The organism is Actinomadura vinacea (genome assembly GCF_039532545.1).
GTDB classification, from domain to species: domain Bacteria; phylum Actinomycetota; class Actinomycetes; order Streptosporangiales; family Streptosporangiaceae; genus Spirillospora; species Spirillospora vinacea.
Genome location: NZ_BAAARW010000003.1, coordinates 284,331 through 328,687 on the forward strand (window position 1 = coordinate 284,331; position 44,357 = coordinate 328,687).

Annotated in this window: 46 protein-coding genes and 2 pseudogenes (1 of these 48 only partly in view); 23 read left to right on the forward strand and 25 right to left on the reverse strand. The window is 69.4% G+C overall.

Annotation, left to right across the window (positions count from 1 at the left end; genetic code table 11):
- On the reverse strand, positions 1-77 hold the beginning of the coding sequence (locus ABD340_RS05590; RefSeq protein ID WP_344587401.1) for a sulfatase. Its footprint begins 1,102 nt before the window's first position; only the first 77 of its 1,179 coding nucleotides appear in the window; the start codon lies at positions 75-77; its stop codon lies beyond the left edge, outside the window.
- Between the two features lie 127 nt (positions 78-204).
- On the opposite strand from ABD340_RS05590, the gene ABD340_RS05595 reads away from it, so the two are divergent.
- The 8 genes from ABD340_RS05595 (at position 205) to ABD340_RS05630 (ending at position 9,710) form a co-directional block, all read left to right on the forward strand.
- Entirely contained in the window at positions 205-1,299 is a 1,095-nt protein-coding gene (locus tag ABD340_RS05595) for a ParB/RepB/Spo0J family partition protein (protein ID WP_344587403.1), read from the forward strand.
- Between the two features lie 97 nt (positions 1,300-1,396).
- Positions 1,397-3,073 carry a B12-binding domain-containing radical SAM protein gene (locus ABD340_RS05600; RefSeq protein WP_344587404.1) on the forward strand — a complete coding sequence of 559 codons (1,677 nt, stop codon included), beginning with the start codon at positions 1,397-1,399 and terminating at the stop codon, positions 3,071-3,073.
- The gene (locus ABD340_RS05605; protein ID WP_344587405.1) at positions 3,070-4,164 is read left to right on the forward strand and encodes a sulfotransferase family protein; all 1,095 of its coding nucleotides are present in this window, start codon (positions 3,070-3,072) and stop codon (positions 4,162-4,164) included. The genes ABD340_RS05600 and ABD340_RS05605 overlap by 4 nt, the downstream gene beginning before the upstream one ends.
- Positions 4,165-4,316: 152 nt before the next feature.
- The gene (locus ABD340_RS05610) at positions 4,317-5,063 is read left to right on the forward strand and encodes a class I SAM-dependent methyltransferase (RefSeq protein ID WP_344587406.1); all 747 of its coding nucleotides are present in this window, start codon (positions 4,317-4,319) and stop codon (positions 5,061-5,063) included.
- Positions 5,064-5,092: 29 nt separating this feature from the next.
- Positions 5,093-5,563, forward strand: a complete 471-nt coding sequence (locus ABD340_RS05615; protein WP_344587407.1) for a ferritin family protein — start codon at positions 5,093-5,095, stop codon at positions 5,561-5,563.
- Positions 5,556-7,526 (forward strand): methyltransferase domain-containing protein, encoded by a 1,971-nt coding sequence (locus ABD340_RS05620; RefSeq protein WP_344587408.1) that lies wholly within the window; start codon positions 5,556-5,558, stop codon positions 7,524-7,526. The genes ABD340_RS05615 and ABD340_RS05620 overlap by 8 nt, the downstream gene beginning before the upstream one ends.
- A gap of 7 nt (positions 7,527-7,533) precedes the next feature.
- On the forward strand, positions 7,534-8,904 hold the full coding sequence (locus tag ABD340_RS05625) for a hypothetical protein (RefSeq protein WP_344587409.1): 1,371 nt from the start codon (positions 7,534-7,536) through the stop codon (positions 8,902-8,904).
- A 50-nt stretch (positions 8,905-8,954) separates the two neighbouring features.
- Positions 8,955-9,710, forward strand: a complete 756-nt coding sequence (locus ABD340_RS05630) for a hypothetical protein (RefSeq protein WP_344587410.1) — start codon at positions 8,955-8,957, stop codon at positions 9,708-9,710.
- Positions 9,711-9,715: 5 nt separating this feature from the next.
- Here ABD340_RS05630 and ABD340_RS05635 read toward each other — a convergent pair whose 3' ends face one another.
- Positions 9,716-11,305, reverse strand: coding sequence for a sulfatase-like hydrolase/transferase (locus ABD340_RS05635; protein ID WP_344587411.1), 1,590 nt, complete (start codon positions 11,303-11,305; stop codon positions 9,716-9,718).
- Positions 11,306-11,386: 81 nt separating this feature from the next.
- Here ABD340_RS05635 and ABD340_RS05640 point away from each other — a divergent pair, with 81 nt between their 5' ends.
- From ABD340_RS05640 to ABD340_RS05660, 5 genes are all read left to right on the forward strand, one after another.
- Positions 11,387-12,889, forward strand: a complete 1,503-nt coding sequence (locus ABD340_RS05640) for a Gfo/Idh/MocA family oxidoreductase (RefSeq protein ID WP_344587412.1) — start codon at positions 11,387-11,389, stop codon at positions 12,887-12,889.
- Entirely contained in the window at positions 12,886-14,109 is a 1,224-nt protein-coding gene (locus tag ABD340_RS05645) for a tetratricopeptide repeat-containing glycosyltransferase (protein ID WP_344587413.1), read from the forward strand. The genes ABD340_RS05640 and ABD340_RS05645 overlap by 4 nt, the downstream gene beginning before the upstream one ends.
- Positions 14,109-14,828, forward strand: coding sequence for a nucleotidyltransferase family protein (locus ABD340_RS05650; protein WP_344587414.1), 720 nt, complete (start codon positions 14,109-14,111; stop codon positions 14,826-14,828). Before ABD340_RS05645 ends, ABD340_RS05650 begins: the two co-directional genes overlap by 1 nt.
- Complete coding sequence (rfbG, locus tag ABD340_RS05655; protein WP_344587415.1) at positions 14,825-15,961, forward strand: CDP-glucose 4,6-dehydratase; 1,137 nt, start codon at positions 14,825-14,827, stop codon at positions 15,959-15,961. Before ABD340_RS05650 ends, rfbG begins: the two co-directional genes overlap by 4 nt.
- A 181-nt stretch (positions 15,962-16,142) precedes the next feature.
- Positions 16,143-16,775: a guanylate kinase gene (locus ABD340_RS05660; protein WP_344587416.1), complete on the forward strand. Its 633-nt coding sequence runs from the start codon at positions 16,143-16,145 to the stop codon at positions 16,773-16,775.
- A 6-nt stretch (positions 16,776-16,781) separates the two neighbouring features.
- Here ABD340_RS05660 and ABD340_RS05665 read toward each other — a convergent pair whose 3' ends face one another.
- On the reverse strand, positions 16,782-17,810 hold the full coding sequence (locus ABD340_RS05665) for a glycosyltransferase family 4 protein (RefSeq protein ID WP_344587417.1): 1,029 nt from the start codon (positions 17,808-17,810) through the stop codon (positions 16,782-16,784).
- A gap of 198 nt (positions 17,811-18,008) precedes the next feature.
- On the opposite strand from ABD340_RS05665, the gene ABD340_RS05670 reads away from it, so the two are divergent.
- Positions 18,009-18,818 carry a hypothetical protein gene (locus ABD340_RS05670; protein ID WP_344587418.1) on the forward strand — a complete coding sequence of 270 codons (810 nt, stop codon included), beginning with the start codon at positions 18,009-18,011 and terminating at the stop codon, positions 18,816-18,818.
- Positions 18,819-18,829: 11 nt separating this feature from the next.
- On the opposite strand, the gene tsaA is transcribed toward ABD340_RS05670, so the two are convergent.
- The 5 genes from tsaA to ABD340_RS05695 all read right to left on the reverse strand — a co-directional run bounded on the left by tsaA (position 18,830) and on the right by ABD340_RS05695 (position 21,690).
- A complete protein-coding gene (gene tsaA, locus ABD340_RS05675; protein WP_344587419.1) occupies positions 18,830-19,249 on the reverse strand; it encodes a tRNA (N6-threonylcarbamoyladenosine(37)-N6)-methyltransferase TrmO in 420 nt (139 codons plus the stop codon).
- Between the two features lie 356 nt (positions 19,250-19,605).
- Positions 19,606-19,764: a hypothetical protein gene (locus ABD340_RS05680; RefSeq protein ID WP_344587420.1), complete on the reverse strand. Its 159-nt coding sequence runs from the start codon at positions 19,762-19,764 to the stop codon at positions 19,606-19,608.
- A gap of 46 nt (positions 19,765-19,810) precedes the next feature.
- Positions 19,811-20,020: a hypothetical protein gene (locus ABD340_RS05685; RefSeq protein ID WP_344587421.1), complete on the reverse strand. Its 210-nt coding sequence runs from the start codon at positions 20,018-20,020 to the stop codon at positions 19,811-19,813.
- A gap of 36 nt (positions 20,021-20,056) precedes the next feature.
- A complete protein-coding gene (locus tag ABD340_RS05690) occupies positions 20,057-20,776 on the reverse strand; it encodes an ABC transporter permease (protein WP_344587422.1) in 720 nt (239 codons plus the stop codon).
- Positions 20,777-20,805: 29 nt separating this feature from the next.
- Positions 20,806-21,690, reverse strand: a complete 885-nt coding sequence (locus tag ABD340_RS05695; RefSeq protein ID WP_344587423.1) for an ABC transporter ATP-binding protein — start codon at positions 21,688-21,690, stop codon at positions 20,806-20,808.
- 164 nt (positions 21,691-21,854) lie between these two features.
- Between ABD340_RS05695 and ABD340_RS05700 the strand changes: the two genes are divergently transcribed.
- The 3 genes from ABD340_RS05700 to ABD340_RS05710 are packed head-to-tail and all read left to right on the forward strand — an operon-like array spanning position 21,855 to position 23,817.
- A complete protein-coding gene (locus tag ABD340_RS05700; protein ID WP_344587424.1) occupies positions 21,855-22,073 on the forward strand; it encodes a hypothetical protein in 219 nt (72 codons plus the stop codon).
- Positions 22,070-23,218: a sensor histidine kinase gene (locus ABD340_RS05705; RefSeq protein ID WP_344587425.1), complete on the forward strand. Its 1,149-nt coding sequence runs from the start codon at positions 22,070-22,072 to the stop codon at positions 23,216-23,218. The genes ABD340_RS05700 and ABD340_RS05705 overlap by 4 nt, the downstream gene beginning before the upstream one ends.
- Positions 23,215-23,817, forward strand: coding sequence for a response regulator transcription factor (locus ABD340_RS05710; protein WP_344587426.1), 603 nt, complete (start codon positions 23,215-23,217; stop codon positions 23,815-23,817). The genes ABD340_RS05705 and ABD340_RS05710 overlap by 4 nt, the downstream gene beginning before the upstream one ends.
- Positions 23,818-23,891: 74 nt before the next feature.
- Here the strand turns inward: ABD340_RS05710 and ABD340_RS05715 are convergent, their stop codons facing one another.
- Positions 23,892-24,551, reverse strand: a complete 660-nt coding sequence (locus ABD340_RS05715; protein WP_344587427.1) for a response regulator — start codon at positions 24,549-24,551, stop codon at positions 23,892-23,894.
- Complete coding sequence (locus tag ABD340_RS05720; RefSeq protein ID WP_344587428.1) at positions 24,548-25,684, reverse strand: sensor histidine kinase; 1,137 nt, start codon at positions 25,682-25,684, stop codon at positions 24,548-24,550. Before ABD340_RS05720 ends, ABD340_RS05715 begins: the two co-directional genes overlap by 4 nt.
- Positions 25,685-25,842: 158 nt before the next feature.
- On the opposite strand from ABD340_RS05720, the gene ABD340_RS05725 reads away from it, so the two are divergent.
- The gene (locus ABD340_RS05725) at positions 25,843-26,772 is read left to right on the forward strand and encodes an alpha/beta fold hydrolase (RefSeq protein WP_344587430.1); all 930 of its coding nucleotides are present in this window, start codon (positions 25,843-25,845) and stop codon (positions 26,770-26,772) included.
- 19 nt (positions 26,773-26,791) lie between these two features.
- Here ABD340_RS05725 and ABD340_RS05730 read toward each other — a convergent pair whose 3' ends face one another.
- The 14 genes from ABD340_RS05730 to ABD340_RS05795 all read right to left on the reverse strand — a co-directional run bounded on the left by ABD340_RS05730 (position 26,792) and on the right by ABD340_RS05795 (position 39,622).
- Positions 26,792-27,148 carry a gas vesicle protein K gene (locus ABD340_RS05730; protein WP_344587432.1) on the reverse strand — a complete coding sequence of 119 codons (357 nt, stop codon included), beginning with the start codon at positions 27,146-27,148 and terminating at the stop codon, positions 26,792-26,794.
- A gap of 1 nt (position 27,149) precedes the next feature.
- Entirely contained in the window at positions 27,150-27,416 is a 267-nt protein-coding gene (locus ABD340_RS05735; protein WP_344587434.1) for a gas vesicle protein, read from the reverse strand.
- Positions 27,401-28,186, reverse strand: coding sequence for a GvpL/GvpF family gas vesicle protein (locus ABD340_RS05740; RefSeq protein WP_344587436.1), 786 nt, complete (start codon positions 28,184-28,186; stop codon positions 27,401-27,403). Before ABD340_RS05740 ends, ABD340_RS05735 begins: the two co-directional genes overlap by 16 nt.
- Positions 28,176-28,568 carry a gas vesicle protein gene (locus ABD340_RS05745; protein WP_425547316.1) on the reverse strand — a complete coding sequence of 131 codons (393 nt, stop codon included), beginning with the start codon at positions 28,566-28,568 and terminating at the stop codon, positions 28,176-28,178. Before ABD340_RS05745 ends, ABD340_RS05740 begins: the two co-directional genes overlap by 11 nt.
- A 119-nt stretch (positions 28,569-28,687) precedes the next feature.
- Complete coding sequence (locus ABD340_RS05750) at positions 28,688-28,930, reverse strand: gas vesicle protein GvpG (RefSeq protein WP_344587438.1); 243 nt, start codon at positions 28,928-28,930, stop codon at positions 28,688-28,690.
- Positions 28,918-29,724, reverse strand: a complete 807-nt coding sequence (locus ABD340_RS05755) for a GvpL/GvpF family gas vesicle protein (protein WP_344587440.1) — start codon at positions 29,722-29,724, stop codon at positions 28,918-28,920. Before ABD340_RS05755 ends, ABD340_RS05750 begins: the two co-directional genes overlap by 13 nt.
- A complete protein-coding gene (gene gvpJ, locus ABD340_RS05760) occupies positions 29,721-30,149 on the reverse strand; it encodes a gas vesicle protein GvpJ (RefSeq protein ID WP_344587442.1) in 429 nt (142 codons plus the stop codon). Before gvpJ ends, ABD340_RS05755 begins: the two co-directional genes overlap by 4 nt.
- Entirely contained in the window at positions 30,146-31,450 is a 1,305-nt protein-coding gene (locus tag ABD340_RS05765) for an SRPBCC family protein (protein ID WP_344587444.1), read from the reverse strand. Before ABD340_RS05765 ends, gvpJ begins: the two co-directional genes overlap by 4 nt.
- Before the next feature lie 12 nt (positions 31,451-31,462).
- Positions 31,463-32,032, reverse strand: coding sequence for a hypothetical protein (locus ABD340_RS05770; RefSeq protein WP_344587446.1), 570 nt, complete (start codon positions 32,030-32,032; stop codon positions 31,463-31,465).
- 520 nt (positions 32,033-32,552) lie between these two features.
- The gene (locus ABD340_RS05775; protein ID WP_344587447.1) at positions 32,553-32,885 is read right to left on the reverse strand and encodes a plasmid stabilization protein; all 333 of its coding nucleotides are present in this window, start codon (positions 32,883-32,885) and stop codon (positions 32,553-32,555) included.
- 100 nt (positions 32,886-32,985) lie between these two features.
- Complete coding sequence (locus ABD340_RS05780) at positions 32,986-33,417, reverse strand: hypothetical protein (protein ID WP_344587448.1); 432 nt, start codon at positions 33,415-33,417, stop codon at positions 32,986-32,988.
- Positions 33,418-33,595: 178 nt separating this feature from the next.
- A complete protein-coding gene (locus ABD340_RS05785) occupies positions 33,596-34,819 on the reverse strand; it encodes an alginate lyase family protein (protein ID WP_344587449.1) in 1,224 nt (407 codons plus the stop codon).
- Positions 34,820-35,001: 182 nt separating this feature from the next.
- A complete protein-coding gene (locus ABD340_RS05790) occupies positions 35,002-38,577 on the reverse strand; it encodes an nSTAND1 domain-containing NTPase (RefSeq protein WP_344587450.1) in 3,576 nt (1,191 codons plus the stop codon).
- A 118-nt stretch (positions 38,578-38,695) separates the two neighbouring features.
- The gene (locus ABD340_RS05795) at positions 38,696-39,622 is read right to left on the reverse strand and encodes an esterase/lipase family protein (protein ID WP_344587451.1); all 927 of its coding nucleotides are present in this window, start codon (positions 39,620-39,622) and stop codon (positions 38,696-38,698) included.
- A 233-nt stretch (positions 39,623-39,855) separates the two neighbouring features.
- Between ABD340_RS05795 and ABD340_RS05800 the strand changes: the two genes are divergently transcribed.
- Positions 39,856-40,608, forward strand: a complete 753-nt coding sequence (locus ABD340_RS05800; RefSeq protein WP_344587452.1) for an AfsR/SARP family transcriptional regulator — start codon at positions 39,856-39,858, stop codon at positions 40,606-40,608.
- Positions 40,609-40,812: 204 nt separating this feature from the next.
- On the opposite strand, the gene ABD340_RS05805 is transcribed toward ABD340_RS05800, so the two are convergent.
- Positions 40,813-42,108 (reverse strand): MFS transporter, encoded by a 1,296-nt coding sequence (locus tag ABD340_RS05805; RefSeq protein ID WP_344587453.1) that lies wholly within the window; start codon positions 42,106-42,108, stop codon positions 40,813-40,815.
- 84 nt (positions 42,109-42,192) lie between these two features.
- On the opposite strand from ABD340_RS05805, the gene ABD340_RS05810 reads away from it, so the two are divergent.
- The 4 genes and pseudogenes from ABD340_RS05810 to ABD340_RS05825 form a co-directional block, all read left to right on the forward strand.
- Positions 42,193-42,651, forward strand: coding sequence for a winged helix-turn-helix transcriptional regulator (locus tag ABD340_RS05810; RefSeq protein WP_344587454.1), 459 nt, complete (start codon positions 42,193-42,195; stop codon positions 42,649-42,651).
- Positions 42,652-43,002: 351 nt separating this feature from the next.
- Positions 43,003-43,137 (forward strand): annotated as a pseudogene (locus ABD340_RS05815) (PIG-L family deacetylase); the annotation flags it as partial.
- Between the two features lie 101 nt (positions 43,138-43,238).
- Entirely contained in the window at positions 43,239-43,715 is a 477-nt protein-coding gene (locus ABD340_RS05820; RefSeq protein WP_344587460.1) for a PIG-L family deacetylase, read from the forward strand.
- Between the two features lie 294 nt (positions 43,716-44,009).
- Positions 44,010-44,357, forward strand: a pseudogene (locus tag ABD340_RS05825) (DUF4097 family beta strand repeat-containing protein); the annotation flags it as partial.

Below are 44,357 nucleotides of genomic sequence, written 5' to 3' on the forward strand. Positions count from 1 at the left end.
TCGATTCCCGGCATCTTCCCGGAGTAGGCGACGTCGGCCCGTACGGTGTCCAGCGAAACAAACAGAACGTTGGTCAACGACTTCCCTTCCTGAGCGGCGAATGTGAAATCCCGGACCTGGTCGGCGGTGTGGTGTCACGATTCTTCGGCCAGCCCCCCTTCTCCTAGTGAAGGTGCCACGGCGCCGACGTCTTGTGAAGACTTCATGACGTCGTGGGCCGTCGACGATGCTTCCGTGTGCCCGCTCACCAGAGTTCCTGTCATGGGAGGCTTAGTGTCCCGAAACGGAGAAGCCGGTGCTGGAGTCCTGGAGGACACTGTCGAGACCGTCGCGATCGCATTGCTGAAGGCATCGGATTCACCGCGGCTGAGCGGTCAATCCGCAGATCACATTCGGTCGCTCATGTGCTCCGAAGCGGAAATACCGCCCATCATCGTGCACCGGCCGACCATGAAGGTCATCGACGGCATGCACCGGCTTCGGGCGGCCACCCAGCGAGGCGACCGCCACATCGAGGTCCGCTTCTTCGACGGCGACGAAACCGCCGCCTTCATTTTCGGCGTCCGGAGCAACATCGCCCACGGGCTGCCGTTGAGCCAGGCGGACCGCGTCGCGGCGGCGGAACGCATCATCAGGTGGCACCCCCGGTGGTCGGATCGTTCCATCGCGTCCAGCAGCGGACTGTCGCCCAAGACGGTGGCGGCGACCCGCCGGCGCATGACGCCCGAGGACGCGCTCGCCCCCGTCCGGATCGGCCGCGACGGCAAGGTCCGCCCGCTGGACGCCTCAGAGGGGCGCCGGCACGCGGGCCGGCTGTTCGCCGAGAATTCGGGCGCCTCGCTCCGGGAGGTCGCGAAGGCGGCCGGAATCTCCGTGGGGACGGCGTCCGACGTGCGGGAGCGGCTGCGGCGCGGTGAGGATCCGGTCGCGCCGCGGGGCGAGGTCAGACGCGAGAACGGCACCGGTGCCGCCGATTCGGGAAACGCCACGGAACCACGTGGCCTGAGCGGCCCGCGCGAACGGGACCTTGCCGCGCTCCTGCGGATCCTGAAGAAGGATCCGTCGCTTCGCTTCACCGAGTCCGGCCGCGCGCTGTTGCGGCTTTTCGACGCGCAGGCGCTGTGCGCGGAAAGGTGGGATCGCCTTGTCGGCGAGGCCCCGCCGCACTGCACGCCCATGATCGCCGAGCTTGCCGAGGATTGCGCGAAGCTGTGGGACGACCTCGCCAGGCAATTGCGTCTCCGCTCTCTCAACTCCGCCCGATGGACCGCGGTCACGCCGCCGAGCAGACTCGGATGAGCGCCGTCGCGAAGGCGCGGCGCCCGCGGTTCCCGTCGGAACCGTCCGGTGAACCCGCCCGCCGACCGGAACACCTAGGACCTGGAAGGGGACATCGATGGCCCGCAAATCCCTGGCCTTGGAGCTTTACGCCAACGCCGACCAGTCCGTCGACCGCAGGTACCAGCAGCAGATGCGGGAGCAGGACGACAGTCCGGTTCCCACCGATCCTTCCCTCCCCCGCTTCACCCTGGTCGTCGGGCCCTCCCCGTTCAGCATGCCCAGAGGCTGGGAATTCTTCCTGACCTCGCCCTACGAAGGCGCCACGTACATCTCCACGGTGCTGCACAACGCCGGCTATCCGGTGCGCATCGTCGACGTCCGCTACGAACTGGATCCCCTCAGGGCGGCCTACGAGCAGATCGTCGGCCAGACCGATGTGCTCGGGATCTGCACCTTCGAGGACAACTTCCCCTTCTGCCGTGAGCTGATGGAGAAGGTCAAGGAGGCCGAGCCGGACGTTCCCATCGTCTGCGGCGGGTCGCTCGTCACGTCCGTGCCCGGTGTCTTCATGGCGGAGACCGCGTGCGACATCGCCGTGATCAGCGAGGGTGAGATCACCGTCCTCGAACTCATGGAGAGCCACGCCGCCGGGCGATGGGCGAAGGACCTGCCCCATATCCGGGGCATCTGGTACCGCACACCCGAAGGGCAGACCAAGCGCACGCCGCCCCGCGGGCAGATGATGGACCTCGACGCGCTGCCCAGGATGAGGCTGGACCTGTGGCCCCAGTCCAAGGGGCCGAAGGGGCTCCAGCCGCAGATCATCTCCTCCTACAGCCGCGGCTGCAAGATGGACTGCTCGTTCTGCTACCGCACGACACCGCAGGTCAGGGCCAAGTCGCCGGAGAAGATGAGCCGTGACATGGACTGGCTCAAGAGCCGGTACGGCATCGACTTCTGCTTCTTCGTCGACCTCACGTTCAGCTCGCATCGCGGCCAGACGATCGAGATCTGCGATGTCATCAAGGACTACGACATCCGCTGGACCTGCCTGACCCGCTGCGCGGACATGGACGTGCCCAGGATCAACGCGATGCGGGACTCCGGCGCGGACATCATCCTCTACGGCGTCGAGTCGCTGGGCAGCGAGGTGCTGCGCGAGGCCCGCAAGGGCAGCAGCGAGAACCTGACGGTGCGGGCCATGCGCACCACCTTCGACGCCGGGGTGCGGTTCGGCTCCCTGCTGATCGTGGGGCTGCCAGGCGAGAGCGAGGAGTCGTTGCGCCACATGGTCGAGTTCGCCGAGACCTACAACCATGTCACCCGGGTCAAATACCTGTCGGCCATGCCGGGGACCACCGTCTACCAGCAGGCCGTGTCCTCCGGCCTGATCCGCTCGGAGGTCGACCACCTCAACTGGCTGTCGGTGGAACAGGCCCTGCACGAGGACGAGTTCCTCAACGTCAGCGGCCTGCCCGAGCAGGTGTGCCGGGACGCCTACAAGGCCATCTACGACTCCTACGAGCCGGGACCGGTGATGGACTTCGCGCACTATCCGGAGAACTTCTTGTACTTCCACCCGCAGCCCGATGACGGTCTGGCCCGCTCGACCTCGTACGCGGGATCCGGGTGGCGTGCCGAATGGAGCTCGGCGGCCGGCCCGCTCGCTCCGGGCTCCGACCGTTTCACGCTCGACCGGTGCGCCGACGAGGAGGTCGCCGCAAAGGGCAGCAGCCTCATGACCTGCGGTGCCAAGGAGATGGAACGGTCGGCCGCTGTCGGCGGGAAATGATGTCGCCAGGCTCGGAGAGCCCGATCCTCATCATCGGCACCGAACGGTCGGGATCGAACCTGCTCCGCCTCGTCCTCAACGCGCACTCCCGTATCACCATCCCGCATCCGCCGCATTTCATGCGGTTCCTCGCTCCCGTCGCCCACCGCTACGGTGACCTGGCGGTCGAGGGCAATCGCAGAAGGCTGGTCGAGGACGCGCTGGCGCTGCTGGAGCGGCACCCTCACCCCTGGCCGCACCCGGTCGACGCCGACCGCGTGGTGGACGAGGCGAAGCCGACGCTCTTCGGCGTAGTGGCGGCCATCTACGACCAGCACCGGGCAGCGGAACGCAAGGCGCGCTGGGGCTGCAAGAGCACCTTCATGGTGAACCACGTCGACGACGTGCTCGCCGACTATCCGAACGCCCGGTTCATCTGGCTCGTCCGAGATCCGTGCGACGTGGCGTCCTCTGCCAAACGCTCGGTCTTCGGCTACTGCCACCCCTACCGGATGGCGCGGTTGTGGCGCGAGCAGCAGGAACGCGGCCGGACGGCACTCGCCAAATGGGGCCCGGAGGTGGTGCACCTGCTCAAGTACGAGGACCTCGTCTCCGACACCGAGCGCGAGGTGGCGCGGCTGTGCGATTTCCTGGGCGAGCGGTCGGAAACCGCGATGCTGGAGCCCCACCGATCGCCCGCCGCTCAGGAGACGGCGGCCCTGTCGCGGTCGTGGAGGCACGTCGGGGAGCCGATCAGTACCGGCCGCGTCGGCCACCACGTGCGCGGCCTGTCCGAATCCGAACGTCTCCTGGTCGACAAGGTGACCGCGCCGGTGAAGGTGTCGCTGGGGTACCGGATCGACCCGCGCAGCGAGTTCCAACCGGACCCCTCGCGCTTCGACGTCGCCCTGCGCTCCGCCCTTCTCCGCCTCCGAGTCGAGTCCCGCTCGATCCGGGAGGACCGGAACTGTGCCCGTCGCCTCCGCCGCGACCTGTACGTCCGGTTGCTGCGCTGTGTTTATTTCAATCCCGGCTCAGGGCGCTCGCCTGGCGGCTCGCACCCTGACCGTGCTTGGTGCGAGCGCGGCATCGCTTCGCGATCTGGCCGGTGAGGCTCGCCTCCGGCGTCGCCTCCCCGGCCAGGTAGCGCGCTCGCGCGGTACCTGAGGTCGCTTCGAGACAGGCCCAGGCATGCGCTCCCGGCCTGGCGGACCCGCCGGGCGCGAAGGGAGCGTTCAGAGACTTGAGAAAGGGAAGTGCTCACGTGGCCATCAGTCAGGAAGACGTGACCGACCACTTCACCAGCCGGGCCTCCAGATACGACCGGTCGAGCGCCTGGTGCACCGACAGCGGCCTGGACGAACTCCTCCTGGACGCCGCCGCCCCCCGGCCGTCCGACCGCGTGCTCGACGTGGCCTGCGGGACCGGGCTGGTGTCGCGGCTCTTCCACGGCCGGGTGGCCGAGGTCGTCGGTGTCGACATCACCAAGGTCATGGCCGAGCAGGCCAGGCCGCACCTGGACCGCCTGGTGCTCGCTCCCGCCGAGGCGCTGCCCTTCGAGGACGCCGAGTTCGACCTTGTCGTATGCCGCCAGGGCGTGCAGTTCATGATGCTTCCCGACGCGGTCGCCGAGATGGTGCGGGTCACCCGGCCCGGGGGGCGGATCGTCCTGATCAATCTGTGCGCCTACGGACGTGAGGACGCCGCTGAGTACTTCGAGATACTCCGCCTGCGCAACCCCGTCCGGCGGCACTTCTTCCTCCCCGAGGACCTGTCGGACCTCCTGCGCGAGGCCGGATGCCGCAAGGTCGAGGCACACCGGTACCGCTCGGCCGAGGACGTCGACGTCTGGTCCGACAACGGGGCGATCGAGGAAGAGCGCCGGGAGGCGATCCGCGAGGCCTACCGCAAGGCGTCCCAGGACTTCCTGTCACTGCACGCGGTCCGGCAATCCGACGGCAGGGTCGTCGACAACATGCTGTTCGTCGTCGCGGTAGGCGTGAAGCCGTGATGCCCGGCCCCACCACGAGGAGCACCATCGTGCAACGCAGTGAAAGCCTCGTCGCCGACGTGCGCGCCGCGCTCGCCGCGGAGGCGGTGGCCGTGCAGCGGTACACCTACTTCGCCCAGGTCGCCGAGATCGAAGGACATACGGAGATCGCCGTGCTCTTCGCCGACCTGGCGCAGAGCATCGGGTGCGTCGCGCACGGGCATCTGGACGTCCTCGGCGACACGGCCGACACGGCCGACGCCGGGCGGGACGTCGGTGAGACCCGGCTGAACCTGGCCACGTCGGTGGCGGGGGCGATGAAGGACGCCCACGAGGGGTATCCCGGGCTGGCCTCGGCCGCCTACGGCGAGGGGCGGACGGACGTGGCGAGCTGGCTGACGACCCTCGCCGCGCTGAAGAAGGCGCACGTCGCCAAGCTGGACGCGGCACTGCGGGACCTGGCGGCGCCGACCTCCGCCATTCTCAACGGTGCGCCCGGCACGGAGGAGACCAGTGACTGAGGCACCTTCCACGGAGACCGCGCCGGCGGCGCCCTACGACGCGTCATCGATCGTCGTCTTCACGGGACTGCAGGCCGTACGCCGCAACCCCTCGATGTACATCGGATCCACGGACTCGGACGGCCTGCATCACCTGGTCCTGGAACTGCTCGACAACGCGGTGGACGAATACGAGGCGGGACACTGCCGCGAGGTGTCGGTGGTCCTGCACGTCGACGGTTCCTGCGCGGTGGAGGACGACGGACGGGGCATCCCGGTCGACCCGCACCCGGAGACCGGCCGTCCAGCCTGCGAGGTGGTGCTGACCACGCTGCACGCGGGCGGCAAGTTCGCCGGTGCGGCCTACACCCACTCGGCCGGTCTGCACGGGGTCGGGCTGTCCTGCGTGAACGCCCTCGCCGACCGGCTGCGCCTGGAGGTACGGCGCGACGGTGTCCGGTACCGGCAGGAGTTCAGCCGCGGCGAACCCCGCACGGGTGTGATCGAGGAAGGGGCGTGCACGGGGCAGGGCACCACCGTCGTCTTCCACCCCGATCCGGCGATCTTCGGCGGCCACGAGTTCTCCGCCCGGGTGATCCGCGCCAGACTCCAGGAGATCGCCTTCCTGCATCCCGGGCTGGCCGTGCGCTTCGCGGACCGGCGCACCGGCGAGCGGACGGAATTCGTCTGCACGGGCGGCGTGCGCGGCTTCCTCGAACACCTCAACCGCGCCGCGGCGACGGTCAATCCCGTGCTGGTCGTCACCAGGAGCGGCGGCGTCTCCTTCGACGTCGCCTTCCAATGGACCGAGGGCTACGCGGAGGACGTCCGGAGCTTCGTCAACGGGGTGCGCACGGAGCAGGGCGGGGTGCACGTGGAGGGCCTGCGGGCCGCGCTCGCCCAGGCCATCGACCGGTACGCCGCCGCGCACGGCATGCAGGACACGCGCACCGGCGAAACGATCACCGCCATGGACGTCCTGGAAGGGCTCACCGCCGTCGTGTCGGTGCGGATGGACGGCCCGGAGTTCGACGGGCAGACCAAGAAGCGCCTGCGCGGCCCCGAGGTCGGCCGGCTGGTCCACGAGTGCGTCGGCCGCGAGTTCAGCGCGCGCATGGAGGCCGACGAGGGGCTGGGACGGCGCATCGTCGCGCGGGTGCTGGACGCGACCCGGGCCCGGCTGGCCGCCCGGCTGGCCGGCCGCAGCGCGCGGTTCGAGCCGCGGGAACTGAGCATCGACTACTCCCACTACCGGCGGCAGTTCGGCATCCGGTCGCGGAACTGGCACGACTCGTGCACTTGGCTGACCGACGAAGGCCTGCTCGCCGGGCACGCCGCGCTGTGCGACGTGCCGGCGGACGCCAGGCTGCTGGACGTGTGCTGCGGCAGCGGAGTGGTCGGCCACGCGTTCAAGGGCAGGGTGGGCGAGATGATCGGCCTCGATCTCACCCCGGAGATGGTCGAACTGGCGTCCACCCGCCTGGACCGGGTGGATCAGGGGACGGTCTACGACCTGCCCTATCCGGACGCCGACTTCGACCTGGTGGTCACCCGCGAGGTTCTGCACCTGCTGCCGCAGCCGCAGCGGCCGCTGGCGGAGATCTTCCGCGTGCTGCGTCCCGGCGGTCAGTTCATCGTGGGGCAGATCGTGCCGTACGCCGACGAGGACGCCTATTGGATGTACCGCGTCTTCAAGAAGAAGCAGCCGCTGCTGCAGCACATGTTCCGCGAGGAGGAGTTCCGTTCCCTCCTGCTCGATGCCGGGTTCACCGGCCTGCGGATGGAGGAGTACCGGCTGTGGGAGAGCATCGACCGGTGGATCGACACGCACGAGACCACACCGGCGCGCCGGCGGGAGGTCCAGCGGCTGTTCCACCAGGCGCCGCGCGAGGTTCGCGACGTCCATCCCTTCGAGGTCCTCGCCGACGGCTCGATCCGCGACCGGTGGCGGTGGTGCGTCTACTCGCTGCGGAAGCCGCGGTGACGGCCGTATGACGTCGCGTGTTCTCACCACCGGTACCGACGTACGGCGCGAGCTGCTCGATCGGCTGGCGTCCGTGCGCGAACTGCGAGGGCCCGCCTGGGTGGACTTCACCGCGGAGATCCGGGAGGTCGTACTGATCGCCTCCAGTTCGCGCGGCGGTTCCAGCATGGTCTCCGAGATCCTGCGCAGGTCGGGCCATCTGCTGCACCTGCGGGGTGAGATCAACCCTTTCCTGCGCTTGGTCGGGCTCGGTTATCCGGACAGCGGCACCGGCTCGGACCGCCTGGACGCCGGCCATCTGGCCGCTCTGGAACCGGCGGCGCGCGACCTGCTCAACGCCGAACTCGCCCGCGACGTCGGGCGCATGACGGACACGGTCGACGACGGCCGTTACGTGCTCGACGTTGCCTGGCGGATCGCCGTGCAATGGCCCGACCTGCCGATGGACCTGGCCGCGGTCGCCGACATCGCGCTGTCGGTGCTGCGGCGGTTGCGCGCGCGGCACCGCTGGGCGGACGGAGAGGTGCGCGACATCGGTCTCTACTTCCGCTCGCTACTGGCCGATTTGGCCGGGCACGGCCTACCCGTTGATCCCCGTTACTACGACTTGCCCGGCGACCGCGACGGGTGGGCCGCCGCACCCGCCGCACCCGCCGCACCTGCCGCGACCGGCCGCGCTCCCGGACGCACCCTGGTGGAGGAACCCCCGTTCGTGCTCACCGTCCCCTGGCGCGGCGTCGACCGCCGGCACCCGCCGGACAGGCCACTGGTGATCAAGACGCCGGCGAACGCGTACCGGCCCGAATTCCTGCGCGCCCTGTTCCCCCGCGCCCGGTTCCGCGTCCTGCATCTGACCCGCAATCCCGCCGCGGCGGTCAGCGGGCTGTACGACGGATGGCGGTACGACGGATTCCACGCCTGCCGGATGCCGGAGGCACTGGAGATCGGTGGATACGTGGAGAAGGCCGAGGAAAACCGCTGGTGGTGGAAGTTCGACCTGCCTCCGGCCTGGCAGGAGTTCACCCGTGCCCCGCTGTTCGACGTCTGCGCCTTCCAGTGGCGCAGCGCGCACCAGGCGGTGCTGGCCGACCTCGCCCGCGGCGGCACGGACAGCCTGCGGATGCGTTTCGAGGACCTGATCAGCGGCCCCGAGAGCCGTATCGCGTCGTTCGAACGGCTGAGCGCATGGCTCGGCATCCCCTTGGACGGTGCCTTCCGGCGCGCCGTGTACGAAGGCATCGGGCCGGTCGTCGCGACGGTCCGGCCTCGTCCGGGCCGGTGGCGGGCGAGAGCCGCCCCGATCGAGCGGGCGCTCGGCCCGCGCGAGCTGGAGGTCGCCGACCGGCTCGGCTACGGCGACCGGACCGAGTGGATCTGAACGCACCTGTACAAGCGAGGAAAAGCACCACTTGAACACCGGGAGGTGCCATGGACCACGAGGCACGAGCCGAGGCGCTGCGGCGTGAGGCGGACGAACTGCTGTACGACCGCGGACTGCTCGCCATGGCGGAGCGCATCGGTGAGACGTTCGTGGCGGGCAGCTACTTCTACGATCTGATGTCCTGGCGCGATCTCGACCTCTACATCGACGCGCCGGAAGTGAGCATCGGCGACTTCTTCGCGCTCGGCGCGGAGCTCACCGAGCGCCTGGGCGGCTGGAAGTCCTTCTTCACCGACACCCGGTCCCGGAGTCACGACGGGCCGGGAGCGCGTGAGAACAAGGATCCGCGCCGGCGTCTCCGCGGCCTGTACTGGGGTGTACGGCTGGGCGACACCCGCCGGGGGGCGTGGAAGTTCGACATCTGGGCCGTCGACCGGGCCACCTTCGAGCTCACCGTCCGCCAGGCGCACTCGTTCGTCCAGCGCCTGACCGAGCGGTCGCGCGCCGCGATCCTGAGGATCAAGGAGCCGTACTGGGACGGGCCCCGCTATCCCGGCACGATCCGGAGCTGGATGGTCTACGAGGCGGTCCTCGACGCCGGTGTGGGGTCCATCGCCGAGTTCGAGGCGTACATGGCCGACCGCGGCGACCCTTTCGGTGATCCCCTTCTGGAGTCCTACCTGACGGACGCACCGGCGCCGAACAGGGCGCATGGGCCAGGACTCACCGGCACGGGACCGAACGGCACGGAACTCGGTGACGCGGGGCTCGGCGGCCTGGAACCGGGCTCAAGAGGGTCATGAACGCCTCAGATCCGGTATCCGAGCAGCCGGAGCTGGTCGCGCAAGGCCGAGTCGGCGGTCCCGGCGGCACCCGCCCGGTCGGCCGGTGCCTCCCCGGCGAGCGCGTTGTACCGGTCGAGACGGGCGAGCACGTCTGGAGGGGGTTCGGCGTGCGCCACGGCTTCCCAGGTGGAGTCGGGCCGCTCCCTTTCGAAACGCACCCGCGGCTCAACCGGGCGGACTCTCCAGGCCCCGTCCTCCAGATACTGCTCGCCGAGCCTCCGCACCACGCGCCACGGACCCACGTAGGCCGCCTCGCCGATCAGCGTGTGCGGAAGGGGCCCACGTGATCCCGGCCGCAGCAGGGCCTGCTTCACCTGCCGGGCGTGTTCCCGCCCGTCGGCGATGTAGCTCTGGGCGAAGGCGTCGCGGACCGGGTAGGCGTCGCCGCCCGCGATGGTCGCGGCCAGCGACGCCCCGTCCGCCTCGGCCGGAGGCAGCGGCCCGACCAGATCGTGGATCGACGGGACGAGATCGATGGAGCGGACGCGAGACCGGTGGCACCCAGGGGCGACCCCGTCCCCGTGGATCATGAGCGGAACTCGGAGAACGCCGTCGGACAGGCTGTTCTGGTGGGCGAAACTCTCCGCGTCGTATTCCTCGCCATGGTCGCCGAACACCACGAGCAGGGCCCGGCGGCCGTCGAGCGCCGCGAGGATCCTGCGCAGTACGGGGGCGAAGCGCGTCACGAGGAACCTGTCGACGCCGTCCAGGTACATCGAGAAAAGGGTGCTGTAGTCGCCGGACCGATAGAGGTGGTCGACGATATCGAGATAGCGCTGGTACGGGCCCGCCGCCGCGGAGCCGGCGGAAGTGCGAGGGCGGCGCCGGGATGTGCCGCACTCCTGCTCGACCGCATCGAGCACACGGGCGAACTCGCCCGTGGAGAGTTCGTGGTCGCCGAATCCGTAGGGGATGTGCGCCCCGCTGAAATGAATGAAGGTGCAGGCCCGCCGATTTCCCTCGATGAAGCGCACCGCGGCGTCGTCGTCGCGCACGATGTATTCGTCGATTTCGCGGGTGAAACCCAGATGCTCACCCAGCATCAGCGGAAAGTCCACCTTCATCATGGTCCGGTAGCCGGCGGCCCGCGCGTTCGCCAGCAGTGTCGGCGTCCGCAGTGCCCTGTTGAACAGTTCATGGACGCCGTGTCTCAGCGGCCAGTGCCCGGTGAGGAAACTCGCGTGCGACGCCGATGTGTACGGGGCCGCGGAAACGCAGTTCGGAAACCAGGCGGAGGATGCCGCGAGTTCGTCCAGTATCGAGCGCCGCGGCCGGCGGGTCGTGCGGTATTTGGCGGGCCATGCGCGCACCGGGCTGGAGGCCATGGCGTCGCTGCGCAAGGTGTCGATCGAGACCAGCACGATGTGGTCGTAGTCCAGCCGGTTCTCGGGCACGACAGACTCCGCGTATCGGCGACTTTCCGCAGCGATTCTCTCGCGCTGTCCGGAGGTTGTCCAGGCGACCGCACGGGAGATTCTTCGTCGTTTCCGGAGGTCACCGGCCCACGGCTGTTCGACGGCCTCTTGTCGAGCATTAATGCGCCATGCGAGCATCCGTAGGACATTCGGCTCCCCGCCGTGTGGAAGACGCCGTCCCGACCGGGAGGAATATGTGCTCGTGACAGGGGCGTTTTCGTGACCAGGCCATTGCGCCGCATAGTTCTCGTCGGGCTCGGTCCGCACGCCCGGCGGATCTACTATCCGATGCTGGAGCGGGCCTCGGAGCGATATGACATCGAGCTGTCGCTGGTCGTCGAGCTCTCCGACCAGCGCCGGGTCGTGGAGGACTACCTGGCCGGCCGCAGCCTTCAGCCCAAGGCCGTCGTCTATCTGCCGGACGGCAATCGGGACGGGGCCGGGCTGCATCCCGACTTCCTGGACGCCGTCGAGTCGGCGGGCGCGCCGAATCTGTGGGGCCTGCTGATCGCCTGCGAGCCCCGGGCGCGCAAAATGTACACCGAGTGGGCCTTGGAACGAGGCCTGCACACGCTATTGGACAAGCCGGTCACCGCCTTCGACCTCCGTGCCGCATCGCCGGAATCGGCGCTCGGGCTGGTGGACGACTTCTACGACCTGCGGGACGCGGCGCGGCGATCGGGCGCGAACTGCCTGGTGCAGACCCAGCGGCGCGCCCACCTGGGCTACCAGACGGTACGGGACTATCTCCGGGACTTCCTGCACACCTTCGGGGTTCCCATCACCTATGTGGACGTCTACCACGCGGACGGCATGTGGAACATGCCGGAGGAGTTCTTCGGGCGCGAGAACCATCCGTACAAGTACGGCTACGGCAAGATCATGCACTCCGGTTACCATCTGATCGATACCGTCACCTGGCTGACCTCGCTGAATGACGAGCTTCCCCCGACCGCCCCGGACCGGCTGGAGATCTGCACGCGCCGGCAGCGCCCCTACGACTTCCTTTCGCAGGTGGGACGGCGGCATTACGAGACCTTCTTCGGTGCCGGCGATTCCGTCGCCCCGTACTTCAGCCCCGAATCCATGGCGGAACTGCGGGAGTTCGGCGAGACCGACGTCTTCATGCTCGGCCAGTTCCGGCGCGGTGACGCCGTCATGACCACGGTTTCCCTGAACCTGCTGCAGACGTCGTTCTCACGCCGGTCCTGGTTCCAATTGCCGGCCGACACCTACCGGGGAAACGGACGGGTGCGGCATGAGCGGCTGACGGTCCAGGTGGGCCATCTTCTCAACGTCCAGCTCCACACCTACCAGTCGACCCATATCGCGTCCGAGGCCCGGAACCGCCCTCCGCTCCCGGGCGACTTCGATCACATCGACGTGCACTTCTACCGCAATTCGGCCCTGGTCGGGGGGGCGCCGTTCGAGAGGTTCGACGTCACCGACGACATCGCCCGCAAGGGCAATCGGGACCGCGACTACCTGGGCCAGTTCGAGTCGGCCCGCGAGGAGCTGCTGACCGACTTCCTCGCTGAGGACGACCGGCGCGCGGCGCTGGCCGGCCACGAGCTGCCGATCAAGATCGTCGCCAGTGCCTACTACGCGATGCGGTCGGCGTCGCGCGGCCGGCCGGTGACACCGGAGATCGACCTCGCGGCGGGGAGGAGCGGATGGCTGTTGAACGATCCCCTCCGGGAGGAGAGCGGGCGAGGCCGATGACGACCCCGACCATAACCGGCTGCGTGGTCGCCAAGGACGAGGCCGACCTGCTGCGCGGATGCGTGGCCGACCTCTCCCGGTTCTGCGACGAGGTGATCTTCGTCGACAACAAGTCCTCGGACGACTCGGCGCGGGCGGCGCGCTCGCTCGGCGCGAAGGTCGAGCCGAACACCCGCTTCGAATGGGAGCAGGTGCGCAATATGGGGCTCGACGCCGCGACGGGCACCTGGATATGCCTGCTGGACGCCGACGAGCGGCTGATCGACGGGGCCGCCGTCAGAGCGGCCGTGGCCCAGGCTCCCGACCATGTCTCGGGGTACATCCTGCCCCGTCTCGACTACTTCGGTTCGGCCAGATGGGCGAGCACGCAGACTCTTCCCAGGCTGGTGCGGAACGATCCCCGGATCCGGTACGAGGGCTCGTTTCACGCCTCGGTGCGGGCCGCAGCGGAACGGGTCGGGGAACTCGTTCACCTGTATGCGCCGATCCACCATCTGGACGGACTGCTGCCGAAGACGGCTGAGAAGCGGCAGCGGAACGAGTCGTATCTGCTGGGGATCCTGGAGAAGGATCCGGACGATCCGAAGGCGCTGTTTCATCTGGGCGTGGAATACATCGCGCTGGGCTGGTACGACAAGGCTCGGGCGGCCCTGGAGGAATCGCTTCGGTCCGGTCTTTTCATGCCGTCCAGAGTGGAACTGGGCCTGGCGTATCTGTCGCTGCGGGAAGGCGACGTGCAGGGCGCCTGCGAGACGGCCAGGAAGGGGATCGAGTCCTGCGTCCAGGCCCGGTCGAAGGTGTGCTTCCTGGCGGTCCTGGCCGAGGTCGCGGTGCGACGGGGCGACCGCGCGGAAGCGTTGCGGCTGTGCGAGGAGTCGCTGGCGCTGTGGCCGAAGTCCGCGGACATGCGTCTGAACGTCGCCCACCTGATCGGCGAGCGGGATCCCTACGCGGTGGTGGAACACCTGGAGGCGGCTCTCCGGCTCAATCCCTGGCTCGGCAACCCGCTGATCTACCGCCAGACGGATTGGGTCAACCCCCACGATTTCGCCGTCTCCTTCGTGTCCGGAGTGGATCGGTTCGACCTGGCCATGGCGAGGTTCTGCGAGCTTGCCGGGCGGAGCTCCGAGGTGCGGCGATGGCGGGCCTTCTCCCAGCGGGTCGAGGAGGAGGCGGAGAAGGACCTCCCGCTGGGGGCTCTGCACGGCGTGAGGCCGTGATGAAGGTGGTTCTGCTGTGCGGTGGGCGGGGGCGACGGGCATGGCCGCTGACCGAGGAACGGCCGAAGGCACTGCTTCCGGTCGCGGGGAAGCCGCTTCTCGCCCATCTCATGGAGATCTTCGCCGCCCAGGGCCTGCGGGAGTTCGTGCTCTGCGCCGGTTACCTGGGAGGTCATCTCGCCGAGTTCGCGGAGATCGAGTCGAAGCGGCGGGACTGGCGGATCGACGTCGTGCTGGGGCTGCCCGATGACCCCACCGGCGCTCGCGTCCTGCAATGCGAGCAACTGCTGAGCGGCCGCCCGTTCATCCTGACGTATGGGGACGGGTTGGCCGACGTCTCCGTCGAGCGGCTGCTCGCGTTCCACCGCGGGCATCCCGGGGCCGCGACGATGACGACGGTGCCGCTGAAGTCGCAGTTCGGAACCGTGGAGACCGGTGGCGGTCATATGGTGCGGCACTTCGTGGAGAAACCGGTGGTGCGCATCAATGCCGGTTTCCTGGTTTTCGAATCGGCGGCGTGGCCGTATTTCAGCGAACGAAGTCTGGAACAAGAGATACTGCCGCGTATGGCGGCGGCCGGCCAACTCTACGCCTATCCGCATGATGGTTATTTCAAGGCGGCGGACACCGAGCAGGACTTCGGCGAGCTCAACGACGCGTGTCTTGCGGATCGGGCGCCTTGGCGCGCTGCCGGGCCAGAACTGCACGAGTCCGTGTGAAGGAAGCGGTGGTGTCGTTCCAAGGGGCGTACCGGGGACGACGCGTATTCGTCACCGGAGACACCGGTTTCAAGGGGTCCTGGCTGGCGAGCTGGCTGGTGAAGGAGGGCGCCACCGTCATCGGCTTCAGTAACGGGCCGTTGACCGAACCGAACGGCTACGACGCGCACCGGCTCGCCGATCGGATCCGCCATATCGACGGGGACGTGCGCGATGCCGCGAGCGTCGCGGCGGCGATCCGCGCGACCGAGCCGGAACTCGTGTTCCACCTGGCCGCGCAGGCGATCGTCGGGATCGGTTTCGCGAACCCCGTGGAGACCTTCGAGACCAACGTGATGGGCACGGTGAACGTGCTCGAGGCATGCGCTCGATCCGATTCGGTCCGCGGTGCTCTGTTCATAACCACCGACAAGTGCTACGCGAACAACGGTTGGTCATGGGGCTATCGGGAAATCGACCCGCTGGGTGGCGACGACCCCTACGGCGGCAGTAAGGCGGCGGCCGAGCTCGCCGTCTCCGCATACCGGCGCACCGTCGATCACCGGGACGCCCGTGGCGGCCCTATGGGCATCGCCTCGGCCCGGGCGGGCAACGTCATCGGAGGCGGCGACTGGTCGCCGGACCGGCTGATCCCGGACATCGTGCGGGCGTTGGTGAGCGGACGGGAACTGCGGTTGCGTAGATCGGACGCGACTCGTCCATGGCTGCACGTACTGGAACCGCTCAGCGGTTATCTGATGGTGGGCGCCCGGCTTCTCCAGGGCGATCCGTGCGCGTCGACGTCCTGGAATTTCGGGCCGCGGGCAGCACAATCGCAAACTGTCCGGACGGTCGCCGAGCGGTTCGTGCGGGAGTGGGGGCGAAGTTCCGGGCCGATCACCTTCGGAAGCGATCCGCAAGCCTTCCCCGAGGCGTCGATCCTCCGCTTGGATTCGAGTAAAGCGGGGTCGGTACTGGGGTGGGAATCCGTCTGGTCCGTCGAACGATGCCTGCAGATGACGGCCGATTGGTATCGCGCGTACTACGAACGGTCCGCGCCTGACATGTTCGACCTGACCATCGCCCAGATAGAGAAGTACGAGTCGGATGCGGCGGCAGGAGGATCGGGCTGGGCGCCCGATGGGAGCCCGTGATAATCCCCGTTCGCCTCCCGGGAACGGACGTCGCCAGCATCCTCATGCGATTCTCCCGATACCCTTGGTCTGACCGCTGAGACCGGTCGGTGCACTCCCGCTGACCTCGCGCGATGACCGTCGTCCGACGGGGCGGGTACCTGCCGGGGCGTCGTAGGGCACAGACCGAGGGAGCGATGGAATGACACACCTGGATGCGCGGCCGCTGCTGTTCGTCATCTCCGGACCCAGCGGGGCCGGGAAGGGGACGGCCCTGCGCTTCCTCACGGAGCGCTCCCTCCTGCGACGCGTCCCGACCTACACGACACGCGAGCCGCGCGAGCACGAGACGCGCGGGGTCGACTACAACTTCGTGGTCGAGGACGAGTTCTTCAAGCTGCACGACGAAGGTGTGATCTTCGAGTACACCCGCACCTATGCGGCCAGCTACTACGGCTCGCCGAAGCGCCTGCTGGCCGCGGACGACCCCGACGCCCTGCTGACCGAACTGGACCCCAGCGGCCTGGTCCGGGTACGGACCGCATCGCAGCGCCGCGTGATCGGGATCTTCGTCACCACCTCCTCCGAGGAGGAGCTGCACCACCGGCTGCAGCTGCGGGGCCAGGGCAGCGAGGCCGCCCAGCGGCTGCGCATCCGCACCGACCAGCTCACCTGGGCCTGGGTGTACGACTACGTCCTTGTGAACGACGACCGGGAGCGTTTCTTCCACGACCTGGAGATCGTCGTCCGGAGCGAGCTGATCAAGCATGAGGGCGCCAAGCGGATGCTCGACTTGAAGACGGAGTCGAACCCCACGCTCCAGGGGAGGAGTTAGGGACGCTCAGCGCTCCGCGAGCGAGCGGATCGCCGCGCACCACCGTTCGAGGTCGGCGGCCGGATCGAGGTCACGGGCACGCCGGACGGCCCGGCGGGAGGCCTCGTGCCAGCCCTCGGGCGCCAGCAGCCCGGCAAGGGCCTCCGCCCATGAGTCGAGGTCGTCGATGTCGCGGAACACCCCGGCGTCGCCCAGGGACTCCCGCAGGCCGGGGGTGGGGTTGGCGATGACCGGGATGCCCGAGCACATGGCCTCGACGCCGACCCGTCCGTACGACTCGTAGAGGCTGGGCACGAGGAGAATCCGCGAACGGGCGTACACGGCATCGCGCATCCGGTCGCCCGGAACGGTATCGATGATCTCCACGTTCGGCAGGTCGGCGCGGATGACCTGGGCGCCGTAGCCGCCGCGGACACCGAGGAACCGCTGGTCCGGAAAGCGCTCGGCGAGCTGGTAGAAGACCTGCGCACCCTTCGTGAGCTTCAAATTGATCAGAGTCACGCACTCGCCGGGAATGGTGGCGTAGTCGGCGGCCGGCACCGGCGGGTGGATCACCAGTGGATCGCGCAGGCCGATCGCGTCGCCGATCCACTCGGCATTGACCACCACGAGTGCGGCCCTGTCGCAGCATGTGATGCTGTCCGGGCTCGCGCTATGCACGATCTGCACCACCGGCACGCCGAACCGTTCCCCCAGCGACGTCGCCGGCCCGGTGGCGGGCTGCTGCGTGACGATGACATCCGGACGGCGGACCGGATCGCGGAAGATGTCCAGGAAATCATCCTCACCGCGCCTGGGAAGTATGGCGACGCCGTGCATCTCATGGCCGGCCGTCATTCCCGGCCGCACGCGTTCCAGCAGCACCTGCACCGTGCACCCGCGATCGGCGAGCGCTCGCAGCATGGTGTGCAGCATCCATTCGGCGCCGGCGTTCTGGTAGGGCAGATAGGTGCGCACTATCGCCATCACCCGAACTGCGGAAGTGGATTTATCCATCGACTCCTCCCCGGGAAGAGCGATATCGTGTCGAGTCACCGACCGGAGGTGCGGTTTCTATTTAGGTCGTATCAGGCGCCTTCTTGTCAACCGGTGTGAAACCGCTCTCGGACCCGCCCGACTCAGCCGACCTCGTTGCCGAATCGTTATACGTGGGCAAGGGTCTGGGCAAGGATCTGGGCAAGGTGGCCCCTGCACTGTGACGTCCGTCGGCTTCTTATCCTTAAGGAGTTCACGGTGGACGCCATGGCAGTATCCGGCCAGGGGCGGCGTCAGGGCCGCACCGGCGGCAGCGTCTTCGCGAAGCTGAACCTGGAATGGGCAGAACTGCGCAACGCCCCGGACATCAACGGCATCGTCGCGTCCTGGGCCCGAGACGAGCCCGCGCTGGCGGGGTTGTCGAGCCTCACACTGATCGAGCGGGCAAAGGCGGGGCCGGTCGACGCTCGAATCGATTCCCTTTTGGCCGCGCTGGTGCGGCGCGCGAGTTCGACCTGCCCCGACGCGGCGATCGCCGCCCGCGTGGTACTGCAACTAATGCTTCCCAAGACCGCGCGGATAGCCCGCGCCCATGCCTGGCTGCTGCCCGATAGCGACGAACGCGAACAACTCGCCGTGTGGTGCATGTACAACGTGATCCGCACCTTCCCGCCGCGGGTCACCCATCATGTGCCTCCCCACCTGGCGTGGGGGGCGCATCACGCGATGCGCAAGGAGGTCCTCGCGCAGGTCAGGGAGCTTCCATCCGACACCGTCGAGCCCTTGCGAAGGTCCAAGGTCAACGCCAGTGAAGAGCTGGCGCACCTGCTCACGTGGGCGGTGGCCCGGCGGGTCATCAGTGCACAGGACGCCGATCTTCTCGTCGCCCGATACGGCGATGAGGCCGACGGCCGGCGGCACTCCTGGAAACACATCGGCGACCTGCAGCGGATCGCCGCCGAAACCGGGCTGAGCCCTGACGCGGTCAAGAAGCGGTGCAGCCGCGCGACCCGGAAATTGGCCGCCGCCGCCAAGGACTACCTGGCCGTCGCCGTACCAGACGAGTGACCTCGGCGGAGTCAGCGCTCGGTGGTGCCGTTGTGGTCGCGGACGGGCTTCACGTCCACGATCGGCGTTCCGTCCAGCACCTCCAGGTTTCGCACCAGCATCCTCGTGCCCTCGATCGACACGATCGGCACCCGGTGCAGCCCCACCGGGTTCGGCCGATCGGGACGCCGGGTGTTGAACACCCCCGTCGCCGGCAACGTCCGGGGATGAACCGTCAGCACGTCCCGGCGCGCCCGATCGAGCCAGGTCAAAAGGATCACGTCGGTGCCGGCCCGGAGGTCGCGCAGGCCTTCGCGCACACCCTCCTCGAACACCAGCCAGGCATCGGGGGCGCCCTGCTCGTCACCCTGCCTCGGGGCCGTCTCGGGATCGGTCAGCGAAGACTCGACCCATCCGATCGGACGCACGACATACTGATCATCACTGATCATGGACGACCTCCAGTACAACCTTGCTCTTCGCCGCGGGTGAAAACGACGCGTGCCAATCCTTCGCCGGCCGCGCACGCCTGATCCCGCCAACGAGTATTTCGTTAGTCGTGGTGGTCGGCAATACTGAAACCTGTGTGGACGCCCAAGCAGAGAGAAAGCGACGGGAGGACCCCGATTTGCGCGAGTCTCCGACCAGGTCGCGCACATTTTCGGCTCTTTCGAAATGGACGACGCTTCTGGGTAGATCAGCACCCCTGACCAGGGGCTCCGAGGCCTCGCCGCGCTGACCTCACCAGCCGCGGTAGTCCCAGCCGCACACGCAGGCGGCCACCGTGCGGATGATCGAGCCGGCCCGATCAGGGAAGGCCGCGGGTGCTGACGCGCGGGCCGGCGTACTCGGCGTCGGTGACGTGCTCCAACCGCTCGCCCCGGTAGATCACATCCGCCCAGGCATCGCCGGTGAACCACTGCTCGGGCAGCTTCATGGTCGGTGGCCGCTTCAAGATCTCCATCATGTCTCCCTCGTCGGTCAGGCGGGCGGGCCGCCCGCGAACCCCGTCACTACCCAGAAAACCGCTGGTGGTGCCAGTGAGGGAGTTCCTGACGTGCCACGAGGGCGGCGGCGATCGCGATCCCGATCGCGACCGGCAGGCCGAGGAAGGCGTTGGCCGCGACGAACGCCGCGACCGGCACCGCGGTGTACACCAGCCCGGATGGGCCGCCCAGCTGGTCGAGCAGTGCGGTCTCGTTGATGCGGTTGTGGTCGGTCATGGTCTTTCCGTCCTCCCAGGTGCTGTGCGGATGTCGTCAGCGGCGCGGTTCCCAGCGGAAGAGCTTGGACGCCAGCGCGATGGCGACGATGACCCAGCTCAGCGTGGGGGCGAGCAGGATCAGGGAGTCCGCCACCGGGACGCCGCCGTTCCAGGCGTCGACGACGAGTTCGGTGGCCGAGCCGCCGGGGAGCAGCCGCTTGAGCAGGGTGAGTTCTTCGGTGCCGCTGATCCCCACCCAGCTGGCCACGGCGATGGTGCCGAGGCTGACGGGCAGCGTGGTCACCTGGGCGTGCTCGGGGGAGTTCGTCAGCCCGGCCGTGGCCAGTCCCAGGCCGAGCATCATGATCACTGTCGAGAGGACGGCGGCTGTCAGGAGGAGGACGTTGGCCGGCTCGTCGGCGACCGCGGCCAGTACGGCCAGGAGCACGGTCACCTGGACCAGCGCGATGACGGTGACCGGGAGCAGCAGTCCGGAGAGAATGCCGGTGTCGCTCGCCGCGGTGGAGCGCAGCCTCTTGAGGAAGAGGTTCTGCCGGCGGGAGGCCAGCGTGGTCACCGTGGAGGTGTAGAGGCTGAACGCCCCCACGGTGAACACCAGGATCGCCGCGATGTATCCGAGGCTGCCCAGCTTCGCGAAGGCTTCGTGCTGGCGGATGAAAAACGCGCTGACCACCACGGGCATGATGAGACTGGTGACCAGGACCAGCCGGTTCCGGAAGATCTGGAGCAGCTCGCTGAGCGCGATCGGAAGCATTGGGAAGGTCCTTTCTGCCGGGGGGTTCTTCACTCGCTGCCGATGGAGCGGAAGACGTCGTCGAGCCGGGTCGGGCCGGCTTCGAGTTCCTGCGGCTCCACGCCGTTGTGGTGCGCCCAGTGGAGCAGGATGTACAGGTCCTTGGGCAGGTCGGAGGTCTCGATGCGGAGCTTCCCGTCGCTGTCGAGCGTGGCCCGCAGAGGCAGCTCCGGTGCGGAGTCCGGAAGGAAGAAGCGGATGGTGGACGGGAGGGTCCGCGTCAGTTCGGAGACGGTCCCTTCCCGGTGGAAGGTGCCCTGGTGCATGAGCCCGATGCGGTCGGCGCGCTGCTGCGCCTCTTCCAGGTAGTGCGTGGTGAGGACGATGGTGGATCCGTCTTCGCGCATCTTGTCCACGGCGTTCCAGAGATCGTCCCGGGACTGGATGTCCAAGCCGGTGGTGGGCTCGTCCAGGAAGATCAGCTCAGGGGTTCCGTACACGGCGGTGGCGAAGTCCAGACGGCGCTTCTCGCCGCCGGACAGCTGGGACACCTTGGTGCCGGCCTTATGGGTGAGGTCGACGATGCCGAGCACGCGTTCGACCTTGTCCGTGCGCCCGGTGAGTTTTCCGATCAGCCGGACGGATTCCCGCACCGTCAGATCCGGTGAGAAGCCGCTCTCCTGCAGCATGACGCCCATCCTGGGACGCACGGCGCGGCGATCGCGCGGGTTCTGCCCGAAGACCCGCACGGTGCCCGAGGTGGCGGCGCGGTGGCCTTCGATGGTCTCCAGGGTCGAGGTCTTACCCGCCCCGTTGGTGCCGAGCAGCGCGTAGAGCTCCCCGTGCCGCACCTGGAAGGACAGGTCCTTCACGGCGTGGAAGTCGCCGTACTTGAGGTTCAGGCGTTCGACGTCGATGACTGGTGTGGAGGTCATGACGTTGATTCCAGCCGTCGCCGCCGCCGTAGGGCAGTGGGACTGCGTCACCACTTCGCCATGACGTTTCTTCGGGTGAAGCCATGACGCAGTGTCACTGGTGGCGTCACGGGACCCGAAGAATGCTGGAGGACGAACTCGCTGTTCGATCCCGGAGAGCCACATTGGACACCAGACCGCTGCGCATACTGCTGATGGCCAACATGGCCGTCTTCCTCCTGGTCTGCGTGGCGTTCCTCCTCCACTACCTCGATCTCGGCCTCTTCCCTGATGGCATGCAGTCATGGTTGGACGACAACCAGTGGCTGATGTGGACGGGCGTGGCCCTTACCGTGGGGAGCGCGTTGGCGATCCCGCTGCTCAGCCTGAAGGCTCAGCGGTGAGGCCGAGATGGGAGGCGCATGTGCTCGCCGAGCACGATGAGGGGCCGTGGGGACGGCTGCACAGGCTGAACGTCTTCACGATGGTCGTGGTCATTCCCCCTGTGGGGGCGCTGCTGGTGACGATCGATTCCCGGACGTGGTGGCATGCCGTCGTCCTGAGCCTGGGTGTCGTCGCGGCGCTGGTGGCCGCTGTGCGGTGGACGTCGCGCGGCATCTCCCGCGTCGTACTCCCCTGCCTGATCGTCAGCGCGGTGGTGTGGCTCGCCGGAGCGTTGGTGGTGGACGGTTTCACGGCGTTCTACGGCATCTCCGTCGTAGGCCCCACCTACGCCCCGAAGCTGTCGCGCCACCGCGGCGTGGCCGCCGTCGGGCTGATCGCCTTCGTCGCCGTGGCGGGCGCGACGAGGCTGCTGGTGTCACCGGACGTGCCCGAGGTCTTGTTCCAGTTCGTCCTCCTCCCGACAGGCATCACAGCGGTGGTGACGGGCTCGATGTTCGCCGGCCAGGTGTTCTACGACCTCGTCGGGGAGCTGGAGGAAGCGCGGAAACGCGAAGGGGAGTTGGCCGTCATCCGCGAGCGGGTCCGGTTCGCCAGTGATCTGCACGATATCCAGGGCCACACGCTGCACGTGGTGAAGCTGAAGACCGCGCTGGCCGAGAAGCTGGTGCGCACTGACGTCGAGCGGGCGGCGGAGGAGCTCCGGGAGGTGTACGCACTGGTCGGCGACACCATCACCCAGACCAAGGAGCTCGCCTACGCGCAGCGGCGGCTCAACCTCTCCGCGGAGCTGGAGAACGCGAAGAACCTCTTCGAGGCCGCGGGCATCGGCGTGCGCGTCGACCGGGAGGCCGAGGTCGACGCGCGCGCCAACGAGCTGCTCGGCCAGGTCCTCCGGGAGACGACGACCAACATCCTGCGGCATGCGCAGGCCGAGCAGGTGCGGATCACTCTTTCCAGGTCGGGCATCGCCATCGTCAACGACGGCGTGCAGGAGGCTCCGCTTCCCGAACTCAGAGGGCTTGCCACCCTCAGGGAACGGGTGGCGGGCAGCGGAGGCGAGTTGACGGTGGAGCATCAGGACGGATGTTTCCTGACGACCGCGGCATTCCCGAACCTTCCGTCCAAAACGGGGGAGGGCCGATGACCACCGTGGTGCTCGCCGACGACGAGGCCCTCCTCCGCAAAGCGATGGCCGCGCTGCTCCCTCTCGAGGGCGAGATCACCGTGCTCGCCGAAGCGGAGGACGGTGAAGAGGCCGTCGAGGCGACGCTGCGGCACCGGCCCGACGTGCTCGTCATCGATCTGGAGATGCCCGGTCTGGACGGGCTCGGCGCGGTGGCGGCGATCCGCCGTGCGCGGCCGGACCAGGTGATCCTCATGCTGACCCGCCACGCCAGGCCCGGCGTGCTCCGCAAGGCGCTGAAACTCGGCGTCCAGGGCTTCGTGAGCAAGTCCGCGGAACCGGCGCACATCACGTCGGTCATCAAGACCCTGCACGAGGGCAAGCGGTGGATCGACCCGGATGTCTCCGCGCTCGCCGTCGTCGACGACTGCCCGCTCACCGACCGCGAGGTCGACGTGCTGCGGGAGACCCGCGAAGGCTACTCGGTCGCCGACATCGCCGCCCAGCTCCACCTGGCGGAGGGGACGGTGCGCAACTACCTCTCCAACGCGATGCAGAAGACCCAGACCCGGACCCGGCACGAAGCGGCGCGGTACGCACGCGAACGCGACTGGCTCTAAAGGGGGCCTGGAAGAAGCCCCGGTACTCGGCAACGGGCACGCACGGTTTGCCTGAATCCGGGCTGGCCGGTGTCTCAGGTCACCAGGCCCCTGCGGTAGGCGTAGACCACCGCCTGCACGCGGTCGCGCAGGTCGAGCTTGGTGAGGATGCGCGAGACGTAGGTCTTGACGGTCTCCTGGCTGATCACCAACGTCGCGGCGATCTCGCTGTTGGACCGGCCGTCGGCGATGAGGCGCAGTACCTCCAGTTCGCGCGGGGTCAGCGCGATGTCGTCCGGCGTGTCCTCGGCGGGACGGATCCGCGCCGCGTACCTGCCGACGAGCTGCCGCGTCACCTCGGGTGCCAGCAGCGCGGCACCCGCCGCGACGGTGCGGATGCCGTGCAGCAACTGCGCCGGTGGGGCGTCCTTGAGCAGGAACCCGCTCGCCCCCGCGCGCAGCGCCTCGTACACGTACTCGTCCAGGTTGAACGTCGTCACCACGAGCACCTTGACGGGATGCGCCACCCCGGCACCGGCCAGCAGGCGGGTCGCCTCGATGCCGTCGAGCACCGGCATCCGTACGTCCATCACCACGATGTCCGGGTCCAGCCGGCGGGCGAGGTCGACCGCGGCGCGACCGTCCTCGCACTCGCTCACCACCTCCAGGTCGGGCTGCGCATCGATGATCGTCGCGAATCCGGTGCGGATCAGCGCCTGGTCGTCGCAGACCAGGACCCGGACCGGCGCGCTCACGACGGGCTCCCCGCGGGGATGCGCGCCCGCACGACGAAGCCGCCGTCCGCCCGCCGGTCCGCGCTGAACTCGCCGTCCAGGGCGTCGACCCGCTCGCGGAGCCCGGCCAGGCCCCGCCCGCTCCCGCCGGGAGAGCCGGTCCGCGAGCCGGAACCGTCGGTGCTGACCTCCACGGTGACCTCCTCTTCGCCATAGCGCACATGGACCATGGTGCGGCTGCCGTGGGCGTACTTGAGGGCGTTCGTCAGTGCCTCCTGCACGACCCGGTAGGTCACGGACTCGGCGCTGCCGGCCGACGCCGCCGGACCGCCCTCCTCGGTGAACTCCACCGGTTGCCCGGCCCGGCGCGTCCGCTCCACGAGCGTGTGAAGCTCGCCGGCGGTGTCGTGGTCGGGGTTGAGCAGGTCGAGCAGGTGCCGCAGGTCGGTGATGGCCCGTCGGCCGGTGTCGCTGACGGCGCTCAGGGTCGTGTCAAGGCGATCGGGGGCGGCGGTCAGGTAGCGTGCCGCCTCGGCCTGCACGACCATCGCCGTCACGTGGTGGGTCACGACGTCGTGGAGCTCGCGGGCGATGCGGGTGCGTTCGGCGGTGCGGGTGGCCTCGGCGACGCGGCGGCGGCGTTCGGCCTCGGCCGCCCGGGTGGAGCGCAGCCAGGCCCCGATGCACCACGTCACCACAAGCATCACGTAGAAGGTCGCGAATCCGTCCAGCCCCTCGGTCGAGCCGAGGCGGGCGAGCGCGACCGCCAGCGACACATACGCCATGGAGAGGACGATCGCGGCGGCGCGCCGGTGACGTTCCAGATGGGCGCCCGAGCTCAGCAGCGCGCAGGGCAGCGCGGTGCCCGCGACCAGGTGGTAGCCGCCGAGCTCGGCGAGGACGAAGCCGAGCGTCACCAGGGCCAGGCAAACGGCCGGCCACCGCCGGCGGACGGCGAGCGGGAGGCACATGAGGGCGAGCGCCACGGCGGCCGGCGCGTCGAAGGGGCGGGGCGGCAGGTCGCCGACCTGCGTCTCGTGGCCACGGAGCACCGGCAGGAACGACGCGACGATGAGCAGCAGCGCGAGCGGGAGATCCCGGAGCGTGACGTCCAATCGCCGCCACAGGTTCGGGACCTGCCGGAGATCGATCACGGGGAGAGCGTAGCGGTACCGCCGCTCACGCACCGTCGAGACGCGGCGCGCTTGTCCCCCATGCGAGCTACCGGCGAATGTCCACCGAGTGGTGACGATTTCCGCACCGTCGACTCCATAGCGTTTCGGCGGCGTCAGTTCACTCACTGGAGGACGACATGCTTCGCAAGATCAAGGCATCCGCGGTGGCCGCGCTGTGCTGCGCCGTGGTCGGTGCGGGACTCGCCGGGTGCGGGGGCGCCTCGGCGGACGACTGGGGGGACGACTGGGATCCGTTCGCGCCCGATACGCCGAAGGCCGATGCCGCCCCGATCTCCGGAACCAAGAAGATCAAGGTCGGGGGGAAGTCGGTGAACGTGTCGTGCTCTGGTGATCAGGCGAAGGGCAGGCCGGTCATCGTGCTGATGCACGGCGGGGGTGACGGGCTGGACAAGTTGGCGGCGATCCAGAAGACGCTGAGCGGGAAGAACCGGGTCTGTTCCTATGACCGGCTGGGTGCGGGTGCGAGCGACAAGCCGGACGGTCCGCAGAACTTCGCCAGTTCCGGGAAGGTCCTGACCGGGGTGCTGGACCGGATCGCCGGGGACGTTCCGGTCGTGCTGGCCGGGCACTCGCTGGGCGGGCTGGTCGCAGCCAGGTACGCCCCCGACCATCGGGACAGGGTCAAGGGGCTGGTCCTGTTGGACACCACGTCGCCGACGATGGTCGGCGACATCACGACGGCGATCCCCGAGTCCGCCACGGGTCCGGCGGCGCAGGTGCGTGCGCAGAACCTGGCGATCTTCCAGGGGCAGAACCCGGAGAAGCTGGTCATCACCGATGGGAAGGTCCGGTCCGCCGGGAGCATCCCGGTGGAGGTGATCAAGCATGGCAAGCCCTACCTCGCGGCCGTCCCCGAGTTCGGGCCGCGCCTGGAGCAGGCGTGGACCGCCGGCCAGCGCAAGTGGCTCGCGCTGTCCGGCCGCAGCAAGCCGAGCACGGCCGCCAAGAGCGGGCACTACATCTACCTCGACCAGCCTGATCTCGCCGTCCAGGCCATCCAGCGCGTCACCTCGCAGGCCGCAGGCCAAGCGAACGGCGGGGAGTGAGACGCGCATTCCGGCGGGATCAGTCAGGGGGCAGCAACGGCCCCAGCGGGCCCAGATCGAGGTTGAGATCGCTGACGTCGAGGTCGAAGCGCCGTCGCAGTTCCGTCATCGCGTCCTCTAGCCGCATGAGGGCGAGCCCGAGTTCCTCCACCTGTTCGTCGGTCAGATCATCGGCTTCGACCCGGCGGAGGGCCTGTCGTTCCATGAGCTGCCGCACGAGCTCGACGATGGTGAGGACGAGACGGACCAGGTCACGCTGTACCTGCTCCGAATCGGTCTCCAGACGCTGTTGCAGCCGGCCGGTCCTCCCGCCGGTCGAGGCCCTCGGCTGTCGCGCGACCCTGCCGTCGCGCCGTGGCCCGGGTGCGTCCGCCACGCTATGTCCCCGGCGGGCCCTCATCCCGCCTGAGCCCGTCCTGATCGAGCAGGCACCGCTCCATCTCCGGGCGGATCGAGGCGATGATCGCACGCAGCGAGATGCGCACCAGATCGACGTCCGCGATCGAGATCGTTATATCGCCCGTGATGACGACGCCGCCCGCGAGCAATCGGTCCAGCAGGTCCACCAGCGCGACGCGTTCAGCCGGTGCGGCCTCCACCCGCTCGGACGGCGGCACCGGCACCCCGGTCAACGGCCGGTCCACGGCTCTTCCTCCGTCGCGAAGGAATAGGGCGCCCATGGTCCGCTGAGCTGCGCGGTGATCCCCCGCGCCTCTCCGCGCGACGCCACCGCCTTCTGGAACTCGTCCACGTTCTGGTCATCGACCAGGTAGGACGCGTTGAGGATCATCAGCCCCTTGTGTCCTGACAGCTCCGGGTTCTGCGGCGGATGAAGATGCCGCGTGACGGCGATCTCGCTCAGCCGGGTGTCGATCTCGCTCGCACGTCGCATCGCCTCGCGCCGCGCCTCTTCCTCGGTGTGCCGCTCGGCGCGACGGCGCTGCAGATAGCTGGTCCCCGGGCGCGCGGAGTCGGTGCTCTCCGCGGGTGTGTCACCCGTCATGAGTTCACGCAGTTCCGCGAAGCACTTCACGCCCCATTCCCTGCGCCCGCTGATCCGGCCGAACGCCTCGGCGAACTCCTGCTGCCGGTCCCGCAGCGCCTCTCTGACGCGCGCGTCGCTCCGGTAGACCGTGAGCAGCCGCATCGGGAGGGTCACGGCGAGCGCGGCGGCGCTCGCGACCACCGTGTCGTGGCCGCGGGCCGTGGATTCCAGCCACCTGAGGTCCTCCAGGTTCCGCCGGAGCGCCTCTTCGCCGAACTCCGCAAGGTCGACGGTGCTGACCAGCGCCGTCACTCCCTCGTGGCTGATGGCGCGCACCGGTGCCCCGCTGACGCCTTGGGCCCGCTCGATGGTCTTCTCCGGCAGATCACGGCTGATCGCGTAGACGTAGACGCCCGTCTCAGTCACCACGCCGCCCCCTGACCGGCTCTTCCTGGTCCTCCCGGGCGGCACGCGCCGTCGGCACGCGCTCGTCACCGGCTTCCAAAGCCGAGACCTGCCGGCGCAGCTGCCGGTTCTCCTCTGCCAGCTCGCTGCTGCGCGAGGAGAGCGTGGGGTCGTGTTCCCACCAGTCGATGCCCATCTCCTTGGCCCGGTCGACCGAGGCGACGATCAGCCGCAGCTTGATGGTCAGGAGTTCGATGTCGAGGAGGTTCACCTGGATGTCGCCGGCGATGACGATCCCCTTGTCCAGCACCCGCTCCAAGATGTCGGCGAGATTCGCCGGTTCATGGCTCCGTGCCGGAGTCGGCGACCGGGCGCCGGTCGGCCTGACCTCCATCGGATCCGTCACGTCACTCTCCTCGCTCAACCGTCATCTTTCTGCGCGGCGCATCATGTCGAGCAGGCGCCCGGCCGGGTGGTGCTCCCCTCGCGGGGCCTTTCCGCCGGCCGGGCGGCCGGTCCGCATGATCACATGCCCGCCCGGGACGTCCCGGTCTGCAACCTGGCCAGCAGCTCGTCCTGAAGCGCCGCGGCCTCTTCCTCGGAAAGCCCGCCCGCGGCCAGCGCCGAATCGACCTCCGCCAACTGGCGCCGGATCACCGCCGGGTCGTACAACTCCTGTTCGGCCTGGTCGCGGATCCGCTCCGCCAGCCAGGCGACACTGCGTACGGGTGCCAGCGGCAAGGTGAGCAGTCCGCTTATGAACCCCATGTCGCGGCCTCCTCCTGCGGGGGCGCCGGGACGAAGTCGTACGGCGCGAGTGGACCGACCAGCCGCAGCCGGATACGACCGGCCCAGCGACGGCCGAGATCTTCCACGGCCTGTTCAAGCCGCTCCCGTTCCCCCTCGGCGACGAGAAAGGCCACGTCGGCGGCGATCTCACTGCCGGCAGGCCGGCGCGGAGTCACCGCCACGGCGTGCGGCGTGATCGCCTCCGCGAGGACCGCGGCGTCCGCCTCCTGCTTGGCCTCCAGCGCTTGGACGATGAGTTCTCCCAGCCGGATGCGCTCGTAGTATCCGGCGTCCTCCGGCTTCTGCCGCACGCTCTCCCGGAGCCGCATCATCTCCGGGTTCTCCTCGAGCACTTCACGAAGGACCGCGTCCTCCACATAGGTGCCGACGACGATGAACTCGGCACGGCCGGTGAAGTCCGCGAGGACGCTCGCGAACCAGTCGTAATGCGGAGCGACCAGTTCATCGGTCACCGCGTCGGCGGAGCGGACCACGGCGCCGAACCGCATTGGCAGCACGGTCGTCTCCCCCGCCAGCGTCTCCACCACGCGCTCGTGCGACAGCAGGTCCTCCCGGGCGCCGAACGGCCTGTCCGTGCCGACCTCGCTCACCACCGCCGCGAGATCACCATGTCGGATCAGCGAGAGCTCGGCCCCGTCGGTGCCGCTCAGTTCCTCCGGCACCTCGGTGTCGGCGGGCACGATCGCGTACACGTACATCGCCTCTTCCCGGACCTGGCGTTCCCGGGCTTGGGCGTCCGGCTGCGTGGTCACCGCTCACGCTCCCTCCGTGGCCTGGTGCGGCGCGGTCGCGGGACTTCCTCCTCCTCGCGATCGTCCTGACGATCGGAGAACACCTCCTGGATCGTCTCCCCGGCCGCGTCGAGCACGCCCTTGGTCTTGCCCTTGGCCCCTCCTCGAGTGGTGCCCTCCGTCACGCTCTCGGCGAGTTCTGGCAGGCCCCCGCCGCCCTTCTCGTAAAGATCGAGCCGGTTGGTGGCCTCCGCGAACCGGAGGTAGGTGTCCACGCTCGCCACCACGATGCGCGCGTCGATCGTGATCACCTCGATGCCCACCAGCGACACGCGAACGAACGCGTCGATGACGAGCCCCTTGTCCAGGATCAGCTCGACGACATCCGCGAGGGTGCCGCCGGACGACCGTTCCACCTGAGAGCCCGGAACCTGAGAGACGGTCATCGGGCACCACTCCTCCGTCGTGATGTCGCGCGTTCGCGGTCGCGCTCGTCCTGGACCTCGTCCTCCTCCACGTCACGGTCCTGGCCGCGCCGAGCGGTCGGCTCGGCGCGCCGTTGTGCGGGAGCACGTGGACGCCTTGGGCGGGCCTCCTCCTCGCCCCGCTCCTCTTCTTCCTCTTCTTCTTCTCCGCGGGACGCTTTGGTGGTTCTCCGGGTTCGGGTTCGGACCGCGCCGCCAGAGTCCTCGGGCTCTTCCGCAGGCGCCTCCCGGGCTTCTTCCTCTCTCTCCTCAGGAGGCTCGCCTTCATCGGCCTCGCCAACGAGTTCCCGCTCTTCCTCGGCGGGCTCCTCTTCCGTCGGCTCGGCTCGTTCCTCGTCCCTCTCCTCGGCGACCTCTTCGCCCTCCGGGGCCTCCGGGGCCTCCGCCCTGCCTTCAGGTTCGCCCTCTTCACGGCGGCGTTCCTCGTCGAGGGTCTCCTCATGCGTCTTGACGACCTGACTGTCACGGATCTCGCCCCGCCAGCCCTCGATCTCATCGGGCTCGAGGATCACGTGCGCCATGACGTGGCGCCGGAAGTGCTTCATCTCCAGGCGGGTGCGCCGCCCCTGGGCGCGCCACAGGTTGCCCGTGTGCTCGAAGAACCCCTGGGGGTGGTATTCCATGACGAGCATGATCCGCGTGAGGTTCGGGGCCAGCTCGGAGAAGCTCACCACCCCGTCGACATAGCCCTTCGGTCCCTTGGACCGCCACACGATGTGATCGTCGGGCACCTGTTCGACGATGGTCGATTCCCAGTTGCGGTGCGACCAGAGGATCTGCGCCTTCCAGTTGACCTTCTCCTCGGATTCCTGCTCGGCACCCTCGATCTTCTTCATGAAGCTCGGGAAGTCCTTGAACTGAGTCCACTGGTTATAGGCGAGGCGGATCGGGACGCCGACGTCCATCTGTTCGACGATGTTGGTGAGTTTGAGTGCCGATTTGCCGCCCTTTCCGCCGCCGAACATCTTCTTGACCTTCTCCTTGAGTCCGGTGGCCCCGGCACTCGCCGCCGCACGGAAAGGCGACTTGCCCGCCACCAGCGCCGTCAGGCCACTGACCGCCGACTTGATACCCGGACCACCTTGTTCCAGGTGGTCCACCAATTGGTCGGTGGACTCGCTGAGCTTGTCACTGATCGAGAGCAGCGCCCTCTCCGCGAGGGCGTTCAGAAAGTTCTGGGCTTCCTGCGCCAGCCTCTCCGTGGGCAGCCCCTCGGTCAGCTCGGTGCCTTTGGCGGGTCCTTTCCGCTCGGTCATCGTCATCGCAGAATCACCTCATCGCCCGGCGCGCGTTCTCGGGGTCCTGGCACTCGTACTCGTTCTCCGAGGTGCTTCCTCGCCTCTGGCCGCTCTGCGGCGAGGTTCCTGCCGCGGCGGCGGAGCCGAGCGGCGGGGCGCCTTCCGGGCCGCCGGCTCCTCAGGCTCGGGCTCGTCGGAGTAGGACTCCTCCTCGTACTCCTCGTACTCGTCCTCTTCCGGCTCTGGCCGCTCGCGACGGGACTCCTCGTCCTCCGCCCGTCCCTTGCCGACCTTGACGTCAGGGGTGCGCATACGGTCCGCACGCTCCTGCAGCTTGTCGCTGAGCGAGTCGATGCGGTTGCTCGCGGCCGCCATGACCAGCGACTTGCCCGCGTCGACCAACTGAGGCTTCAAGTCGCCTGTGAACTTCTCCAACGGGCCTCCCGCGGCTCCCAGAGGGGTGCGGCGAAGGAGATCGCCCGGATCCAGTGGGAGCTTCCCGCCCGCCGCCAGCAGCGCCATCACCGCGGCCAAGCGCGATTTCTGGCCCCGTCCGAGCAGGTAACCCCCGACGATGGCGACCGCCATCCGACTTCCGCACTTCATGCCCTTCTCCTCTCTGCGCGACCCAGAGCAGGATGTGGGGCAATGGCACAAGGCGGGCGAGCCGGGGCGAGATCGCATCACGACGGCTTTGCGGCTGCCAATGACGAACGTCTCCGGCCCCCAACGCGCCCACCGGTTCAGGCCCCCGCATCAACGGCTGAGCAAATGAACCGTCAACTGCTTCAAACGTGGCCACCACAGCGGGTCGCGATATGCTACGCAGCGCGCCGTACCCTGGGCAAATGGCCCGAAACCGGCCGATTCTGGATTTATGACTTCTTTGCGACGCCATGACGTCCAGTAAACGATCGACGCTTTCTTTGTCGATGACATTCACGCGATTGAATGAGCCGTTTTCGGCCGCAAGTGAGCGCCTGTCGATCACAGCATGATCGCGCTTGGCGCGGGGACCTGAACTATGCCACCGGGATCGACGGCTTCTGTGAGCGGCCGAGTCCGGCTTGAGAGAAGCAGCCGGGAGGGGGGCGACTGCCCACTCCTCCCGGCTGAATGGCGGGGCTCAGCGGCCCAGGGCCTTCTCCAACTCGCGTTTGGTCATCTGGGAGCGGCCGTGGATGTTGCGGCGCTTGGCCTCGGCGTAAAGTTGCTCCTTGGTCGGACCGCCGGGGCCCAGTCGCCGACCGGACCGACGGCCTCCCCGCTTCTGCGGCGACTCGGTCTGCGTGGAGATCCGGCTGGCCTGGCGCGACTCGCCGGCCCGGGCGCGATTCTTGTTGACGGTCCGCGCCGCGATCTCCTCAGCGCGCCGCTCGCTGGAGCCGCGCTCCTTCTGTGATTCCTTGATCTTCTCGTACTGGCGTTCCCGCTTATCGCTCCACGCCTGCTGAGGCATGACGTACCTCCTCCGGATCAGGCTGGCGGCAGTGGGCGGGCGGCCATCGGGGATTCAGGCCTTCCTCACCGCTTCCAACCGCCTCCCGAAGTCATAGCCTTTACTTTCCCGCTACCCGGTAGCGCCCTCTGTATGCGATTAGTGGGCTCAGGCCGGCTGGATCGGCGGGGCGCGTCAGCCGTCGACTATGCCGTCGCGCAGGGCCTCGCGGTACAGGGCGACGCTGGTCGGCACCTCGCGACCTGCCTTGGCCGGGCGAGTCGGCCCGCACGGCGCCCGACGCGACCATGGCGAGCGTGGCCAGCACCGAGTCGTGCATCTGCATCCGGTGATGGCGCTCGTCGGCCCGGCGGGCGGCGGCCACCATGGCCTGCCGCCGGTCGAGGTCCCGGTCGGCGACGATGGCGTCGGCGCGCCGTCCGCCCCGGCGCAGCAGCCACATCATCGCGGCGACCACCGCGGCCTGGACGAACAGGACCCGGATCTGGCTGGTCGCCGCCGGGACACCGGCCAGATAGGCGGCGATGACCACGGCCGCCAGCGGCAGCGACAGGACGGGGCGCAGCCCTCCGGTGTGATGATCTGTGTTGGTGGGGCCAGACCTGAGCGCTCATCTCCTGCCAGAGAACGAACCGCACCCGTCGGCGAAGCATGATGGCAACCGGCCGATCCCCGGACCCCCATGGGGCCCGGGGATCGGCCGGGGCCGGTCAGGGGTTGTCGGCGTGGGTCAGCGTCTCCCAGGCGAGGAAGTAGCTTGCGCCTGCCGGACGCTGCCGCTCGGTGAGGGTCTCGGTCTTGCTCATTGAGATGCCCATCCGGTTGTGCAGGTGGTTGAAGGCGACCTCGGTAACCGGCCCCAGGCCGAGTTTGACCGAGCCGCCGCACAGCCAGGACGGAGCCGCCGTGCCGAGCTGGTAGTCGGCGTGGAATCCCAGGGCGTGCCGTAGCCGGTCCTTGATCTCCGTGTAGAGGTCGACGCCCTGGTGCCACGCGGTCTCGGCGACATGGGCGGCGGCGGCGATGCCCCAGCCGGTGTGGCCGAAGTCCCGGCAGGTCTCCTGGGAGAGCCCGTTGACGAACGTGCTCTGCCCCTGCCAGTAGTCGATGAGCTCGTCGCGCGTGTCGTACTTGCTGCCCGGCCGCGTCTTGGGCAGGGAGCCGTCGGAGGTCAGGTAGATGTAGGCGGGCACCCGATTCCGCCAGATGCCGACGGCCTTGTCGAACGCGGCGCGGTCCTCCAGGAACACCGCGATGCCGATCGCGGCGTCCATCATGATCAGCTCCCAGTTGCCGTTCTTGTTCGGCGCGCCGTCGGCGATCTCGGGCAGGTACACCGTGCGCAGCATGCCGGCGAAGCGGTTCAACCCGGACCAGCCGCCGGTGTAGGTGTAGCGGATGATCTCGGCCGCGCGCGCCCAGGACGCTCCCGACCAGCCGGTCTGCAACGGTGCGTTGCTGTTCGAATGGTCCTTGAGCACGGCCGACCAGGCGTCCATGATCTCGATCGCCTTCCGCGCGTACCGGTCGTCGCGGCTGACGTACCACCGCAGGGCGAGGGTGTAGGCCGCCAGCGCGTCACCGCGCTCGTCGCTGCAGCCGAGGTTGGGGTTGGACGACGGGCCGCACTCCACGACCTCGCGCGGTTTGGCCGTCCTCGACAGCGAGGCGTAGGAGCTCGCGTTCATGCCGGCGTAGGCGTCCGTCCAGGGCTGGGCTCCGGCGTTCACCCTGTCGCGGACGACGTCGAGCTGGGCCTTGCCGACCAGGACGCCGGGGTGCCGGAACGTGGCGGGGGCGGCGGCATGCCGTGCGCTCACCGTCCGGACGGGAGCCTGCCGGTCCGCCGCCGCGAGGCCGGACGCCACCAGCGCCACAAGCCCGGCGGTCGCCACCACCGGCCGCACTGCACTGCTCAGGGAGGTTCGCATCATCGCACTCTTTTCTCCGGCGGCCGCGGGGCCGCATCGGGGGAGGGGCGGGGGTGCGCGGGGTGATCGTAACCTCGGAGCGACAAAATTGGAAGGAAACCTAACAGTTTTCCCGGATCGCGGCCGCGTGCGGTCACATGCTCCACGGCCGCGGACCGCCGTCCGGCGATGAGACACGCCCTGGGTCAGCCGAGGTGGGTTCGGCGTTCTTCCGGGGTCAGGTCCCGGGTGCGGCGCGATTTGGCCAGGGCGAGGACTTGCCCGCCTGGGCCGCACACCTCGCAAGCCCGGGTCAGGGTGCGGCTCGTGCCGATCACGGGGAGGATCCGCGGGCTGAGGCCGCGGACGATGCGGGTGCCGTCCGCGGTGAAGGTCGCGAGGCCGCCGGTCTGGCCCCAGCCCGTCAGGTCCACGGGCTCGCCGCCGGACGGACGCCAGAGGCGAAGCCGCCCGTCGGGCTCGTCGGTCAGGAGCCAGCCGCCGTCGGGGCTGAACCGGACCTTGCGGACGGTACTGGCGGCGCCGCGCAGCACCGCGGTCGGCTCGCCGCCGGTGGTGTTCCAGAGGCGGATCGTGCCGTCGGACGCGGCGGCGGCGAGGCGCCTTCCGGCGGGGTCGAAGGTCACGGCGGTGATGTCGCCCCGGTGCCCGCGCAGGATTCTGGGCTCGGAGCGGCCGGTCAGGTCCCAGATGACGACGGTGCCGTCGTCACGGGCGTCGGCCAGGCGGGTGCCGTCGGGGCTGAGCGCCACGTCGCCGTCCGCGTCGCCGGTGGGACGGTGCTCCCAGCCGGTGACCCGGGTCAGGGCGCCGGACGGTGAGACCTGCCAGACCTGGGGTTCGGTGCTGTGGGCGCCCGCCGCGAGGCGCTTGCCGTCCCGGCTGAACGCCAGGTCGACGGGGAGGCCCCGGAGGGCGGCCGGCGCGGTGGTCCTGGTGCCGGTCGCCAGGTTCCAGAGGGAGAGCGTCCCGGCCCGGCCGAGGCCCGCCATCCGCCGGCCGTCGGGGCTCAGCGCGATCCGGTAGGCGGCGTCCTTCGGGCCGCGTACGTCGAGCCGTCTCGAGCCCTGCCATATCCGGACGTGGACGTCTTGGGGCCTGGTCAGGGGCATCGTGCTCGCGGCCGTCGCCAGCGTCGCGCCGTCCGAGCCGAGCGCTAGAAGCCGGCCGTTGACGGGGGCGTGTTCGCCGACTGCCACGTCCCACTGCCGCAGCGTGCCGTTCGCGTCGACGCTGATCAGCGTCTTGCCGGACGGGCCGAACGCCGCGCCGCGGGGGTCGCCGCCGGGTGTGCGCAGCACCAGCGGGTCGGTCTCGCCCGCCGTGCTCCAGACGCGGATCAGGCCGTCCGCGCCGAAGGCCGCCATGCGGTCGCCCGCCGGGCTGAACGCGACGCCGTTCAGGCGGGCGGAGTGGCCGGTCAGTTCGACCGGGGTCAGGTCCTCCAGGACGTTCCAGAGTCGCGGGACGTTCCCCTCGACGGTCGCGGCCCACGGGCCGGCCTGGCTGAACGCCACCTCGCGCGGCTCGCCGCGCGGGGCCGCCCGCATCAGTCGGGGACGCTCCCCGGTCATGGACCACACGTGGAGGGGCGAGCCGCTTCCTCCGGTGGCGAGCCGCTGTCCGGTGGGGCTGAACGCGACGCTCGCCACGGATCGTCCGGGGACTTTCAGCTTGACCGGTTCCGAGCGTCCGGCCGGGTCCCAGATCCGCACTCCGTCGTCGTGCGCGCTCGCCACCCGGCCGTCCGGGGCGACGCTGACGTCGTGGACGCCTCCCTCGACGGTCCCTAAGACGGTCGGTTCGCCGGCGGCGTCCCACAGCGTCACCTCGCCGTCGGCGTCGCCGGTGACGAGACGTCCGTCCGGGCCGAAACCGGCGCTGAGGACGCCGCGGGCGGCCGAAAGGCGCTCGCGGCGCGGTGCGGGGCCGTCCAAGCTCCAGATCTCGACGTCGGCCGCGGTCCCGGCGCCCCAGATCACGGCCCTGCGGCCGTCGGACGCGACCGCCATGCCGTCGGCGCGCCGCAGCCCCGCCGGCCGGGAACCGCGGAGCCGCGCGTCCACCGTGGCCTGGCGGATGACGATGTCGGCCTCGCGGGTGGGCTCGGCCTCGTACGCCTCGATCGCCAGCAGAAGCGCGAGCTCGGGGTCCTGCGCGAGCTGGCGGCGGGCCTCCAGCGCGAGGCGGGCGGACGCGGCCCGGTCCCGGGCGCCGCCGGCCTGCCCCGCCTGGGCCAGCGCGACGACGGCGAGGACGCTGACGAGCGCCGCCCCGAGGGAGAGCCCGCCGATGGCAAATCTCCTCCCGCGGCGGGCCGCCGTGCGCTCGACGTCCGCGTTCGCTCGGGAGGCCGCCAGGAACGACCGCTCCAGGTCGTTCAGCGGAGCGAAGTCCGCGTCGTCCCAGGCAGCGAGCCGCTCGCCCCGGTAGAGGTAGTCGCCGCCACGCCGGTTGCGCTCCCATTCCACCGCGTCGTGGACGAGCCGCTGGTGACGCAGCAGGGCGTCGCGGTCCTCGGTGAGCCAATCCCGGAGCCGGGGCCAGGCGCGGATCAGGGCCTCGTGCGCGATGTCGAGCGCGTCGTGGTCCACGACGACGAGCCGGGCGGCGGCGAGCAGGTCGAGCACCGTGTCCAGCTCGCCCGCGGGCTCGATCCCGGTCAGCTCGTCCCGCTCGATTCTGCGGCGGGCATCGGCCGTGCCGCTGCTCGGCGCGGTGAGGCGCAGCAGGACGGCGCGGAGCAGGTCCCGCTGGACGGCGTCCAGTTCCGCGTACAGGCGCTCGGCCGTCCGCACGATCGCGCCGGCCACACCGCCCGCGTCCCGGTAGTCGGCCAGGCGCAGGGCGTCGCCTCGCTGGCGGCTCCAGGTCTCCCGCAGCGCGTGGACGACCAGCGGGAGCGCTCCCGTCCGGCCGGCGGCGTCGGTCAGAACGGCGGCCACCAGGCCGGGCTCCACCACCAGGCCGACCTGGGACGCCGGGCCGGTGACGACGGCGCGCAACTCGTCCTCGGACATGGGGCCGACGGGCACGTGCGCGCTTCCGTGCAGGGCCGCGGCGAGGCCCGGGTGCCCGGCGCAGCGGTCGTGAAAGTCGGCGCGGATCCCGATCACCACCGCGGGGCCGTCCTCCTCGGCGACCGCGGCGCCGAGCCGGCCGAAGTAGGCGTCCCGCTCCCGCTCGTCCGCGCAGAGCGTGAAGGCCTCCTCGAACTGGTCGATGATCAGGACGCCCTCGGTCGCGTCGAACACCGGCCGCGCCCCCGGGGAGACCAGCCGGGCGGGCGTCCCCTCGGCGGACAGCCCGGCCAGCAGCCCGGCCCTGAGCAGGGACGACTTGCCGCTGCCGGACGCCCCGGTCACCACCGTCAGCCGCGACCGCTGCGCCGCCTTCAGCAGATCCTCCAGCAGGCGGTCGCGGCCGAAGAGCAGATCCGCGTCCTCGGCGCCGAGCGGGGACGGCCCCGGGTACGGGCTGCGGCGGCTCGTCCGTTCGAGCTCGTCCGCGGCCAGGTGCCACCTGCGTTCCCACTCGGCGCGGTCGCCCCCGCACGCCTCGGCGTACGCCAGCGTCGCCTCCAGCGTCGGCAGGCGCACACCGCCCGCCGCCTCGGCGAGCGTGCTCCGCGAGAAGTGCGTGCGCCGGGCCAGTTCGCGGTAGCTGGGCCGCCCGCTTCGGTCGCGGAGCCGGCGCAGCTCGGCGGCGAGCCGTTCGACGGGGCCGGCGAGGGAGTCCAGCGGCTGCTCAGGTCGCCCCAACGTCCGCTCCCGTCGTCCAGGTCGCCCCTACTTGCCGAGGAGCCTAGAGAGACGGTCATCTCAAACACAACAGGGGAGACCGCCCGGGCGTCGGGCGCCCGGGCGGTCTGGCGTCATGTCAGCGAGCCGATTGGAAGTACGCGCCGATGTAGGCGGAGTTGATCGGACCCGCGCAGGCGGCCGTGTACTTCTTGAAGTTCTTGCCGTAGTCCGAGCTGCGGTAGCAGTTCCACCCGTTGCCGACGCCCGTCTTGTAGTAGTCGCTGTGCTCGACGTTCTCGTTCGCCAGGTACCTGACCTTGTGCTTGCCGTAGAAAGAGGTCGCCTGGAACGCGGTGACGCTGTTGTCGTTGTACGAACCCACCAGCGTCCAGTTCGTGCCGCCGGTCGCCTGGAAGTTGCCGGTCGGGAGGCCGTTGAGCCACTTGAGGTGGCCGGCGTGACCCCTCATCTGCTTGCACTGCTTGGTTCCGCAGAAGTCCGCGAAGTCCGAGCCCCCGTGCGGCGTGCCCAGCGTGACGACGTCCTCGACGTACAGCTTCGGCGGGAAGCCGTCATGGCCGCGCTTGACCCGCGCGATGGCGTTCCGGATGACCAGCCCGCCCAGGGAATGGGCTACGACGTCGACCGTCTTCCCCTTCGACGTGTAGCGGTTGTAGATGTTCCAGGCGAGCGAACGGGAGACGTACTTCAGGTCCGTCTCCTGGGTGCCGGGGTACTCGTACGTGCAGTTCGAGTCGGCCTTGTAGTAGCCCCAGGTGATGAGCGACCCGGTCCACCCCTTCTTCTTGAAGTGGTCCTTGGTCTTGTTCCACATCTGGCAGTTGATCCCCTTGCCCTCCTTCCTCTGGTAGCCGTGAACGAAGTAGACGGCGCGGTTCTTCGAGTCCACGCGTTTGGGAGCGTCGGCCGCCTGGGCGGCGGCCGGTGCGGGCGCGGCGGGCGCCGGCGCGGTCTGGACGGTGACGACCAGGGCCGGGACGACTGCGGCGAGCGTGATGAGCTTGGCCGCCCAGCGGGATCTGCGTGAGGTTCCGGACTCCATCTGCGGGCTCCTCCTTGTGGTGCCGACGTCGGATCCAAGGTCGGACAGGGAGGTTGGGATCGGCCTGCGAGCAGACTGGGGCGCGGTGGAAAAGGGTCCGTGACCTGCGTGTCCGGAATTCGCTCCGGACCGTCCGGAGACGCCGCCGCACGCATTTCGGACAACGCCCGGCCGCCCTAGAACAGAGGAGCCGGGCGAACCCGGCGCATTTCTGGACCTGAGGGGGCTAGGTCATGAAGTTTCACGTGCTGGGACCGCTGGAGATCCACGGGGCGGACGGGATCCTCTCGCTGCCGCCCAAGCTGCGCGATCTGCTGACGGTTCTGCTCTGCCATCCCAACCGCATGGTCTCGGCGGACCGTCTGATCGATGCGCTGTGGCCCTGCGGCCCGCCGCGCACGGCGTCCAAGACGCTCCAGGGCTACGTCCACCATCTGCGCAAGCACCTGGGGACCCACAGGCTGCAGTCGCGGCGTCCGGGCTACGCCGTCGTGGTCGGGCCCGGGGAGATGGACGCCGAGACCTTCGCCGCCGCCATCGGCACGGGACGCGCGGCCATCGCCGACGGGCTGCTCGACGAGGGAGCCGCGGCGATCAGGCAGGTCCTCGCCCTGTGGCGCGGCGCTCCGTACGAGGGCCAAGAGCACCTGTCGCCGACGCGCGCGGAGGCGTTCCGGCTCACCGAACTCAGGCTCGCCGCCACAGAGGAGTGGGCGTCCGCCGAGCTCCTTCTCGGCCGGCCCGCCGAGGTCGTCGGGGAGCTGTACGGGATCGTCGCCGACCATCCCTTCCACGAGCGGCCCCGAGCCCGGCTCTTGCAGGCCCTCTACGCGCTGGGACGCGCCGCCGAGGCGCTCGACGTCTGCCGCGCGGGCCAGCGGGCCCTCGCCGACGAACTGGGTCTCGCCCCGAGTCCCGCACTCCAACGTCTGGAGCACGCCATTCTCACGCACGACACGTCGTCCATCCACGCGGCGGCACACTAGCCCGGCGTCTCGGCCGATCTTGATCCCGCTATCGGGCCCGCTTTTGCCATGGAGTGGCACAGACCGTGGATTCTCTCGGCGAAGTCGTCGCGAGCCGCCGCGAGCACGGCTTCATCCATCTGGCGTCGCTCTATCCGCACTGGCCCCTGCCGATCGTCCGCGCGGACCCGCCACGCGCCCACGGCGGTCGACGTCCCTGTGGTTTCACGGGTCCGCGTGGGACGCGGGATCACGGGTCTCGGCGGTCCCCCCTCTGGGCTCGGGCCCGAGATGGTTGGTGAGGGATGAAGGCGTTCGCGCGTGGGCCGGGGCAGGAGGCGGTGGTCTGGTCGGCGTAAGACGGGCGGCGCGACTCGCCGTCTGCGCGCTGAACGCCCAGGTAGCGAGTGCGCAGAGCGCGAGCGTCGCACCGAGGACGGTGGGGCCGATCCAGCCGGTGGCGTCGAACAGGGCCGTGGTCGCGGCTGCTCCCAGGGCGGAACCGAGGGAGTAGAAGACCATGTAGGCACCGATGGCGGTGCTGGCGCGGCCGGGGTAGGCGGTGGTGAGAGTGTGCTGGTTGCTCACGTGCACGGCTTGAACGGCGAAGTCGAGCAGGATCACGCCGAGGATCAGCGGCGGCAGCGACCACGGGAGCTGTCCGATCGCGGCCCAGGAGGCGAGCAGGAGCGCGAGTGCGATGCCGGTGACCCGGCGCGCGTGCCCGGCATCGCCCCAGCGTCCGGACCGGGCGGCACCGAGAGCTCCGGCAAGCCCGGCGACGCCGAACAGCCCGATCTGCGCTTCGCTGAGGTGCCACGGCGCACCGGCCAGCGGGAGGGCCATACCGCTCCACAGGGTGCCGAACGAGGCGAACAGGAAGAAGGCGATCAGCCCGCGGCTGAGGAACACCGGCTGGGCGAACAGCCCACCGAAGGACCGAAGGAGCCGCCCGTACCGTGCCGTGTTCGGGCGACCATCCGCGGGCAGCAGGGTGAGGGCGAGCAGCGCGAGGACGGCGGCGAGGATCGCCAGGGTCAGGAAGATGCTCCGCCAACCCCACAGGTCTGCCAGGACTCCCGCGATGACGCGTGCGCCGAGGATGCCGATCACCACGCCCGAGGTCACGATGCCGAGGTTGCGCCCGCGCTCGGCGGACGGGGAGATCGATGCCGTGTACGCGACGGCGGTCTGCACCACCACCGCGAACACGCCCGCCGCGGCCAGTCCGGAGAATGCCGCCCAGGCGGCCGGGGCGGCCGCGGTGATCGCCATTCCCGCGGCCACCAGGGCGAGGTGCGCGGCGATCAAGCGCCTGCGGTCGAGGACGTCGCCCAACGGCACCAGCAGCACCAGGCCTGCCAGATAGCCGAGCTGGCCGGTGGCCACGAACCAGCCGAGCGAGTCGACCGGAACGCCCAGGTCGCGCCCCATCGGGCCCAGCACCGGCTGCCCGGCGTAGACGCTCGCCACCGCGACCCCGCACACCACCGCCAGCAGCAGCCTCGTCCTCCAGTGCACAGACACACCCCCGTTCGGTTGCAATTTGCAACTAATTGAAGGGTAGGCCAGAATGGTTTCATTGCGCAACTGATTGGAGGGGTGATGGCACGCGCCGACACCGACGGACAAAGCCCCGAGTGGACGGACCCGAGCTGCCCGGTCGCCCGCACGGTCGATCTGGTCGGCGACCGGTGGAGCCTGCTCATCATCCGCGACGCGATGGACGGCGCCCGCTCGTTCACCGACTTCCAGCAGCGCACCGGCATCGCCCGCAACATCCTCACCGACCGGCTCCGCAAGCTCACCACCCGCGGCCTGCTCACCCAGGTCGACGCCCCTTCGGGCAGGCGCAGGGTGTATGCGCTCACCGAGGCGGGCAAGGACCTCTTCTCCGTGATCGTCACGCTGCGGCAGTGGGGCGAACGCCACGCCTTCGAGGCGGGCGAGACGCACTCGGTCCTGGTCGACGGCAACGGTGCCCGCGTACCCGACCTCCTGCCCGTGGCGGCGAACGGATCGCCACTGACAAGCGATACGACCTCGGTGCGACGGCACACCTGATCCCCGTGTGAGCGCGGCACTCCGCTGCCCCGCCCGAACCTCCAGAAGCACCACGTCCGAGCGATCGTGCCGTCGGCAAGCCCGGCGGCCGCCCGCACGGGCACGAACCCGGTCAGCGCGTCGGTCTCCAGCGCCTCCAGGTCCTCAGGCGTCGCGGCGGGCTCCCGTACGGCAGGCAGGCTCAACGCGGGCCTCGTCGCCTTCGCCAAGCCGGCAAGACGAACGCCCGAGACGACGGGTCTTCAAGAATCCCGAGCTGCCTTCAGATACCAGGACCGGCCTAAGATACGGCGAACCTGTGTCTTCTTCCACGCTCATCCCGACGACGAGGTCTTGCTGACCGCCGGCACGATGGCCCGCCTCGCCGCCGAGGGACACCGGGTCGTGCTCGTGCTGGCGACAGTCGGCGAACGCGGCCTGGCCGCTCCCGGCCTGCTGGGCTCACGGCCACTGAGCGCGGTACGGACCGCCGAAACCCATACGTCGGCCGGTGCCCTGGGCTGTGCTCGGGTGGAGTTCCTCGGATACCGCGACTCGGGCATGTTCGGCGAGACGCCGGTGACGGACTCCCCCTCCCGTTCTCCCGCGTGCCGGTCGAGGCGGCCGCATCCCGCCTGGCCGACCTGCTACGCGAGGAAGAGGCCGACCTGCTCACCGGATACGACCCGGCCGGAGGATACGGCCATCCCGACCACATCCAGGTCCACAAAGTCGCCACCCGCGCGGCCGAGCTGGCCGGCACGCCCATCCTGCTCCAGGCCACCATGGACCGCGACCGGCTAATGCGCCTGTTGCGGCTGGCCGCGCCGCTCCGCGGACTCGTCCCCACGCTCGACCCGCGCACGTTCACGGACGCCTACACCCCCCAGCGCGCCATCACCCACCGGATCGACGTACGCCGCTACACCGCCGCCAAACGCGCCAGCATGGCCGCACACGTCAGCCAGACCGGAGGCGGCGACTCCGTACGGACCCTTGCAGCCCTGCTCGCCCTGCCCACCTCGGCGTTCCGCTGGCTCGTCGGAACCGAATGGTATGTCCGCACGCCCACCACCAGCCGGTGAGGCGTCGTCAGTGGTTCGACAGACCCGACCGGCCAGAACGGCGGGTTCGACTGGGTCAGGCCCCACGGGTGCTGCTCGGTGTTCCTCGACGCCGCCACCATAGCGTTCACCTTCAGTTAGTTGCAACGATCGACCGTCTGTCGTTGCATTAAACGGGAGGTCGTTGCAATGATTGATGTACCTTTACCTGCATAGATGGCTCTCCTGTGCAAAGATCTTGTTGCAGAGATCTGGAAAGCAACGTAGCGTTTCCAGTGTTCGAAACGACATGGCGCAGAGCACAGGGAGAGCACGATGCACAAGTTCGACACCCCCGCACCGATCGCCGCCGTCCTGGACATCCCGGCCGGGCGCGTGCAGTTCCTCGCCGCCGACCGGGCCGACACCACGGTCGAGGTCCTGCCCGCCAACGCCTCCAAGGGCCGCGACGTGAAGGCGGCCGAGCAGACCACGGTCGACTACGCCGACGGAGTCCTGCGGATCCAGACCCCGGCCAAGAACCAGCACCTCGGCCCCTCAGGATCCATCGAGGTGACGGTCAAGCTACCCGCCGGCTCCCAGGTCGAGGCCAAGGCGGGCAGCGCCGAGTTCCGGGCCGTCGGCCGCCTCGGCGACGTCGCCTTCGAAGGCGCCTACCACCAG

What these genes read in the sequence shown, in the direction of transcription:
- ABD340_RS05595 (WP_344587403.1), top strand. Translation starts at nt 205, where the DNA reads ATGACGTCGTGGGCCGTCGACGATGCTTCCGTGTGCCCGCTCACCAGA.
- ABD340_RS05600 (WP_344587404.1), top strand. Translation starts at nt 1,397, where the DNA reads ATGGCCCGCAAATCCCTGGCCTTGGAGCTTTACGCCAACGCCGACCAG.
- ABD340_RS05605 (WP_344587405.1), top strand. Translation starts at nt 3,070, where the DNA reads ATGATGTCGCCAGGCTCGGAGAGCCCGATCCTCATCATCGGCACCGAA.
- ABD340_RS05625 (WP_344587409.1), top strand. Translation starts at nt 7,534, where the DNA reads ATGACGTCGCGTGTTCTCACCACCGGTACCGACGTACGGCGCGAGCTG.
- ABD340_RS05630 (WP_344587410.1), top strand. Translation starts at nt 8,955, where the DNA reads ATGGACCACGAGGCACGAGCCGAGGCGCTGCGGCGTGAGGCGGACGAA.
- ABD340_RS05635 (WP_344587411.1), bottom strand. Translation starts at nt 11,305, where the DNA reads ATGCTCGCATGGCGCATTAATGCTCGACAAGAGGCCGTCGAACAGCCG.
- ABD340_RS05645 (WP_344587413.1), top strand. Translation starts at nt 12,886, where the DNA reads ATGACGACCCCGACCATAACCGGCTGCGTGGTCGCCAAGGACGAGGCC.
- ABD340_RS05650 (WP_344587414.1), top strand. Translation starts at nt 14,109, where the DNA reads ATGAAGGTGGTTCTGCTGTGCGGTGGGCGGGGGCGACGGGCATGGCCG.
- ABD340_RS05660 (WP_344587416.1), top strand. Translation starts at nt 16,143, where the DNA reads ATGACACACCTGGATGCGCGGCCGCTGCTGTTCGTCATCTCCGGACCC.
- tsaA (WP_344587419.1), bottom strand. Translation starts at nt 19,249, where the DNA reads ATGATCAGTGATGATCAGTATGTCGTGCGTCCGATCGGATGGGTCGAG.
- ABD340_RS05680 (WP_344587420.1), bottom strand. Translation starts at nt 19,764, where the DNA reads ATGATGGAGATCTTGAAGCGGCCACCGACCATGAAGCTGCCCGAGCAG.
- ABD340_RS05685 (WP_344587421.1), bottom strand. Translation starts at nt 20,020, where the DNA reads ATGACCGACCACAACCGCATCAACGAGACCGCACTGCTCGACCAGCTG.
- ABD340_RS05690 (WP_344587422.1), bottom strand. Translation starts at nt 20,776, where the DNA reads ATGCTTCCGATCGCGCTCAGCGAGCTGCTCCAGATCTTCCGGAACCGG.
- ABD340_RS05695 (WP_344587423.1), bottom strand. Translation starts at nt 21,690, where the DNA reads ATGACCTCCACACCAGTCATCGACGTCGAACGCCTGAACCTCAAGTAC.
- ABD340_RS05710 (WP_344587426.1), top strand. Translation starts at nt 23,215, where the DNA reads ATGACCACCGTGGTGCTCGCCGACGACGAGGCCCTCCTCCGCAAAGCG.
- ABD340_RS05725 (WP_344587430.1), top strand. Translation starts at nt 25,843, where the DNA reads ATGCTTCGCAAGATCAAGGCATCCGCGGTGGCCGCGCTGTGCTGCGCC.
- ABD340_RS05750 (WP_344587438.1), bottom strand. Translation starts at nt 28,930, where the DNA reads ATGGGGTTCATAAGCGGACTGCTCACCTTGCCGCTGGCACCCGTACGC.
- gvpJ (WP_344587442.1), bottom strand. Translation starts at nt 30,149, where the DNA reads ATGACCGTCTCTCAGGTTCCGGGCTCTCAGGTGGAACGGTCGTCCGGC.
- ABD340_RS05765 (WP_344587444.1), bottom strand. Translation starts at nt 31,450, where the DNA reads ATGACGATGACCGAGCGGAAAGGACCCGCCAAAGGCACCGAGCTGACC.
- ABD340_RS05770 (WP_344587446.1), bottom strand. Translation starts at nt 32,032, where the DNA reads ATGAAGTGCGGAAGTCGGATGGCGGTCGCCATCGTCGGGGGTTACCTG.
- ABD340_RS05775 (WP_344587447.1), bottom strand. Translation starts at nt 32,885, where the DNA reads ATGCCTCAGCAGGCGTGGAGCGATAAGCGGGAACGCCAGTACGAGAAG.
- ABD340_RS05785 (WP_344587449.1), bottom strand. Translation starts at nt 34,819, where the DNA reads ATGATGCGAACCTCCCTGAGCAGTGCAGTGCGGCCGGTGGTGGCGACC.
- ABD340_RS05795 (WP_344587451.1), bottom strand. Translation starts at nt 39,622, where the DNA reads ATGGAGTCCGGAACCTCACGCAGATCCCGCTGGGCGGCCAAGCTCATC.
- ABD340_RS05800 (WP_344587452.1), top strand. Translation starts at nt 39,856, where the DNA reads ATGAAGTTTCACGTGCTGGGACCGCTGGAGATCCACGGGGCGGACGGG.
- ABD340_RS05810 (WP_344587454.1), top strand. Translation starts at nt 42,193, where the DNA reads ATGGCACGCGCCGACACCGACGGACAAAGCCCCGAGTGGACGGACCCG.